Consider the following 51058-nt stretch of genomic DNA (forward strand, 5'->3'; position numbering starts at 1 on the left):
AACGATTTAGATATCAGTGCTAGTAATCAAGATCTTGTTGAAGAATCTGAAGTTGCAATGTTACTAGGGATCGAAAATGCCTAAAAAAATCATTACTGTAAAAACACTTCCATTAGCCTTACATGAACTCGATAAATGGACAGGGAAGCTAACCTGGAATAGTTTTTCCGAGCGCCTTGCAAAGGTGCTCGGGGAAGAGAATATTAGCAGGCATACTTTACTTTCTTATCCTGTATTGGTTGAAGCTTTTAATGAAAGAAAACAAAGTCTTAAAGATTCGAGCAAAGATGAAAAAAAGGACATTACACTTGAGTTTGCTAAACAGCAAATAGCTATTCTTGAGGCAAAAGTAGAAAGACTGGAAAAGCAAAATGAAAAATTGCTAGAGCAGTTTGTTCGTTGGCAACATAACGCATATATGATGCCCAATGTTGATATGAAACTATTAAACAGGCAACTTGATAAGCCTTTACCTGAGGTTGACAGACGATGACCAAAGGAAAGAACGGACAGCAGATTGCTCAAGAAAATATCAAACTGGTTCAGACTTGGATTGATGAGCGCAATGCAGCAAGAGACTGGCATGAGTATGAATACAGCGGCAAAATTAATCGTAGAGTGTTAGCTGACGAGTTGGGATTTGCAAAATCTGTATGTACGCAGAATAAGGCAGTGCGAGAACTAATTGAAGAAGCTGACAGCTATTGGTTTCGCAAGATTGATGAAGATAAAAAGTCTCATGAGGCTGCACGAGAAAGAGCTGAAAAACAATCAGGCATGGTGGCAGTAAGCAACAATGCACTGTCACAACGAATTGCAGAATTAGAAGCGGAAAACAGACAGCTACAACGAGAATTGACCAAATTTAAAAAGCAGCAAATGTTGGTTCAATCTGGTGCAGCAGGATTCAAGTTATGAGTGAAGTTGTCCATCTTCGTCAAATCATTCAAGTGAAGAAGCTGAGAGCAAATTCATACGCGACAGTTGATCTTGTCAACGCAGATGGTTCGCTCAAAAAACGAGATCGAACAACCGTAGTTAAATTTCCCGAGCACGCCCAAGATACAGCTACAACAGGCAGTGTATGGGAAGTCTCAGGTAAAGAGCGACTTAATCATTTCATCATTAATGACTTCCCATTAAGCGAGTACACCATTGATGCAGATAACATCAAGTTTCTGAGACCTTCAGGCAGGATTTTATCTCGTTGGATCTGCAACAACATCAAAGGTATCGGTAGTGTTATAGCTAACCGTCTTGTTAGACATAAAAAATTAGCCAAACTTATTGAAACACAAAATACAGAAGCTCTGCTAAACATAGCAGGCATGACCGTGAATCGTGTTAAAGACTTACTTGAAAGTTGGCCTAGTGAAGCACTTTTTAACACAATTAACTGGCTTGAAGAGCAGAATTTGCCATTGGGCTTTGGTGAAAAGCTGGTTGCGATATTTGGCGAAGAAGCAATTGGTAAAATTAAAGAACATCCATTTATCTTAGTGGCTATGGGGGCTTCTTTTGAACAAGTATCACAACTGGCTTTTAGGCTTGGCTTTACCTTAGAAGATGAAGTCGTTGTTGCTGGCATCGCTCAATATGTGGCAATTAATCATGCCAATAAGACTGGCTCGACGGTGATATCAACTGATGAGCTAATCAGTGAATACGCTAAGCTTATGAAATCTGACACTCCTAAAAATATTGGTGAAATAGCCTGTCAGCAAGGTTTGTTGGTGCAAGTTACAGGAGGTTATCAAGTTTATGGTAAAGCCTTGATGGAAGCCGCTGTAGCTCAGTTTATTGTTGATGCACACCAAAGACCCGCAGGTGAAGGTTGTTTATTGGCTGGCTGGGAATGTGATTTATCAAAAGAATTGGTTGAGACTGCTTTAACGGACTATGAAAGTACACTGAATTTTAATTTAACTGCCGATCAGCGTGATGCTGTTGTAGGTGCTGTACTTGCTCCTGTATGCGGCATTTCAGGTGGTGCAGGAACAGGCAAAACAACGATACTAAAAGCTGTATTAGGTGTATATGACCGAGTAGCGCAAGGAATACAGTGTTATCAAGTGGCTCTAGCAGGCCGTGCAGCACAGCGTATGGCGGAAAGCACCCAAAGGCCAGCCCAAACCATTGCAAAGTTAATTGGTGAGCATCTAGGCGACAACAAACCTGACTTACCTGAGCAAATACTGTTAGTCATAGATGAATCGTCAATGGTGGATCTTCTGTCTATGTATCGGCTAGTAGGCATATTGCCAGATGCAGCTAGAGTTATTTTTGTTGGTGATACCGCTCAATTGCCACCTGTAGGTAATGGCTTGGTATTCCAGGCCTTAACTGATACTCAGATACCATTTTTTAATTTAACGCAGGTTAAACGACAAAATGAAGAAAGCGGAATACACAAGTTTTCGACATTAGTTAGAAATGGGCAGCTTGATATTCCAGAGGTCACTAAAAATACACTAAATGAAAGCGGTGATTGCTCTATAGAAACAAAACCAACTGTCGAAAGGCTTATCAAGCTTTGGCAAGAGTCTGGCGGAATTGATCAAAGCATTGTTTTATCACCCATAAGAAAAGGTGAATTTGGTGTAGATAACTTAAATCTAGAGCTGCAAGCATCAGTAGGTAATGACAGGCAAGCTATTTACTTTCAAGACTCACTAAGAGGTTGGATTCCCTGGATTACATCAACTGGTTCACGGTTATTGAAAGGTGATCCAGTATTAATCACCGCCAACAATTATGATGAAGACGCAGATCTTAGAAATGGTGATTTAGGGCTTATTGTTGAAGTGTTTGAACAACCTGATGAGGATGGTGCTGTGGCAGTTATTGAAGTAAACAACACCTTAATTAACGTTACTGCTGAGCTATTGGAAAAGTTGCACCTTGGATATGCAATTACTATCCACAAATCACAAGGCTCTCAATGGCCTATTTGCTTTGTCATGTTACCCAATGAAGCGGAAAAAATGATAGACCAAACATTGCTATACACCGCATCAACTCGTCCAAGTGAAAGGCTTGTGATTATGGGCGATGAAAGTGCAATTGAAAAGGCGATTAAGGTGGGTTCAAGGGCACTAAAAAGAGCAACCTTTCTTGAAGAAAGAGTCTGTTTTGCCAGTGAAACTAGTGAATTTCAGTATATTGTAACTTGATTGTATTAATTTCAATTTTCCAGCAGGAGATCAAATAACATTTGCTTAGAAAGTGATATAGTTGCTGAATTCTTAGTTGTTAGAAAGGAATCAATCATATGGCTCAAAGACCTGTTTTTGTATCGAGTGATACATACCCTTTCGTTGATGAGAAAATAATTGATTTTGAGTGGCATAAAGGATTAGCCGTTACTCAGAAGAAAAAATCAATAAAATCTTTGCATACAGCAGCGCTTGAGCAATTTAACGATCTGACTCTCTTAGAGATTTCCACTAAAAGTGATAACCCTCTGGGAGTTCAATTAAGTGCTTTTAATTTAATGGTTCAGCTAAAAAATAAAAAAGAAGTACCGTTGGAAAATATTTTTCATGCTGCAAAAGTCTTTAAGAATGGAGGCCCGTTTAAAGACTTGTTTTTTATGCCTTCAAGAGAGGCAAAGTCTGACATTCGCTTAAAAGAAAGTGGTGAATTAACAGGCTTTTTTAGCAATGGTAAAACATGGCCTTTAATACCCAAGACAATATTTTACGATTGGCTATACCTTAATACCATTAAACTAACTCCGTCTTTATCTGCTGATATTATTAATTTTAATGCATTTACAGATATCGAATTTAACCCTAAGAAAAGTTTTAATTGTCAGGCAAGATCTGCCGCTCTTTATGTCTCTCTAGTTAAAATGGGAAAGTTAGAGGATTGTTTGTCTAGCCCAGATAGTTTTATATCGTTGTTAGGCAAGGTTTCAAGAGAACATATAGAACCAGCACAAGCAAATTTATTTGGTTAATAACTATGGATCGTAATTTTGTAAAAATTTTTAATGTTATAAATTTAATGTTGTCCGATAAGAATGCAGCACTTGAATTTGTAATTAATGAACTATCATTTGCGACTAAAAGCTCTTTAGTTGTGCGAAACTTTGCTAAGTCAAGTGGGATAACTGTAGTAGATGAACCTCCACTACTTGATTTGGATAGTCCCAATATAGTGTTTTCCAATCTTCTTGTACCATTAGGTGCTTTCCAGTCAACAATTGAATTAAGATTACAGCTTATCGAAGAAGTTATGAAATATCACGGATTGGGAAAATATGGAAATCAAGACATCAGAGAGCGAATTCGTGATATTTGCCTAGAGCGAGATATAACTGAGCTGATTCATTTTACCAAAGTCCAAAATGTTAGAAGCATTTTAGACATTGGGCTTAATAGTAAAGATTATAATGGTGAGATTGCTAAAAAACATAAAGTCAATGATTCAGGGCGATTTGACTACAGAACTCATATGATTTCACTATCAGTCTCTTATCCAAATGATAAAATGTTTTACAAATATCGACAGATAGATACTAGTCAGAAATGGGCCGTTTTAAGTATATCACCTAGTGTATTATGGGAGCTGGAATGTCTATTTTGTCCTACCAATGCGGCCAATGCCTCAATATCTTCGGCTAGTGATGAATCTTTGTATGGCTTTGAGGCACTTGAAAGGTTGTTTTTTCAACAAACTAATAAATCTAGGTTGTGTTACCCGTATGACTCACAGGCTGAAGTTTTGGTTAACAGTCATATACCTAGCCATTACATTCAATCGATCATAGTAGATCAGGAGACAGATGAATTGGCAGGTTTATCACTAAAACCAATTATTAATCCTTTTTACTATCAAAATAGAGAATACGCATTAAATAATAAAGTTTTATAACGTAAGGGATTTATATGTCATTTTTTAATTTATTTTCAAAGAAGAAAGATAACAAAAAGAGCATTAGCAACAGTAATGAGATCGAAGGTGAAAAACTATTTCGTCAAGGGATTCAATACTCTCAACTTGGTAATCAACAAGAAGCCATTAAATTTTTCACAAGATCAATAGAAGTCAGCCCAAACCACTCTGCTGTTTATATAAATAGGGGAGCGTGTTTTATGATTCAAGAAAGATATCTTGAATCATTTGACGATTTTTCCTATGCAATAGAAATGGAAAAGAATGGTTTATCAATAGATGCAGAGGCTTGCACTCCTGCTGCAATTCAAAATATTCAACGTATCCAACCGTTCATAGCATTTGAGCAAAAAACTGGTGATGCAGTGAGGGCACAATTAACATCAGATGGCGTAGAGCATTTTACAAAGAGGTGGTCTGAAGTTTTATTTGACCAATTTTTAGGTAACGATGTTCGTATAGCTCAACAGTTTATATATGAAGAGATTAAAGAACTTGAAGAAATGGGGGGCACTCATCAAGAATATGCTCTGAATTGTGGTGTGGATTACAAGAAGTTTTCAAATGTAGCTATTGAACAGGATACAGGAAAAGCATTCATAATGTTCAAGAGTGTTTTATGTTGTTTTAGTAGAACACCTGAAGTAATGTTTCAGATTAGAACTAAAGTTCTTGAACAACTCCTTAATCTCATCAGTCAAGGTACGCAAACTGAGTCAGAGCGAATTTCAAATTTAATAAACTGGGCAAAGAAACATGGCTTGCCAGAAAGAGAATTGGTAGAAGGGATGTTTGGCGAACAACGATATGAAGGTTTCCCTTCAGATGTTGATTCCATAACTTACTTAAAGGAGTTTAACCGTTTCGTTAAAGGCAGTATTTATGATTGTAATGGCTCTTTAGAAGTTAACCTTAATCATAAAAATATCAAAAAATTACCATCTGAATTTTTTGATCTTGTTGGTATTCATGTCTTGTATCTACATACAAACAGTTTGATTGAATTGCCAGCCGAAATTGGAAATTTATCTAATTTATACAAATTAGATTTAGGGAAGAATAAGTTAAAGTGTATTCCTAGAACTTTATGTAATCTTAATCACTTAGAATATTTAAATTTACATGGTAATGACTTAGCTAAGTTGCCAGATGAAATAGTAAACTTAGAAAACCTTACGCAAATAAACCTATCAGGCAATCCAGAACTGGTGCTCACAGCCAAACAAAAAGAGTGGCTAAGTTACTTTGATGAAGATGATATTTGGATTGATTCAGATCTATTGAACCGAAGTAACAGTGAACACATCAACTTAAATAGTTTGGGTAGAATGCATTTGACTGATGCTGAAGTGGACATCATGTTTATTGTAAAAAATGATGATGTTCTATATGTAAATAATCAGGCCGACTCGCTCTACGAAGTTGATAAAGATGGTGATCTAAAGCTAGATGGTAGAGTTGTTAATTTTATTTTTAGAGATGGGCACGAAGCAATTCAAGTATTTGTAGCTTTTGATGATCAAGATTCTTATTCAATGTTTACTATGAATATGGGAAGAGACGATAGGCTCAATTATGTTGCTCAAGCTATTTTTCAGTTCATAGGTGAAAATAACATAGATAATTTATTCTCATTAGAAGGTCGTTATTCCAGTCAATACCACTATGCTTTCAAATTATACAAGAAAGGCGATAAACACTTTATGGTGAACAATAGTCAATCTCAAGCCTATTTGATCTCAGATGATACATTTAAGTCAGAAGATGTAGATGCTATAAAGTCCGAGTTCTGGAACTAATGGTTTTACTTACTTTTGTTGATTTAAGTCGATCTTAATGGCTTAAAATCATTTAAATCTACAAATAACAGTCAAAATGTATAATTAAATTTATTGGGTGCCTTTTTAGGTATTAATTTTAAAGGGTTTAGTTCTCACTCACTCACCCATCTTCTGGTTTATGTGTTTATTACCTTTTTAATTTACAGCTTAGCACAACGAATTAACAAAAAGCCCTGGCATTATTGTCAGGGCTTTTTTAATCTAATAAGAGTTCAAAATCTTTTATTGTTAAGCGGTTAATGATTCTGCTGGGCCGAAGAACTCGAAATGGATCTGGCTTGCTGGTACACCTAGGCTGGTGGCGATAGCTAAAGCGGCTTTCATAAAGCCAATAGGGCCGAGGACATATAGTTCTATGTCGCGATCTGCTGGCAATTGCGCTTCGATGAATGAAGCATCAATAAAGCCTGTTGCATGTGGTTGGCAGTGCGCTTGTGGCTGGCTGTAAATGTATAGCGGTTTGATATTGCTGTTGGCTTTGGCAAGTGTATCTACATGCTGTTTAAAGGCATGTACGTCGCTGTTAATCGCGGCATGAATAAAGCGAATGTCACGGCCAGACCCTGCAGCGGTATTGAGCATGCTGATGGCGGGTGTAATACCGACGCCGCCAGTGAGTAGCACTAATGGTTTTGCATTTTTACGTAAGGTAAAGTCACCACTTGGTGCGCGTAACTTTACTTTGTCACCGAGCTGAATATTATTGTGTAAATGGTTTGATACCACACCATTAGGCTCTCGTTTTACGCTAATTCTCAGGTAGTCTTTGCCTGCGGCATCTGACAAGCTGTAGTTACGACGCACAGCTACGCCATCGATATCGTCAAATAGGATGGTTAAAAATTGTCCCGCTTCAAAATCGGGTAAGCCTTGGTTATCAAAAGGCTGAAAGTAAAATGAGGTGATAACCGAGCTTTCATCTTCACGCTTAACTAAAATGAATTCACGTTCGCCGCGCCAGCCACCCTCTTTTTGTTCATTTGCTGTGTAAACCGATTCTTCTGCGGCAATTAAAATATTAGCCAATTGGCCATAAGCTTTAGCCCAGGCATCAATCACTTCATCTGTTGCCGCGTCACCTAAAACGGCTTTAATGGCTTGCAGTAAACAACTGCCCACCGCGTCGTATTGCTCAGGTAAAATGCCTAATGCAGTGTGTTTTTGAACAATTTTACTTACGGCGTCACTTAAATTACCCAGCTCATCAATATTAGCGCCATAGGCAATCACTGCGTTCGCTAACGCTTTAGGTTGAGTGCCTTTGCCTTGGTTAGTTTGATTAAAATAAGGTAACACTTCAGGGTGTTGGCTAAACAATAAAGGGTAAAAATGACTGGTAATGTCATTCGCATAAATTTGTAATGCCGGTACGGTGGCTTTAATAATTTGAACAGTTGCAGTGTCTAACATTGATGAGTCCTTTTAGGCATAAAATTGCGATAAACTTCAATTGTTTATCTGCGATACTGTCTGTATTACACATAACGTGCCAATATTTATCTAATTGATTTATAAGTAATAATATAGCTAAGGGTTAAATTGACCTAGATCAATAAACATGTCAAATTAACCTAAATTAGGTTAATTCGACTCACTATGAATATTTCCCCTTTCATTGATATTGTAGAAGACTTAAATCGCGATCTGACTAAATCGGAACGTTATTTACGACTTATTCAAGCGATTCAACGTGCCATTCCTTGTGACGCAGTGGCGTTATTAAAGCTCAAACACGATTACTTGATGCCTGTTGCGGTGGTTGGTCTTAAACAAGAAGCGTTGGCACGGCAGTTTTCTATTCATCATCATCCGCGATTGCAGCAAATACTTGCCAGCCCACACATAACTCGTTTTGATGCCGACTCAAGCCTAGCCGATCCTTATGATGGTTTGGTGGACGACGGCAGTGAGCAATTGCACGTACATGACTGTATGGGCTGCACTATTTATGTTGATGGCAAAGTGTGGGGTGTGCTCACCCTAGATGCGATGCAAGCTGGCAGTTTTGATGCCCTCAATCCTACCGAAACCCGAGCATATATTGCAGGGGTGGCAGCAGCGATTAAAACCAGCGAGCACATTGAAGCACTTGAGGCCAAAATTGAACAAAGCCATCAGGTAGCTCAAGTAACCTTAGGCCCCTCAACCATTATTGGTAAAAGTGCAGCTATTAACGCCTTACAAGCCGAAATAAATACGGTTGCTAATAGTGATTTGTCGGTGTTGATTACCGGTGAGACCGGCGTGGGCAAAGAGTTAGTGGCTAAAAGTATTCATCAGCAATCACGGCGTAATCTACAACCCTTGGTGCAAATCAATTGCGCAGCATTACCTGAAAGTATTGTAGAAAGCGAACTGTTTGGTCATGTTAAAGGGGCATTTTCTGGTGCGGTGAGTGATCGCCGTGGCCGTTTTGAATTAGCCGATGGCGGCACGTTATTTTTAGATGAAGTGGGCGAGTTGCCATTAGCGGTACAAGCTAAGCTATTGCGTGCCCTACAAAATGGCGAAATTCAACGCGTTGGTAGCGACAAGATTATTGTGGTCGATGTGAGAATCATTGCCGCGACAAATCGCCATTTACAGCAAGAAGTGAAAGAAGGGCGTTTTAGGGCGGATTTGTATCACCGCTTGAGTGTTTATCCTTTGCCTGTGCCGCCATTACGCGAGCGCGGTAAAGACGTTATTTTACTGGCGGGGTATTTCTTAGAAAAAAGTCAGCATCAATTGGGCGTCGCCAAACTGAGGTTACAGCAAACGGCGATTGAACAACTTATGCAATATGATTGGCCGGGCAATGTGCGTGAGTTAGAGCATCTTTTAAGTCGGGCTGCATTAAGGGCAATAAGCGAACAAGGCCGTCTTGCCAGTATTATTAGCATTGGCTGTGTTCATCTTGGGATTGAATTTGCTGTTAATCAGCCAGAAGTGGCTACAGAGTTAGCTCCAGCAACTCAAGTTGATAGCCCGGCAGAGGTTGAGCTAGCACAAGTTTGTCGCTATGGCTTACGCGACTCTACCGATCAATATCAACGTCAGGTTATTTGTGCAGTATTAGCGAAAGAACGCGGTAATTTGGCCGCTGTCGCACGAACGTTAAAACTTGACCGAAGTAATCTTATTCGCACCATGCGCCGCCTGGATATCGATCCAAACGGCAGTGTGCTTGTTAGTTAACTTATTGATGGGAAACGGATTTTAATCCTCCACAATTAATGCTTTGACTTTAATTGACTAAAATAATCATCCCAACTGGTATGTTCTCGGCCTGCTGCTTGTGTGAAGTGGCTTGGGTTATCGGCTTTACCTTGTGATATGCCTTGGTATATTCCTGCGACCACAGTGCCGATAAACTCGCCGAGATCGGTAATGCTGCGCTGCTTAAATTGCTCAAATGTGATTGGCTGATAAGTAAGCTGAGTATCAAAAGCAAGATTTAAATAATCTGCCAATTGATATTGAGTGATGGGATCACTGTTTAAGTTATACGTTTTACCGTTATGGTGGTTTTCGGTCAGCATTTTGGCATAGGCAAACCCCAGCTCATCTCTGGTGGTATAGCCACACTTACCTTCGGCAGCACAGTTAAAAATACCGCCCACTTGTTGATAGGTGTCTATGTATTCAACATCAGGCTCAATGTAAATACCGTTTCGACCAATGACCCACTCTAACGTGCTTTCGTGCACATCTTTTTCTGTTTGCCGATTACTTTGGATCACAGGTGAAAATGCGGTGCCTTCTTCAGCGCCTTGAACACTGGTGTACACAATTTTTTGTACTCCAGCTTGTTTAGCCGCTTCGATGACATTGCGATGTTGTTGAATGCGTTTGTCTGGTGAGTCCATGCCTGACACCAGTAACAGCACATCAACAGAGTGTAGCGACTGCAGCAGTTGGGCTGGGTCGTTGTAGTCACCGGATCTGACTTCAACGCCTAAATGCTGGGCTTTTTCTGGGGTGCGCGCAAGGGCAATAATATGATGCTCTGGTGAGTGAGCGAGTAGAGCTTTAACAATGGCGCTACCTAGTTTTCCGCTGGCTGCAGTGATGGCAATGTTCATGATATTGGCCTTAGTAATGAGATGTCGATGTTGTAATCTACTTAACCTGAGCTCAGGTTACTTATTAGTCACCGCGTTTTTGACTGTGGTTTTTAAGTTTTGCATAAAGGTTTTAAAGTGCGGCATAAAATCAATAAACAGCGGGTGTTTACGGTTATGCATCATCAATGGGCCTAATAAACGTAACCCAACACTTAATTTAGTGGCGTCTGACTCTGGGAGTCCACTGCCTATTTTAAGGTTTTCAACGAGTTTAAATAAATCTTCTCGGTCTTGAAATTCAAACTGTAACTGCTGAATACTTTGTTGATTATCATCAAGATGCTCAACTGTAATACGATATTGATTGTCTTTGCTCATGGGGAGTACCTCAGATTAACTTTTTAAAAATCGTTCAATTTTAGGTTTGATTGTTAATGAGGTCATTATCATTAACGTTAAGCCTAATGGCAGTGCGGCAAGCAGTGCATCTAGCCAGTGGTTAAACAATGCAGTATTGCTACTAAAGCCAATATTATTAATGGCAGTCGATAGCGCCATTGCTGATTCCATGGTGATAGCCATCAACAGGCCAACGATGATGTTGCGCATTTTTTCGCTGGTATTAGGTAGGCATCTTTGAACAACATAAGTGAATAAAGCCATGAAGATGAATCCGGCAGGTATAACCGTGACCGCGGCAAGCAGAAATGACATTAACCAATCATTAAAGAAGGTGTCGCTATAACCTATGTTGATGTAGGTCATTAAACCAATGAGTGAACCGCCCATGACTGTCATCATCGCAAGCACTACCAATACTTTATGGGCGATAGGGGTTTTCTTTGAGTCTATATTGGACAATGGCATAACGGGTTGTGAATGCATTTTGTTTCTCAATTGATTAGAATGGAGATGATTTATGTTGATAAAATCAACTATATTTGCTTTGGTTGACTATGTCCACCAGTTTGTTTGTGTCGACGGTTAAGACTGTGGCTTATGGTTGGGATATTTTTTATGTGCTAATAGAAATTTTTTTCAGTAAACTCTGGTCAATATCAATTGAATAAATTAGCCATTTCTAAAGGATGGATGTAATGCAAAAAAATGTTGTGAGTCATATAGCGTTGGTAGTGGCATTGGTTGCGGTCATCGCCGCTGGTGTAATGGTGTTTGGATCGTCTATGGGGCTGTGGGACCCAATAACGGGCTTTGTTGCGAGCCGTACATATCACAATGTGCTCGGATATATTGTGGTGGCCGTGGCGCTAGTCAGTTTAGTTAGCGGTATAATGATTAAGACTGATAATCCTAAAGCGCGCGGGACTGCAAAGTCAGTCGTAGCATTACTGTTGGGGATTGCGATGTTGTCGCCCATGTTGAAGGGGCTCATTATCGAGCCGGTAAGGTACCCACCTATCCATGATATTACGACAGATACACAGAGTCCGCCGCAATTTACGTTTTTAACCGACAGCCGTATTGGTGCTAAAAATACTTTAGTGTATGGCGGGGCCGAAATTGCAGCGCAGCAGTTGCAAGCCTATCCCGATATTCAACCTATACTTTCGGATTTACCTGCCGAGGCGGCGTTTGCCAAAACCCTTGATGTGGCTAAAGCAATGGGCTGGGCGATTGTAGACCAACAACCTAAAGCACTACGTTTTGAAGCAAGTGCCAGAACGCCATTTTTCAATTTTGCTGACGATGTTGTCGTGGTGGTGGCGAGTGCAGAGCAGGGCAGCCGTATTGACCTGCGCAGTGTATCGCGTATTGGTCGAGGAGATGCAGGGGTAAATGCCAAGCGTATCAAAGAGTTTAGTCAGCGCTTTACCGAATCACTTTAGCGGTATGGCTATTGTCGTGTGATAAAAAAGAGCACTCAGGTGCTCTTTTTTATGGAAGAGAGAATGGTTTTAACAAAATGTGAGGTCATAATACACAATGGTATAAGATGACATTTGTCATCCTTGATTGCTGACAAAGTGCACTAAAACACAAGCAGGGTTTTGCTGATAATGAATCCATACCAACAAGGAGGCTTTATCATGCAACATAAATCATTGGATCAGCAGTTAATTGAATACCGTCAAAACCGTGCATTGGCGATGCCGTTATCTGGCATGATTGTTTGGAGTATTTTATTTGCTTTAAGCTTTATTTTACCCGCTTCACAAATGGTAATGGCTATTTTTATCGGTACGGGCTCAATTGTGTATTTGGCCATGGGGGTATCTAAACTAACAGGGGAAGGCTTTGGTTTTAAGAAAGCAGCTGACCGCAATTGGTTCGATAATGTGTTTCTGGCTGCAGTAGGGATGAGTTTTTTAACCTTTGGCATTAGCATTCCATTTTTTATGGAAAATTATCTTGCACTCCCTTTTGTGTTAGCGATTCAAACAGGGTTAATGTGGCTGGTGCATGGCGTGATAGCGGCGCAAAAAATTGCCATAGCGCATGCTATTGTCCGCACCATTGCTTGTGTTGTTGCCTTTCAATTATGGCCAGAATTAAGCTTTCACATTCAACCGTTAATTGTGGTGTTGTGTTATGGGGTTACTATTCCGGTGATGGAATCTCATTGGCGCCAGCAACAAAAAATGGAGTTGAGTGTTTAATATCTTCCGCGTTAATAATTGATGACCACATAAAAAAAGCCACAGCACTGGGCTGTGGCTCCACTGATACTAGCAAATCAGTTAATTCTTAATTGCTTAGTTCTTTTTAGAATATTTTGCGGCTTCTTCACCTGCTAAACGACCGAATGTGATGATGTCTGAAATCGCATTACCACCTAAACGGTTAGCACCATGAACACCACCGGTCACTTCACCTGCGCCATATAAACCAGGGATAACCTGTTTTTTAGCATTTACTACTTCGGCTTTAGTGTCGATCATCACGCCACCCATAGTGTGGTGAATACCAGGAGTTACTTCGATTGCGTAGTAGTTACCTTCGTTTAATGCGCGAGGTAGGTTAGGACGTTCAAAGTCAGTGTCTTTTCCACTCGCAACTAAGGTGTTGTAACGCGCAACGGTTTCAGTCAATGCTTTACCGTCAATGCCTTCCATTTTACCTAATTTAACTAAACTATCAGCAGTTGGAGCAACACCTAAACCAATATACTTATCAATTTTAGACAGTGACTTACGTACTGAGTCATCGAAGATTAAGAACGCAGATTTACCGGTTTGTCCTAAGATGGCTGCAGAGGCTTTATCACGAGTCGTGATTTCGTTTACAAAACGCTTACCTTCACGGTTAACCAAAATAGCACCATTACCGCGTACCGCTTCAGTCACCATCACGCCACCTTTAACTGATAACGTTGGGTGTGCTTGAATATATTGCATGTCTTTCAACGCGCCGCCAGCATTTTCTGCTACATCTAGACCATCACCTACTGCACCGGGTTGGTTAGTAGAAATAAAGCCTTTTAGTTTAGGGTCAAGCGAAGCAACACGATCATTATTTTTAGCGAAACCACCTGTTGCTAACACAACAGCATCGGCTTTCACCCAGTAATAACCTTTGTACATGCCTTTAACCAAGATACCTTTGACTTTACCGTCATCAGTTTTAAGCACTTCAATACCGCGAGTGTTCATGCGTAAGTCGATGTTACGTTTTACTGCATTATCGTAAAGCACTTGAACAACATGAGCACCAACACCAGCGCCACCTGTTGGGCGATGTGAACGGTTAACTGATGCGCCGCCCATACGGCCAACGTCAGTTAAATCTGCGCCCATTTGGGTCATCCAATCAACTGAGCCTTTTGAGTGAGATGATAAAATTTCAACCAATGCTGGGTCGTTTAAGTCACGGCCACCTTTCATGGTGTCTTTGTACATTAACTCAGGGCTATCTTTAATGTCTTTGGCTTTTTGTTGGTCGGTCCAAGCGGCATTCATACCACCGGCTGCTAACTTAGCATTACCACCAATAACGGGTTCTTTTTCAATTAAAATCACTTTAGCGCCATTGTCATAGGCTGACACTGCCGCTGAGAAACCTGCGCCGCCAGAACCGACAATCACAACATCAACGGTGTCGCGTGGGGCACTTGCAAGTGCAGCTTGACGTTCTGATTTGTCTTTAGCTAATTCAGCAATCGTTGGCTCGTCACGTTGCCATTTTTTAGCATATGGCATGTCAAAGTCGAAGCTGTGGCATGAGTCGCAATAAACCATCGATTTTTCATGAGCGCTGTGACATGAAGTACAAGCCACTTCACCAGGGAAGTGAGAAGCATGAGCATTGTAATGTTCATGTTTAGTGGTTTCTGCGACTTCTTCTAAAGTGCCGTGACACGATACACATTGCGCATTCTCAAAGGTTAAGCTGTCATTTGACAGCTCACCATCTGGTGTGTGGCAACTATCACACTCTTGGTTTTGCGTATGAAAATCGGCTAAGTTGTCTGCTGCGGCAACGTTACCAATAAAGCCAGTGGTACCCATTAGCGTGGCAAGACAGACTGCAAGTTTCATCTTTTTCATTTTTATCCCCTTTCTACTTTTAAATGACGTTGAGCCAATTAACCATAGAAGTACTATTTTTGTTTTATATGGCACAATTGTTCACACCACTTTAAAAATGCAGCCCAATTACAGTTGAATTGAGCTGCGATTTATATCGCTAGCCATAAGCTTACTCACACAGCCAATAGTCACAATAAAATCGCTTAAAGTGGGCCTAGAAATGACAGTTCAATCACAAGCGATTAAATGAACTATGCAAAGATGCATAGCTATAAAGGGGTATATGCATTTTTGCATAGAGGATAGAGAGCAAGGTCACATTGAGTGAAATGCTGATGAATTTAGACTAAGCGGGTTTATTACATAATGATTTACTCATATGCGGAATGCTGCACAGTTTCAAATAGGCTAAATGAGTAACATTAGCGGATGAGATTGATATTGCTTTGCCTTATATTCTTTACCCTGCCAGTGCTGGCGCAAGACAGCATTGTGTTTGGCGTGCACTCAAATACGGCACCGTTAGAGTGGCGTAATAACGGGGTCGATCAAGGCTTTAATGTTGAGCTGATGAACAGAATTGGTCAGCTAACCAGTACGCGAATTATTGTTCGGCGCAAAAGCTTTCAACAACTGCTAAACGATGTGCATAACCCTAATAGCGACATTGATGTCATTGCGGTGGTGAGCCCTGTGAATATGGACCGTCAGTTAGCGCAATCAGACCCTATTTACGCCACCCACGCCAAAGCTTATACCTTGCAAGGTAAGGCGCTTATTAATAATTGGGCTGACTTAGTAGGCAAGCGTGTCGCCATAAAAAATGGCGCATTTGTTGATGTGTTTTTATCTGACAAACTGCAAAAATTTGACCGGGTTGATGTGGATCTGTATGAAACCGGCTTTCAATTATTGATAAAAAACCAGGTTGATGTCGTGATTGCCGAAAGCTTTGTTGCGCGGCGCTTATTGCCAATGTACCCGTCGGTACGTAGCTCAAGTGATGCATTGATTTATGGCGCGTTTAATTTTGTTGCCAATAGTAGTAAATCCGAGCAGATGTACCAAATTAATGAGGCGTTGAGACAGTTAAAACTATCGGGTGAATACGACCAATTAGTCAATAAGTGGTTTGGTACTGGCCGCGAAAAAGTGGATTTAACTTTTAGCGAAAGGCGCATATTTGCCCTAGCGATTACCGTAGCCATCATTTCAGGCGCCGGCCTCATATATACCGGGTTTATTAGCGCGAGTTTACGCAGAAAAACCCACACACTTGATGCCGAATTGATACAACGTAAGCGGATTGAAGCGGAGATATCCGAACTGTCGCAACAGTTTCAATCTGTGCTTGATGGCATTCCTAATGGTGTGACTATAGTCAATCAAGACTTACAACACTTATGGAGTAACGATAACAATATATTTTTGTTAGATTCAGACGCGTTTTACTACATAGATAACGACATTTTTGTGCTTAAAACTGCTGTGCTTAATGTGTTATTCAGTCAAAAATCGCTTATCGCAGATATGCGTTACCAGCAACAATTTTGGCAGTTACAAATCCACCCCATTGCCCAAGACCAGGTGGTTATTTTGCTAGAGGAATCAACTGAACAACACCGATTACGTCAAGCAAACGAAGAGGCCAGCCGCTTAGCATCACTCGGTGAGTTATCTGCAGGGATTGCCCATGAAATCAATAATCCAACTGGGCTTATTGTGCATGCAGTATCGTTATTTAGTGCAGCGATGAAAGACTTAGCACCTGCAGCCACATATTATCAAAAGCAAAATCCTTTTTGGCTTATCGCCGGATTACAGCCCGACATTGCCATCAAAGAGTTGCAGCACAGTTGTGGCTCTATTGAAGAAGGCGCTAAACGTATTAGCCGAATTGTGAATGATTTAAAGCGCTATGCTATGCCGCATATTGCCGATGGATATACGCAGGTGTGCCTTAATGATGTAGTGCAAGTGGCGCTGCGTTTAACGGCAAATCAAACCAAATTTTATCAAGTCATCACTCAACTTACCGAGCAACAACCCTGTATCTATGGTGATGCTCAGCAGTTACAACAGGTGTTAATTAACCTCATTCAAAATGCGTGTAACGCTTGCGCAGAGCAGCAAGGTATTATTGAGATAGAAACCAGCATCGACGGCGCCACTGCCATACTTAGCATTATCGATAATGGCTGCGGCATGAATAGTGCGACCTTAAAACGGATTACCGAGCCCTTTTTTACCACCAGGCGCCATGAAGGTGGTAGCGGGTTGGGGCTGTCGGTGTGCAGTAAAATTATTAAAGAACATCAAGGTGAAATGCAAATGCTGTCGAGTGTGGGTAAAGGGACCCGCATTCGCTTAACGTTTGCCTTAGCAAAAGAGTAAGCAATGAAATTAGCCCGAAATATCTTGTTAATAGACGATGAAGCCGCCTGGTTACGCACCTTAGCAATAACCTTAAACCGGCTGGTGCCAGAGGCTGAAATTGACACATGCATTGACAGCCGCCAGGTGCAAAATCGCTTACAGGTGGGCGACTACGCCCTAGTGTTGGTTGATTTAACGATGCCATTTCATTCTGGCGAAGACATTTTAGCCATGGTCCGCAGTGACTTCCCCAATACTCGGGTCATTATTGTCACCGGCGTTAATGAGGTCGACACTGCCGTACGCTGCATTAAAAATGGCGCTTACGACTACTTTATTAAAACCGATGATGTCGACGACCTTGCGCGTACCGTGCGCCGCGCGCTTGAAGTGGTTGGGCTTGAGCGTAACTACATCAATATCAAAGAGAAGTTTTTAAGTCGCACGCTAGAAAACCCACAAGCATTTAATAATATTTTGACCTGTGAACCGCTGCTATTAGATCAATTTCGCTACCTTGAAGCCGTCTCAGGCAGCCCTGAACCACTGTTAATTTATGGTGCTAGCGGAACCGGTAAAAGTGAGTTTGCTAAATCGTGTCATGCACTTTATAGCCCAAATGAACCGTTACTGAGTATTAATCTTTCAGGCATTAGCAGTGAATACTTTGAGCAAAAAATGTGTGGCAAACTCTATCATCATAATAATGGCGAGCTAGAGGCTGTTGCGGGGTTACTGCACCAGGTAGGCAGTGGAGTGCTTTATCTTAATGAGATAGGTGCATTGCCGCTCGATGCACAGGTTAAGCTGCTGACCTTGTTAGAAACCAAACAATACTATCCTTTAGGTAGCGACACGGCTTACCCAGTAAAATGTAAATTTGTGGTGTCCACTCAAGATGATTTACGTAAACTTCACCAAGCGGGTAAGTTTAGAAGTGATCTCTTATATCGTCTGCGCGCCCATAAAATTAAATTACCAACATTAGTTGAGCGACGCTTAGATATTTCAATGTTGATTAATCATTTTATTGCCTTAGCGGCGACAGAAATGAATTTACCCGCACCACTACAACCTGCAGATTTAGCCACGAAGTTGGCCAGTTATGACTTTCCAGGCAACTTGCACGAACTCAAAGGCATGGTGTTTGATGCCGTGAGCAGAAGCGACGGTATTGCCCTTAATACCAGCCCTTTTATGGAAGCGATTAATGAACATAAATCGATGAATGATGCTCCTCATGACGGCATTATTTTCCCCAAACAACTGCCAACTATTGCACAAATGAATCAGGCATTAGTCGATGAAGCCATGAGCCGCACCGCCAATAATCAAACTGCCGCAGCGCAAATATTGGGGATCAGCCAAAGCGCCCTGAGCCGGCGTTTAAAAGGGCATTAAGTGTAATACCATTGCGTTAGTAAATGATCTCTTATTAATGCGCTCTTATTAATGCGCAATGGTATAAGTAGGTTTAGTGGCTGAAACACGCCTAGTTAGGTGTGCTTTTTTATCTTTGCCTTCCATCTTAACCCCTCCTTAACCTGCCTTTCGTTATGCTAGTGCCATTATGGTGTAATACACACGTTTTGAGGCGCAAATCATGATGGTAAAACCGGCTTTACGTAACGCAATGCTCGCACTGATGGTGTCGACCCTTTTGGGCTGCAGCAGCGTCGATTATGCCAATTATAGTGACCAAGCGAGTCAAACTGAGGCTGACCTTAGTGAGCGCTTATTGGCGCAGCTATTGGCTGAGTCAAAGCAACGTGATACCGAAGCATCTTCAACCGTTGCCGTGGCGACATTGACCGACCTTGTTAACGTGCCTGAGTTACAGCAGTTTATTACTAGCGCACTTGAAAACAATCCGAGTTTGCAACAAAGCGTTGTGGCATTAAATATGGCATATGCCCAGCACGGTATTACCTCTGCAAGTCGCTTACCATCGGTTGATGCGGGCTTTAGCGGCTCATCAACCGAAGACAGTGACGACAGCTACACCACCGACATCACCGTCAGCTGGGAATTAGATTTATGGCAAAAAATTGCCGACAGCAGCAATGCTGCCCTAAAAGATATTGCAAGCTCGCAAGCCAGTTTACAAAGTGCCAAAGATTTAGTGGCTGCCAATGTGATGCGCAGTTGGTTAGACATCAGTTTACAACAGCAATTAGTAGCGATTGAAACCCAGCGTTTAGCAGTACTTGAAAACAATCAGGCACTGATTATGGCGCGCTATCGTGTGGGTTTAGGCAGTTTAGAAGACCTTGATAATGCCAATACTAGCGCGGCGAGCACTCGCGCAACATTAGCGAGTTACCAAGAGCAGCTTGCCCAAAGTAAACGTGACTTAACCCTATTAACCGGGCAATGGACCGGCGAAGAGTTAGCCGCCAATATCGCCGTGAAATTTCCAGCAGTAATTAACCCAATAAGTGTACTGGGTGAGCAAAACCTTGGCCGCCGTCCAGACATTAAAACCGCATTTTATAATATCGAAGCAGAATCATTACGTACCGATGCCGCGTATAAAGCGATGTTACCGTCTATCAGTTTATCTGCCAGTTTAACCGACATGGCAGAGTCGCCAAGTGACGCGCTACTTACAGGGCCACTGTGGAGTGCGCTTGGGCAGTTATCTGCGCCGTTATTTCAAGGGGGGTTGTTAAAGTCGCAAGCCGAATTGGCGCGCTTAACCACCGAGCAAAGTTATTGGATTTATCAGGACACCTTATTAACCGCAGTCAACGAAGTTGAAAACAGCGTTGGCCAAGAGTATTCACTGGCTAAACAACAACAATATTTAACCGAGGCACAAATGAGTGCTGAGCGTAGTTTTGTGAGTTACGAAGAAAAGTATCGCCAAGGTTTGGTTGATATTTTTGACCTACTCACAGTGCAGCAGCAAACCTATGATATTGAAGCGCAGCTTGCCACCACCATTTATAACCGTCTTGTTAACCGTATTGATTTAGGCCTGGCATTAGGTCTAGGGGTATCCGCATGAAATTTAACCGTATGAACGTCATCATCACTGTATTGTCTGTGGGCAGCATATTTGCAGCATTAGGTTATACCGCCTCTAAATTGCCGCCGGCGCCTAATCAAAAAGCTCCCGCTGCTGAAGCTCCGGCCAAGCCACTTGAAAAAAGTGCGCCAGTAACCTTATTGCCTCAAGTCGGTGTCGTCGCCGTTAATGGTCAGGAATACCAAGCTGAAGTGATTGGTTTTGGTGAAGCAAAACCGCGCTTTGAGCTCACCTTAAGTGCTGAAGTCAGCGGAAAGGTGATTGAGCTAAATCGTCAATTTGAATCTGGCCAGGTGATCAAAAAAGGCACGGTATTAGGTCAAATCAATGACACCAGTTATCAACAAGCGGTCACTCAAGCGCAATCTGACGTCGCCCAAGCAGAACTTGATTTATTAGAAGAACAACGCGAAGGCGAACAAGCCAAAGCGGAGTGGTTACGTTCAGGTTTGTCTGGCGAGCCAGCATCACCGCTCGTATTGCGCACGCCACAATTAGCCCAGGCCAAAGCGGCATTAGACAACGCCAAGCTTACGCTTAAAAAAGCCCAACAAGATTTGGCCTACACCCAAATCACAGCGCCATTTGATGCATTGATTATTAGCCGTAATATTCAGCCAGGCAGCTACGTGCAAACCGGCACTGAACTTGGCACCTTGTACAGTGTGGCAGAAGTTGAAATCAACGTACCTTTGTCTGAAATGCAATGGAGAAACTTACCCGCATTTGATAACGCAGAGTTAGCTAAAACGCCTTGGAATGTCACGTTACAAAGCACAGATGGCCAATATCAATGGCAAGGCTATATTGAGCGCGTAGAGCAACATTTAACTGAAACAAGCCGTCAACGTTCATTGGTTGTGGTAGTTGACGACCCACTTGCACAGCAAACCGATTTGTACCCAGGTACCTTTGTTAAAACTAACATTCAAGGTAAGTCGTTAACTAACTTATGGCAATTACCTTCATCGGCTATTTCGCAGCAAGGTGATATTTGGTTTGTTGACGATAAAGGTTTATTAGCGAAGTCCGCAGCCAATATTGCATTTGAAAAAGGCGGTTTTGTTTATGTGACACCGATGACAAATAAACAAGACATGCCAGCCAAAATGCAAATTGTAAAACGCCCATTGAGTAACTTTAAAGTCGGCACCAAAGTGCTTGCTAAGGAAGAGGTATAGTGATGTCTAATCCTCAATCGACTCACACTGGGGCAATAGCCTGGTTTGCCAGAAACTCAGTTGCCGCTAACTTGTTATTGATTGGCATGATTGTTGTCGGTTTATTCTCACTTAATAACTTGCGTAAAGAGGCGTTTCCGAGCCTAGAGCCTGATCGTGTCACCGTGTCTGTCACCTACGACAGTGGCGATCCTGTGCTTGCCGAAGAAGGTATAGCAATTAAAATTGAAGATGCTTTAGAAACCGTCCCTGGAATTAAACGCATCACCTCAACCTCTAATGCCGATGGCAGTAGTGTGATTATTGAGAAAACCAGTTCGTATGATTTAGATACCTTGCTAACCGACATTAAAACCAATGTCGATGCAATTTATAACTTTCCTACTGAAGCTGAAAACCCGGTAATCGACAAGATGCGCTTGCAAGATCACGCGCTCTGGATTGAGATTTATGGTGATACAGACCGGATAACATTGCAGGCATTAGCTGAGCAATTAAAGACAGATCTTTTAAGCCAGGATGCGATTCACGACCTTGAGATTAAAGCCAAAGCTGAGCCAATGATTTCGATTGAAGTCGATGAAGCTAAGCTACAAGCCTATGGATTAACCTTAGAGTCTGTTGCCAATGCCGTTAACGCAGAATCTGCGACATCAATTTCGACCAGCTTATACAATGACGACAAAACTGTACGCTTAAAAGTGTCAGATCAGGCGTATCAAAAGCAAGATTTCATGGCGCTGCCCATCATTACTAACAGCCAAGGGTCGCTAATTACCTTAGGCGATATCGCCACGGTAAAAGATGAGTTTGCCGACGACACCTTTGTATTGTCGCGTTATAACAATGTCAACTCAAGCGCGATTCAGATTGTCATGGATGAAAACGGCGACATCGTTAATATTGTCGAACAAGCCAAGCAAGTGGTTGAAAAATGGCGTAACTCGAGTGCATTACCTGAAAATGTCAGTATTGCCTCTTGGTATGACAAAAGTACCCTTATTACCGAACGTTTAAGCTTATTGGTTAAAAATGCCCTAAGCGGTATTGCGTTAGTGTTTATCATTTTGGCGTTATTTTTAAACCTTCGCGTAGCGTTTTGGGTGGCAGCAGGGTTGCCGTTTGTGTTCTTTGGCACCTTGTTTTTCATGACCAACAATTTTGCAGGCTTAACCCTAAATGAGATGACCACCTTTGGCTTTATTATGGCGCTGGGTATTGTGGTGGATGACGCAGTTGTCGTCGGTGAGAGCGTATATAGTACCCGACAAAAATACGGCGATAACATCGATAACACCATTAAAGGCACCCTCAAAGTAGCCACACCGACTATTTTTGGCGTGTTAACCACTGTGGTCGCGTTTGTGGCGTTAGCCAATGTGGAAGGGCGCCTAGGGCAAATTTATGCTCAGTTTGGTACGGTTGTGGCAATTTGTTTAATGTTGTCGCTGGTGGAATCTAAGTTTATTTTACCGTCGCATCTTGCCCATATTGATACTAAAAAGCGTGCTAAAAAATCATGGTTTAACCATATTCAGCATGCTGCCGACAGTGGTTTAAAGTGGTCTAGCCGAGTAATTTACCAGCCATTAATTGAGTTTGCCCTGCGTTTTCGTTACGCCGTGGTGATGGTGTTTATTGCGGTATTTATTGTGGTAGCAGGCATGCCAATCACAGGCAGTGTTAGGGTGGCGTTTTTCCCTGATATTACTGGCGACACCGCTGTAGCTGATTTTTCTATGCAAAATGATGCCAGCTTTGGTCAAACCTATAAAAACTTAACCACCTTAGAAGCTGCTGCTAAACGCGTAGATGCTCAGCTTTCTGCCCAATATAGTGATGACACTGCGAGTTACCTTTCGAGTTTACATGTACTGGCAAGCAGTAGTGACTCTGGTCAGGTAATCGTTGAGTTAGCATCAGGTGCGCCGTATGCCCTAAAAGAATTTACCGTAAAATGGACCGAAGCAGTTGGCCAAATGGAAGGGGTTAAAAAGCTAAAAGTGTTAGCTAAAAGAGAAATGCTCGATAACTTTAAAGTAGAGATTAAAGCCAGCGATACCGAGTCAGTGTTTGCTGCGGGTAAGGCATTAAAAGCGGCTATCGAAACCATGGACGGCGTCAGTGGTATCGATAACAACCTAGATTTAGGTGAGCCACAATACCGCTTTGAATTAACCGCTCAGGGTCGCGCCCTTGGATTTGATACCGAAACCTTATCTGGGCAAGTATTGCAGTCATTTGGTGGTGGCGTGGTACAGCGTTTCCAACGCGGTAAAGACGAAGTAAAAGTTCGCGTACGTTACCCCGATGAAGACCGTCAAACCATTGCTGATGTCAAACTAGCTAATGTTCGCACCAGTGACGGTACCATAGTGCCATTAAGCCATGTTGCCGATATTTTTAATGACTATCAGCCATCAAGTATCACCCGTATTGATAGCCAACGTGCGGTGTATATTAGCGCGGTGTTAGATAAAGATAAGATTGCCTCTAATGAGTTAGTGAGCCAATTACAGCAGTCGTTAGTGCCACAACTTGAAGTGCAATACCCAGGCGTGAGCTTTAATTTTGCTGGTGAAGCTGAACAACAAGCCGAAACCACAAGTTCAATAGGGTCGATGTTTGTGCTGGCGTTGATTGCGATTTATGCCTTATTAGCCATTCCGCTTAAGTCGTATGTGCAGCCAATGATCATTATGACCGCGATTCCATTTGGTGTAGTTGGCGCGATTTTAGGCCATTGGTGGAACGACTTAACCATCAGTATTTTATCGTTAAATGGTATATTGGCCTTAAGTGGTGTGGTGGTAAACGACAGTCTATTATTGGTGTCGCGCTTTAATGAATTGATTAAAGAAGAAGGCTTGTCGGTACATGATGCGATTGTTGAGTCATGCACCGGACGTTTACGTGCCGTATTATTAACATCGGTGACCACGTTTGCAGGGTTAGCACCATTATTAGGTGAAACCTCATTACAAGCACAGTTCTTAATTCCGGCTGCGGCAGCACTTGGGTATGGTATTTTGTTTGCCACAGTGATCACCTTGATTTTGACACCGTCATTGTTGTTGATTCAATGTGAAATAAAGGGTTTTATCGCCAATATCATGAATAAGTTACGCCCTAATCATGACGCAACAGCGGTAGCATAACCTTAAGGAGTCTGCTCGATGACAGCTGATAAATTACAGTTATTACTGGTCGAAGATGATCTCGACCTCGCGACAGCGGTTATCGAGTATTTAGAACTCGAAGATATCTTGTGCGATCACAGTGCTAATGGGTTAGCTGGGCTGCATTTAATTCAGCAAAATCATTACGACGCGATTATTTTGGATTTAAATTTACCCAAAATGAATGGTCTACAAGTGTGTGAGTCTATCCGAGCTGAAGGCATTGATGTACCTGTATTAATGCTCACGGCACGTGACACCCTAGATGACAAGCTCACTGGTTTTGCCAATGGTACAGATGATTATTTGGTAAAACCATTTGCCATGGAAGAACTCATCGTCAGGATTAAAGTGTTGGCTCGTCGCCGCAGTGGTCAGGTGCAGCGTTTGGCGGTCGCTAATTTAGTTGTTGATATACAAAAAAAGCAAGCTTTTCGTAACAATATCGAATTAAAACTGTCGCCGACCGCATTAAAAATTTTAACCGTACTGATGCGGGCTAGCCCAAACCCGGTGTCGCGGGAAAAATTAATGCAAACAGTGTGGGGCGATGATCAACCTGATAGTAATAGCTTAAAGGTACACATCTTTAATTTGCGTAAACACATCGATGCCGAGCATGAGCATAAATTACTGCACACCATTAGCGGTTATGGTTTTGCAATTAAGGGATCTGAACAGTAATGAAAATACTCCCGAGTATTCGCTTATATGTATTGTTGGCAATGTTGGTTACCGGCGTAGGTACCATATTGATTTTGTCGGCACTGAGCTTACATTACTTTACTGCAGGTATGGATTCGTCTCTGCGAGTGTCGATGTATGCCCAAGGGCAGCAACAAAATGTATCAGACGGAAAGCCCTATCAGTTTGAATCGTTTACGGTTGCCAGTCGCTGGCAAGATATCCCCGAAAACGTGCGGCAAATCATGCTAACGCCACCAACAGAATTCAATGTGTTAAATAAGGCCATTGTGGGCGGTAATTTCATTACTCCGCCTGATGTAGGCTATTTTACCATGAAAGTACAATACGGCGCAGAAACACGCTTTGTCTCCACCGTATTTGAACGCAACAAAATAGGTGCCTTTAAGCGAAATGGCCTCCCTTATTTTTTAATCATTTTGCTCACGGCAATATCAGGCATTATTGCTTTTGCTGTCGTACTCATTTGGGTGATGCGCCGGATAACACTGCCGGTAGAAAGGCTCAAAAACTGGGCCAAAGGCCTCAATACTCAACAGCTTGAGCAACCTACGCCAGATTTTCATTACAGCGAACTTAATACTTTAGCAACAATCATCAAAACCAGCTTAAGTACAGTGCAAGACAGTTTATCGCGCGAGCAACAGTTTTTGAGTTATGCCAGCCATGAGCTGCGCACCCCTATTGCAGTGATCCGTACCAATACAGAACTACTGCAAAAGCTAATTGCCAAAGGGGCGAACACTGAAAAACAAGCGCAAGTAGTTGATCGCATTGAGCGTGCAGGACTGACCATGACTGATTTAACCGAAACCTTATTGTGGTTAAATCGGCGTGAAGGTAAAAGTTTACCCATTATTGAGGTGAGTTTAGATCAGCTTATTCGCCAGTTAGTGAGTGAGCTGGCCTATTTAGCCAAAGGTAAAGATATCGACATTAGCATTGAAACCGATGAGTCTGTTCAACAGCTACCGGGCACGTTATGTCGGATTATTATGACCAATCTTATCCGCAATGCACTACAACATACCATGAAGGGCAGCGTGAGCATTGTGCAGAAGGGTTACACTGTCAGTATTATTAATCAGTGCGAATCTTACGCGAACAGCAGTGAAGATTTGGGTTTTGGCTTAGGGCTTGAGCTCACTACACGCCTCATTAAACAATATGATTGGCAGTATCAAAATATTGAAACCAATCGCGGTCGTAAGGTGTCTATCGACTTTACTGCGGGTTAATCTTATTTTGATGTCACTGAGCTAATGACCGAGTTAATCACTAAAGCCACCTAGCGTGGCTTTTTTATTGGTATTATTATAATGTGATGATAATAAAATTATCATCAGGTGGTAACTTAATTTGATTGTGCTAGCGCGCAATCGGCCTATAATGAGGGGTATCTTTTATACCGCCTAGGTTATGGGATCGCCTCAATGAAATACCGCACACATTTATTTTCTCTTCGTATCGGGCATGCGCTCCGAGAGTCCTTAAAAGACAATCCCTACAGCATTGCTGTATTTTCTAAAGATTTATTAGCAGGGTTAACCGTTGGTATTATTGCCATTCCCCTGGCAATGGCATTGGCTATTGCAATTGGCGTGGCGCCGCAATACGGCTTATACACCGCCATTATTGCCGGATTAATTATTCCGCTAACTGGGGGCTCGCGTTATAGCGTATCTGGGCCAACGGCCGCGTTTGTGGTCATTCTTTATCCTATCGTGCAGCAATATGGCCTGTCTGGGCTGTTACTTGCGAGTATTTTATCTGGAGTGATGCTGATTATCATGGCGTTGTTTCGCCTGGGTCGCTTTATTCAATACATTCCTGAGTCAGTGACGTTAGGTTTTACTGGCGGGATTGCCGTTGTTATTGCTGTGCTGCAAGTAAAAGACTTTTTTGGATTGAACATTACAGAAATGCCTGAAAGCTTTGTGGGTAAAGTGGCCACCTTAACCCAAGAAATACCGGGGTTTTCTGGGCCGACGTTGCTGGTGGGTTTAAGCACCTTAGTGGTGTTTATTTTGTGGCCAAAGCTTAAGATAGCGGTGCCTGCGCATTTACCCGCAGTAGTGGTAGGCAGCATCGTGGCTTTGATGTTAAATCTGTTAGGGTTTCATGTCGCGACGATTGGCTCAACCTTCAGTTTTACCTTAGCCGACGGCTCTATTGGCGCAGGGATCCCATCGATGTTACCTGACTTTGAATGGCCCTGGTTGCGATCGCAAGTCGGCGAAGCGCCATTGGCGTTTAGTTGGCAATTAGTCAGCGATTTATTGTCAGCGGCATTTGCCATTGCTATGTTGGGCGCAATTGAGTCGTTACTGTGCGCGGTAGTGCTAGACGGTATGTCAGGTAAAAAGCACAGTGCCAATAGTGAATTATTGGGCCAGGGTATCGGCAATATTATTACGCCATTTTTTGGCGGGATTACCGCGACTGCGGCAATTGCTCGTTCTGCAGCCAATTTTAAATCGGGCGCGGTAAGCCCAGTAGCCGCCATGATACACGCGCTAGTGGTATTGGTGTCGTTGTTATCCTTGAGTGCCATTTTGGCTTATATTCCTATGGCGGGCATGTCAGCACTGCTTATCATGGTGGCGTGGAACATGAGCGAAGCGCCTAAGATTATTCATTTAGTCAAAAAAGCCCCTGCCAGTGAAGTACTGGTGTTGATGGTGTGTTTATTACTGACCATATTTTTCGACATGGTGATAGCGATCAGCGCCGGGATTATTTTGGCTTCGTTGTTATTTATGAAGCAAGTGGCCGACATGACCAAAGTGCAAGACATTAGCGAGCAGAAAAAACACATCCATGTTGAACTGCCACCACGCTGGAAAGTGTTTAAAATTAACGGGCCATTATTTTTTGCTGCTGCCGATGGCGTCTTTGGTGAGTTGGTTCATTTAAGTGCCGAACAAGATGGCGTGGTATTGTATTTCGATGGGGTGTCTATTTTAGACTCTGGCGGTGTTGCGGCGTTATACAAATACATTGCCAAATGTAAGCACGATAACACCCGAGTCTTGTTGGCTGACTTTCAATTTCAGCCGCTGAAAACCCTGGCAAAAGCAGGCTTTAAGCCCGATGGTGTCCAGTGCGTAACGTATTCAACCTTAGCCGATGCGCTAGATGACATTGTGAAAAGTTAACAGCCTCTATAACTAAACTTATAGGAGCCGTAATAACGATTCACAGTGCAGAAGTGCTATCTATTGAATAGATTGAGTTACTTGGCCGGTTTAGCCACTTCAATGTAGTGCCATGAGTCAGCAATGTGTAGCCTTGCCGAGGTGACGCGCTTATTACGCTCTACATTGATGTGGTTGGTTTGATCTGACCACAACTCTTGTAGTGCAGTCATTTTAAGGTAAAACCCATCCATATCTGCCGTTATCGGGGTTTCTTGATACACCCACAAATACTTACCTTCCAACTCGGTGCCAACATAAGTCAGTGTGAGCGGTTGCTGTTGTTGATCTTGCATGGCAAAGGTTGAAATAGCGTAATACGCAAAGGCATCGCGTCCAACCGGATCGCTGATCAAATCCGTGTTTTTATCGATCACTTGTTGGGCGGCATGTTCAGCATCGTGTAGATAAAAACGATGTTGAATTTCTAGCATGCCGCTGCGCTGATTAAACACAATACTGGTGTAGGCTTCTTTTTGCTGGTGGCCAAAGGCTTTACCCGCAAGTAAACCTAAACTCATCATGCTGATTAATACTAAACTGATTAATGGGCGCATCATTTCTTTTTCGCCTTAATCTCAGGCTCTTTCAACGCTTCTTTGTTGTCATGCATAATGTCGCGATATTTATTGCCCTTACGCTCTTCCTCTTTAAAGGCTTCAATGCGTGATGGAATAATTTGCCGCGGATAATAGTTGTTTTCAATATCGACGTCGGCTGTTTCACCACGGCGGTCAATCACGGCAGAGACCAGGATATTGTCTTTATCGGTCACAATCAGCTTACTGACCTGTGATGGTGAACGGCGCCAAATTTCAGCCGGCAACACTAACGATTCAGTGTTGCCATTCTCGAAGGTTAGCTCGAGCAGGATAGGCATCACGAGACCACCAAGATTAGCAAAGTTAAACACGTAGTAGTTTTTATCTTCTTTTAGCGCTCGTGCCAGTACTTGTTGCTCCCACGGGTCGAGCTCAGCGTGTTTTTTGTTGTACTTATTTCGCTCTTTATTGGTGACGCTAAATTGATCATGTTGGTCATGATAATCAAGATTGTCGGAGTTCAGGTCAACCCAGGTTTTTTGGCCACTTTGTTGATTACGCTCAACAGAATAAGGCATGGGTTTGGCTTGATAGTCTTGACGACGGCGCTCAAAATCAATGTCTGGATTGTTAGTGTCTAGGCGCAGTTTATAAATGCGGTCGAGTGAGATATCCACATGGTCAGTGGTGTAAAACCAGCCACGGAAAAACCAATCTAAATCAACCCCAGAGGCTTCTTCCATGGTGCGGAAAAAATCGCTCGGTGTTGGGCGTTTGTTCATCCAACGGTGGCTGTATTCTTGAAAGGCAAAGTCAAATAGCTCACGGCCTAGTATCACTTCACGTAAAATATTTAATGCTACAGCTGGTTTAATATAAGCATTTGGCCCAAGCTGCAACACACTGTCTGACTGGGTCATAATAGGCACTTGCACGTTTGACTTCATGTATTCGGTCACGTCACTTGGCTCACGCCCCCAGGGTAAATCTGGGTCCCATTCGCGGGTGGCAATACCGTCTAAAAAGCTGTTTAAGCCTTCGTCCATCCAGGTCCATTGGCGCTCGTCTGAGTTTACAATCATCGGGAAGTAGTTATGGCCGACTTCGTGGATAACTACGCCAATTAAGAATTGTTTTTCAGACAAGGTATAGGTGCGGCTTTCATCGTCATGCCAAATGGTGCGCGGGCCATTAAAGCTGATCATTGGGTATTCCATGCCGCCAACCGGTCCATTAACACTAATGGCTGCAGGGTAGGGATAGTCGAAGGTAAAACGCGAATAAACCTTAAGTGTATGGATCACCGAGGCCGTTGAATATCGCTGCCACAGCTCGCCGCCTTCTTTGGGGTAAAAAGACATTGCCATCACGTGGGGGTTTTGGCTGTCTTTTTGCTGATAACCTTGTGCATCCCATATAAATTTACGCGATGATGCCCATGCAAAGTCGCGAACATTGTCAGCTTTAAAGTGCCATGTTTTAGTGCCTTTAGCCGTACTCGACTCATTGGCGAGTGCTTCATCTGCCGAGACTATAAACACTGGCTTTTCAGCGGTTTTTGCTTTTTCTAAACGCTTAAGCTGTGTAGCTGAAAGTACGTTTTTGCTGTTTTGTAATACGCCTGTGGCTGTGACGATATGGTCGCTCGGTACGGTCATACTGACATCGTAATTACCAAACTCGAGGGTAAACTCACCACTGCCTAAAAACTCTTTGTTGTGCCACGCTTCGTAGTCAGAATAGCTAGCGACTCGTGGAAACCATTGGGCTAATAAAAAGATGTCATTGCCACCTTCACGCTCATCGTCAGGAAAGTGTTCATAACCCGAGCGAGCCCCAACGGCATCCTCTTCTAAAATATTGTAGCTGTAATTTATATTGAGTTTAGTGGATTGATTGTGAGGTAACGGCTTGGGTAAATCGATACGCATTTGAGCGCCGACAATGGTGTATTTTAATGGTTTTTTGTTTGCATCGGTTACTGCTGTTATCTGGTAACCAAGACTGTTGTCGGCTAAAAATTGTTGGCGACGCAGATCTTGTAGGCTGATTTTTGCAAATGCATTGTCGCCATAAGTGTTCGCCGCGCTCACACTGCCATCAACACCATTAAAGGTGCTGCTGCGCTCAGCGATGGAGTCGGATTTAAAACGATTTTGCTCTAGCTGTAACCACAGATATTTAAGCTTATACGGAGAATTGTTGTGGTAAGTAATGACTTGCTCACCTTCAATGCGGCGCTTTGTTTCATCTAACGTGACATTGATTTTGTAGTCAACTTGCTGTTGCCAATAGTCTTTTCCTGGCTCGCCTGCTGCGTTGCGGTAACCATTTGCGGTGGGTAGGCTTTCTTCAAGCTGACGAAACTTATCTTCAAAATGGCCTTTGCTTTGAACAATTTCTGAAGCCGAGCCGGTAAAAATGACTGAACTGGTAAAGGCCAATAACAGCAGTTGGCGATATACGCGCATAAACATTCCTCAAACACCTGTGAGCAGGTGCCAATATTCCCAAAATGATGACTTATTGTATTTTTTATGGGCAGAGTGTAACTAAGTTGGAATGAATATACAGTGAAATAGTGTTACCAAATCTTGCGTATTACCAATGGGATTTGGAGATAAAAAGGGGGGTAGCGACATCAATTAAGCACAGGGAGGTACTTGTGCAAGTGTTTATAGCGTGACTTGTCATAAGATATTTTTGGTAATAGCTTGTATTTATTCATAATACTTTGATATTCACCGTTGTCTTTAAGCAATGCAATGCCGTTTGCCAATATAATGGCATTTGCCTGATTTTGCTGACTAAATCCTACATATAAGGGCACTGGTTTGCCTATCGTACCTGCATAACGCAATTGTTGACTTAAGTTTAATTGACTCGCGGTGTACTCAATGACATTTTTGTTGTCGATGATCACCGAATGACGGCCTTTTACTAGTCGAATGATGTTCATCGCTAAGGGGTCGCTGCCAGAGGCAAAGTAACTGTTGGTGTGTGCGTTTAGCCAAGCATCAAGTTCTACACCATAATCGTAACCCGTCACGACCGCAGCCTGTTGGGTAAAATTAAGATCTGATATATAGCTAAACGATTCTTGGCTGTCGACTAAGGTATAGAAGTCATTAGTGTTATAGCCTAAAACAACATTCGCACTCACTAAATTATTATTGGCAATGGCGCTTGGGGTTAAAGCTAACACGGCATCAATATTGTTTCTTTGTAGCTCAACTAAGGCGCGTTTATACGGAATAGTTATAAACTCAACTTTTTGGTTTTGGATTTCAAAAGCACGTTGTGTTAATTCTACAATATAGCCTTTTTGATTTTCGCAAACATAGGGGCACCAAATATCTGATGCAATCCGAATCGGCGTAGCATGGGCGTGAATACTGGCTAACAACAGTATAAATGATAGATATTTTATCAAGCATTTTGCTCCATGGTTTAAGCGGTCGGGTATAGTAAAGGTTCAGCTAATATAGGCAACCTATTTGGGTGTTTAAAGACGTTTATTGTTCGTTTTCTTGAAAATTGTGCTGATTTTGTAAACAAACAATTGACCAAATAACAGCCTACCTATATCTGCTTACATTTTAATAACACTAAATTGAGACAACATTTATGGCAACACATAACAGACAATTTACCCATGTGACTGTTGAACAGCCCGGTGAACCCAGCGTCATGACCATGGCACAGTCAACCCTCGATTTACCGTCAGCAGGCCAGGTGACCATTAAGGTGCATGCCGCAGGTGTTAATGGCCCAGACATTAAGCAGCGTGTCGGAGCCTATCCGCCGCCAGCTGGAGCGAGCCCTATTATTGGTTTAGAGGTTGCGGGTGAAATCGTCTCGGTGGCAGAGGATGTAACACAGTGGCAAGTGGGCGATAAAGTGTGTGCTTTAGTCCCCGGCGGTGGCTATGCCGAGTTAGTGAACACTTACGCGGCCCATTGCTTACCTATTCCGACGGGTTACAGTTATGTGCAAGCGGCAGGGCTACCTGAGACCTTTTTTACCGTGTGGGGTAACTTGTTTATTCGCGCAGGGCTTAAAGCGGGAGAGAGCGTGTTAATTCATGGTGGCTCAGGTGGTATCGGTACGACCGCGATTCAAATGGCCAGTCGTCTAGGGGCTAAAGTTTTTGCGACATCGGGCAGTGCTGAAAAATGCCAATACTGTTTAGATCAAGGTGCCAGTGTTGCGATTAATTACAACGAGGAGCCATTTGTTGAGCCTATTTTAGCGGCTACCCAGGGCGTTGGCGTGAATGTGATTATGGATATCGCCGGTGGTGACTTTATTAATGAAAATCTCAAAGCGATAGCCACCGATGGACGCATGGTGTCAGTAGCGATGCAGCGCGGCCCACAAGCAACTATCGATATTTTCCGTATTATGGCAAAACGCGTGGTGTGGACAGGTTCAACACTGCGGCCACAAAGTGTTGCCAATAAAGCACAAATAGCTCAAGGCCTAGCAGAGCACGTATGGCCATTATTAAACAGTGGTGCTATGAGCATTCCAATCGACAGTGTGTTTCCTTTTGCGCAGGTAGTACAAGCACACCAGTTAATGGAGTCTGGCAAACATAAAGGCAAAATTGTGTTGGATTTAGCTGTTCAGTAAAGATGTTTCAACAACAGGGTGATACCGATAATATTTTTTAGATAAAAAACTTGAAGGCTGATTTATTTAGGCTATTGTCCAGTTATCGAGGTCCAGTTATCAAAGTGATTAACTCGGTCTATTGAGTTGGTCAATAGCCATACTTTTAATAAGGGGACTGGTCTTGATGTGAAGAAATTTTTCTAAGATTGTTGTTTTTATGCGATTACGCGAAAAATTCATCGTTTTAGGCATTGATTCTCAGAAATATTCTGTTTAAATACCCACGTAAATACAGAACAGATAATCGTGGTGCAGATTGGGTGTTTTATTGCCCAGCACACTGCATCATTTTTAGAATATGTGTTGATTTAAGGGCGTTAGCATATATGTATAACACAGCAAAAAAACTTTGGGTTGGTGAGTTAAGAACGTCGAAAGGCAATACTATCGTCGTTTATGATGGCCAATTACCACAAGCGTCTCCTGGGCGCGTCTACATGTTCCACACAGTGCGAAACACCATTGTTGAATTTGTAGAAGACATCGTTAAAGCTAATTTACATGACTTAGATGACGAACAAACAGCAGCCGCAATGGTTGAGTTTGGGGATGCTTGGAAAGCTGCTCGCGCTGAGTTTATGTCAAAGCACCAATCACGGATCGATTTGTCAAAAGTGCCAGATACGGCACCACCTCGCAAAGCCAAACCAGTGGCTGAGCCAGATGAAGTTGCAGATTCAGATGATGATATACCAGATTTTGATGATTCTGATGACGACGATGACGATAATTACGACGAAATGGGTGATAACCTAGACGATTAATCGCGTAAACAAGTTATTGTTATTGATATTAATAATTGGTTTTTCGTGGTTTGTCTGGTTATCAAAACGGCATAAAGAATGACGATTCTTTATGCCGTTTGTTTTTGTGCTAAATGCTCGCCGTTAGCAATTATTCTTTATCGAAACTGTCGACAATAATTGCGCCCATCGATGCAGGCATCGCAATTAAAATAATGCGCTTTAAGGCTAAAATAGGGTCGGTTAGCAACGGCAGTTTATTTAATGCCAATAACACTATGCCTACCACTAATAACGTCAACAAATACGCTGCCACCACCCGCAATAAAAACGCCCCTCGACGATTAACAATATTGGCCTGAAACACGCTTTGATAAGCAAATAAAGTAATAAACGCCAACGACAGCAATACCACCAGAACCAAATTGAGTGTCGGTAAACTGGCCGACAAGCGCCAGGCTTCTTCAGAAAATGCAATCGGCACCGACAGGGCAAAAGCCCCGACGGCGATTTGGCCGATATCTTCGGCGTTAAATGTGGGTTTGGGGTGCAAATTATTCAACATCGAACTGATAACGCGTCATATGATGGTACACCTTGTCTGGTGTTATCCATACCTCGCTTGCGCCAGGCAGACTCGGTTGATTTGGCGAGTCTGGCAGCATTTGCGGTTCAATACACACAGCTTGATGGTCTACAAGTACTCGCTGCTTTTTCGCGACAGTGCCTTGTAAAAAGTTCGCCCCATATACCTGCACGCCAGGTTGATTGGTGTAAACCGTCATATTGCGGCCGCTATTTGGGCTGGCTAAACAGCCAAAGCGTTGTAAATCCGCTCCTGGGTTATCAAGTACATAACAGTGATCAAAACCGTTAGTGGCTGCCAATGCGGCGCGCTGTGTTTGTACCGACATGGGTGTAGCTGTCGCCATATCAAGGTCGCTGCCAGCCGTTGCTTCAATGCCAGTGGGGACGCCCACATCATTCATGGTGAGGTAGCGGGTCGCATCCACTTGCAGAGTATGCTCTGCATTGGTGTTGCTGCGGTTACCGTCTAAATTAAAGTAGCTGTGTTGAGTTAAGCTTATTGGACAGGCTTTGTCGGTGCTGGCGAGTATTTCAATGTACAAATTATTTCCGGCTAGGCGGTAATCTAATTGCACAGTGCAATTACCTGGGAACCCCATGTCGCCGTCAGGGCTTTTAAGGGTTAAGCGCACGCCATCACTTAGAGTGCCTAATTGCCATATTTTGCGGTTAAAGCCTTCTGAACCACCGTGTAAACAGTTGGTAGCTTGATTAACGCTAAGTGAATAGCGCTGGTCTTGGTATTGCATTGTGCCATTCGCAATGCGATTACTGTAACGCCCAGCAACAGCGCCTAAATGCGCTTGTTGAGTTAAGTAATCTTCTGCACTATCACAGCCTAAAACAATATTTTTACGCTCACCATTGCGATCGGGTGTCCATAATGATCGAATGATGCCGCCTAGACTTAATACTTCAAGTGCGATGATGCCATTATCTATCCTAACCCGCTCAATCTCGCCACCACGAGGATCTTGCCAAGGTTCCAGCACACTAAAACGTACCATTTACGCCTCTCTAATTGTTATTTCTAGCGGATGCGTCCTGCACCGCCACTGGCTGAACATAAGTGAATTGTTGCTTCAATGCCTGTTTTAGCAAAGAATTGATTTTCAACTAAATTAATCACATCATCGCTTAAATCATGGCTCACTAATGCAAGGACACAGCCATCACTCATGCGTACGCCACCTTGCTCACCTATCAAGGTTGAAATCATAGTGACGAGGGTGTCAATTTCTGGGCTAATAATGTCAAAGTCATCACGCATAGATGCTTGCGACTGTGCCATTAACTGGCTAAAGCGAGCAATATTGTTTTGTTGCAATGCGCGAGCGGCATTACTGGTGCGTTGGTTTTCACTAATGATGTGACGCGCTCGGCGGAACTGTTTATCATCTAATAGCGATTTATTTTGGTTTAGTTGACTTAAAGACAGGTCACGTAACGAATCAAGTCCCAGCAGCTGGGTAATGTGATTAGCTTGTTTTTTACGTTGCTCAAATTGTTGAGTAAACGCATGCCTGTCTTGTTTGGTATCAATAATAATCATACTCAGGTCTTCGGGCAGCAATACGGGTTCGCTTTCGAGCTCTAAGCAGTCAATTAATAAGGCGTGGTCAGGTTCAGCCATGGCACTGATCATTTGATCCATCATGCCGCAATCTAAACACATAAATTGGCTTTCACCGCGTTGAGCAAGTTGTGCAATGGCTAACGGTGATAAATGTAACTGGCTGGCGTAGCTAATGGCGGTACCAAAGGCGATTTCTAACGCTGCCGATGACGACAAGCCAGCACCTAATGGTACGTCGCCGACAATGGCTAAATCGAGGCCTTTTGCTTGTAAGCCAGATTGATTCATGGCCGCTGTAACGCATTTTAAATAATGGCTCCAATCATCGCCGGCTGCCACAGAGCCTTCTTCACCAAAATTCCATTGCTTAATTTGACCAGGAAAGGCAGTCGTAACCGCACGAAAGAGATTATCCTCGCGGTGTTTTACTGCAATAACAGTATGGAAATTAATTGCCGCTGGGAGTGCTAAACCTTCGTTATAATCAGTATGCTCACCCATAATATTCACTCGGCCGGGCGCTTGATATAACTCATCAGGCTTGGTGCCGAATGTTTGAACAAATAATTTAGTCGCGCGCTGAGCAGGGTTAGGCATACTTCAAAAAATCCAACTAAAGAGTGACAAGAAAACATAAATTTACGTTGATGAGTTATAGCATGACTTTGCCTTGTCTGTAACTGAGATTTTTTTATCGGTAGCAAAATTGAAAATACTGTGTCGTAAACAAAACGCCTACATTTATAGGTAGGCGTTTTGTTTATCGCGAGTGGATTATGGCTGCTTTACGTGTTGGGTTTCAGTATCACCTTCATCACCTTCAGCAGTACTAACTGCAGTAAACTCTGGTACTAGCTCAGGCGGAGACTCAAGCAACTCATTAATGACATGGTCAACAAAACCTGCACCCGCCGCTTCATACAAGTTATAAACCGTGTGTACGCCAGAGTCTCTTAATGACTCAGCGTCTTCAGCAAATTGTACAATGGCACTGATTTTACCTTCATAATTGAGCTTGTGGAGTTGCTGCACTGCAAACAAATTACCCACGTGATTTGGCATCGCTAACAGCACTAATTCAAGGTTTGGTGCGCGTTCTAGTTTTTCCCAAAAATCGGTATCGCTAGCGTCACCTTGCACAACATTTCTGTCATTAGTGCGATGAAAATCCACCAGTTCTTGCTTGTGCTCAATCCCTAAAATTTCACCGGTATATTTAGCGCGTAACTCATCGTAAGCACCAGAACCAATGCGGCCCATGCCTAAAATTAAAAAGCGAGGATTACCAATTTTAATCTGTCTGTCTTCAGGATGAAGCGGGTGACGCTCAAGCTTGGTGAGCTTTGATTGGTAGCGCTGATAAATTTTACTGACACTGTGGTTTAGTGGCGCAGCAAATAAAAAGCTAATACTCAATGCAACAGCAATAATGATTAACCACTCTGGTGGTAACCAACCCTTATAAGCCGCAACTGCAGCCACAATCAGGCCAAACTCACTGTAGTTACCCAAGTTAAACGAGGCTAACAATGAGGTTCGCGAGCGCAGTTTAAAGCGAGTTAACAGGTAAACAAACATCACTATTTTAACGGGCACTAACGCCACTAAAATGGCTGCTAAGCCAATATCGGCCAAAGTGGGCAGACCATTTAAACCAATGGTTAAGAAAAACGCGACTAAAAAGAGCTCTTTAAAGAAGTAAATCGATTTGGCTAACTCAGATGATTTAGCATGTCCTGCCAGTAAAATACCGATAATAAGCGCACCTAAATCGGGTTTTAAGCCGACAGCCTCAAATAACCATGCTCCCACAACTAACGCCATCACTAAGCCAAAGAGTACCAGCATTTCACCGTGGCCGACTCGGTCGAAAACTTTATAAATTAATGGGCGAGCAAGCGGCAATAACAATAAGCCAAAGGCCCAAACTGAGGGAATGTTGCCTTTAGAAATGGTTAAAAATATCACCGCAAAGATATCTTGCATAATCAAGATACCAATCGCAACACGGCCATAAAGCGACTGCATATCACCGCTGTCTTCAAGCACTTTCACCGCAAATACCGTGCTCGAAAAGCTCAGGGCAAATGACACTAACATCAGCTGATTAATGCTAAAACCGTCGAGTTGCTCTATGCCTAAAAAGCCAAGTAGTTTGAGTACCGGAACAAAAAAGATAATCGAACCAATTAAATGTAAGCTCGACCCAGCCCAGACTTCGGCTTTAAATAAACTTTTAATATCAAGTTTAAGGCCAATAGAAAACAGCAGCAGCGTGACACCTAAATCAGCCAATTGTTGCAAAATGGGTAAGCTAGAGTCTTCAATGCCGAAAGTGAATAGTACGAATCCCGCGATAAGGTAACCAATGAGTGGCGGTAAGCCGACTCGACTCACCAACATGCCGCACAATAAGGTGATGATAAGAATAGCGGGTTCCATAAAACTCCTTGAAAGAGGGGTATAAAACCATATTGTATAAGAAAAAGTTTAACTTTCGATGATTTTAATAACTGCTAATGTAAAAAAAGCACCTTTAGTAACTAAAGGTGCTGACTTAAATAGAAAATATTTTACGTTATTTTAATAACAGGTCTAAATGCGCCGCAAAGTCTTTTGGCCCCATAAATCCGGTTACACGTAAGTCTTCACGCTGCTCACCGTCTTGATTAAACATCAATAGTGTTGGCAATCCCAGCACCCCATAATGTTCAAGCAGCTCAATATCGATATCGTCGCTGGCGGTAACGTCGGCTTGCAGTAAAACCATTTGATCCAAACGCTTAGCGACCTCTTTGTCTTTAAAGGTAATCGCTTCAAACTCTTTACACGCCACGCACCAGTCGGCGTATAAATCGAGCATCACTGTTTTGCCGCTAATGCTGGCTTTATCCAGCTCAACGTCTAAGTCAGCAAGTGATTTAATGCGCACAAAATGATTAGCTTCACTGGTGGCTTTGCCTTCAACGTTAGTTTGGCTCTCGTTTGGCGCGTCGTGACCAAAAGCCGTCATCAGTGCCTGAAAACCATACGAAAAGCTGGCTAATAAAGTCAGTAACAACAATACGCCACGGGTAGTCTGTTTCCAGCTAAATTCGCTGAGTTTATTTTGGTGCATCAAGTAACCTGTTAACGCGATGCCCCAAACCGACCACATTAAATCAGACACCAGGCCAGGCCAAATACGACCGACCATTACAATTGATACTGAAATTAATAAGAAACCAAACACGGTTTTAATAATGTCCATCCAGGCACCGGCACGTGGCAGAATTTTACCGCCAGAAGTCCCAATAATCAGTAACGGCACACCCATCCCCATGCTTAATACATACAGCGCTAAAAAGCCTTGAATTAAGTCGCCAGATTGCGCTACATAAATCAATGCGCCAGAGAGCGGTGCTGTAGTACAAGGAGACGCGACTAACCCAGAGATAACACCCATTAAGAACACGCCAATCAGGTTGCCACCTTTTTGGTTGTTCGACATGTCGTTCATCTTTTCTTGCCATTTTGATGGCAGCTTTAAATCGTACATGCCAAACATTGATAAGCTCAGTAGCACAAACATCACCGCCAAGAAAATCAAAATAGCAGGGTGTTGTAACGCCGCTTGAAACTTAAGTCCGGCAGAGGCAACAACCAACCCTAATAACGAATAGGTAATGGCCATACCTTGTACGTACGCCATTGATAACGTGAATGCTTTAGCGGTAGACAGCTTTTGCCCCTGGCCAACAATAATGCCTGACAAAATAGGGTACATAGGGAACACGCAAGGCGTTAACGCTAAGCCAATGCCTAAACCAAAGAAAATCACTAAGGTCCATAAAAGGCTGTCGTTTTGCAGCATTTGGCTTAAGTTATCTTGTTGGGTTATCGGCGCTTTTGCCGTATCTGTGGCAGCTAATGATGGCGTTGCTTCTGGCGCGCCAATGACCTTTTTAGCCATAACCTTACCGTCGTTGGCTTCAACACCGGCTAATTTGACCTCATTTTTGGTTGGCGGATAACATAATGTGCCTTCAGCACAGCCCATAAACGTCACTTGAAATAGTGCATCTGCATCAGCTTGTTTTAGCCCCACAGGGATCTCTACAAAGGTGTAATAGACTTCTTGGTCACCAAAATACTCATCGTTATGGTTTTTACCACGAGGCAAGGCAATATCGCCAATTACGGCGCCGTCGGCAGAAAACTGCAGCTTATCGCGATACAAATAATAACCGTCTGCAATCACAAAGCTGATTTTGAGTTGATTACCTTGTTGCTCATAATCAAACGCAAACGCCTCGTTAACTGGCATGAGCTTGGGCTCACTGCTTAAAAAACTAAACGTGTTACTAGAAGAGTTCGCACTGTGCGCGGCAGGTACCAGTAAAATTGATGACATCAATAACAATGATGTCAGGCATAAAGCGACTATTTTTTTCATGATTGTGAGTTGTCTTCTATCCATTGTAGATAAGGGCCAAAACCACCGATAATCGGAATGGCAATGAATTCAGGTACTTCATAAGGATGCAATTTGAGCACAAGTTGTTCAATGGCTTCAAGCTGAGCGGCCATGCATTTTATTTGCAATGGTACTTCTTGTGACTGACAAACAGTATTTTCCCAACGGTAAACCGACTCAACTGTTTGGCCAATTTGCACGCAGGCAGCCAGTTGGTTTTCAACGAGTGCATTGGCAATCATTTTGGCCGTTTCAGCGTCTGGGCACGTGGTTAATATCACGAGTTGTTTGGGTTTATACATATATAATCTTAAAGTTTACTTAAGTTAAAGACGTTATACTAAAAGCGTCATCACATTACGCTTATTTAGCTGAGTTTTCACTAAACTGAGATGATATTCGTGAGCTGTCTTGAAAACAGACCCGATAACCCCCATTTAAGTTTCATCGGCAGTATTTTTTTAGGTCGCCACTTTATTATTTATACGTCGCTACGTTATGTATTACACGTCGCAAACTGTAACAAAAAGCGATGATTAGAGGCCAATATGTTTTTTATTCTATTGTTAATATTTGTACTTGTCCCGGTTGTGGAGCTCAACGTATTGATTGAAGTGGCCAGCTCTATTGGCTCATGGACCACGGTCGGCTTGGTGTTATTTACTGCCGTTGTTGGAGTGTCATTAGTACGTAGTCAGGGCTTAAGCACGTTAATGACAGTACAACAAAAGCTTGCCCGCGGCGAAGCGCCAGGCCACGAGATTGTTGAAGGTATGATGTTAGCTGCTGCAGGTGTATTGTTACTTATCCCTGGGTTTGTGACCGACTTTATTGGCTTAATTTTATTAACCCCATTTACCCGCGCACCCATTGCGAAATATTTGTATAAGCGTATGCAACTGCGTGTGGTAGCTAACGGTGGCTTTAAAGGTGGTTTTGGCCCAGGGCAAAACCCGTTTGGTCAATCGGGCCCATTTAGCAACCAAAATCCGTTTGATCAAAACGGCAATACTTTTGATGGTGATTTTGAACGTAAAGACGAGCAACCACACAGCCATCATATAGAGCAAAACAAAAGCGACGATGACATTATTGATGTTGAGCCGCTAGACCCAAAAGATGACAAAAAATAACCCTTTATCACAATAAAAACAGCCGACTAATGCAATTTAGTCGGCTGTTTTTGTTTGTAACTGCTTATCTTGCTTAGCACCAAGCCAAAATGCGCTGGCGATACTTAACACCCAATTGGCAATAAAAAACCAAGTGAGTTGCGATAACTCTGTCGATTGTGTGTCCAGTGCGACTTTAGAGACCTCGGCGTAAATAGAGTTTAAATCGTTAGCAATATTGCCCGCCAAAATTTGCTCGGCAATCACTTGCGCACGACTAATGAGATGGTTCATTAACAGTGCTATGCACACTACACTTACGCTAATAAATCCCCAACCGAGCCACTTTTTACCTAGCCAAAGTTGGCCACTTCCAGGGCAAATAATCGCAGACATTAATGCGGCATAAATGGATTTTTTCATTGTAGATGACTGATGATTTTGGCTTGAAACGGTAAATAATATTAACTCATCGACCGCACCTAAAGGTAATGTTTGCCAAAAGATTAATCAAAAATTAATCTGCTTTGTAAAATCGCTAAAGCGTTAAAGGATTGCCATTAATCAATGATGTTATTTGCCGAGGGTTTAGCGGCGGCTGTGCGAGAAAGGTGGTTATGCTGCTCATTGTTGGCATCATAATCTGGGGTGTCTTGGTTTTTGTCACTGTAGGGTACAGTGTGCTTAATGTCGTTTGGTTCGCTAATTTTTGTGGCCAAGTAATAGCAAGCAATACCCATTAACGTATTAGTGATTGGCAGAGCCAGTAAAACCCCTTTAATACCACCGATATAAGCACCCAATGCCGCAAATGGCAGCATTAATAACATTAACCGGCAAAGGTTGATCACTAACGAACTCATTGGGCGGTGATAGGCATTTAAGCTGGTGGCAAAAATAATCACAATACCTAAAGGGCCATAAGCTGCTGGCAATACCATGACATAAAAACTCAACCAATCAATCACTAGTGGGTCATTGGTAAACAGTTGTGCAATGGCTGTGGCATTAAAATACAGCGGAATAAATAACAGGGTTTGAAACACAAATACAAACTGCAGCGACATCAATAAAGCTTTTTTAGCGCGCTCGGGTTGGTTTGCGCCTAAGTTTTGCGCAATAAACGGCATTAAACTCGACGATAAAGCAATCACCACGATGAGTAACACCGACTCTAAACGCGTCCCCGCGCCAAATGCAGCCACCCCAGATTGATCAATACGCGCCAACATGGCCATAATCACCCCATTAGCAATTGGGTTAATCACATTCATTAATGCTGCTGGGCGTGCAATATGGGCCAGGGCTTTCCAGTGTAAAATCAGCCGGCCAATGTCAAAGCTGGCAAATACAACTAACTTACGTTTAATAATGATCAAATATCCGGCTAACGACATCGCCACAACCCAAGACAGTGTGGTGGCAATGGCAGCGCCTTGAATTTCTAAACGTGGAAATGGCCCAATACCAAAAATGAGCAACGGGTCGAGCACTAAATTGACCACCGCTGCAATCATCATAATTTTAGCCGGTGTTCGCGTGTCGCCAGTGGCGCGTAATCCCTGGTTGCTAACCATTAATAATACTAGGGCTGGTGCGCCTAAGTACCAGTACCACATATAGTCGTTAATTAATGGCAGGCTAGCTTCGTTAGCGCCGAGTAAACTAAAAATGGGTTCAATAAACACACAGCCGAGAATCGATAAGCCCCAAATAATCAGTAATGTCATGCACAACGCATCAAACAAAAATACTTTTGATTCGGGTGCATGGCCGCTACCAATTAAGCGCCCGAGATTAGTCGAAACCCCTACGCCTAAACCAATACCAATACTCGAAATAACTAAGGTCACCGGAAAGGTAAAACTCACAGCTGCTAAAGGTTCGGTACCCAACTTACTGATAAAAAACACGTCTACTAGACTGCCCCCCAGAATGGTCATAATTCCAATCAGGTTAGGCAAGGTCATATTAAGCAGCACACGACCAATTGGCCCGCTGAGCAACCCGTGTCTGTCTTTCATCTATTCTCAGGTGTTTGAATACGTTTAAAGGAGGCGAATTCTATCAGTATTAGTAAAGTTTTAATAAAACAGACTTAAAAAAAGTGTAGTTTTTTTTTTAATTCCCCTTGGATCTGTGATCAACTACCCCCATATCACATGCATCGAAGGGAAAATCCCTTTTTTGTTAGTCAATAGCCTCGTTTTTTGGGCATCACATCATTAGGAGAGTTCATAGATGAATATTCGTCCATTACATGACCGCGTTATCGTTAAACGTTTAGAAGTTGAATCTAAATCTGCAGGCGGTATCGTGCTTACAGGCAGCGCTGCAGAGAAATCAACTCGCGGTAAAATTCTTGCTGTAGGCAATGGTCGTATTTCAGAAAACGGCACTGTTACTCCACTTGACGTTAAAGTGGGCGACGTTGTGATCTTCAATGAAGGTTATGGCGTGAAAAAAGAAAAAATTGACGGTGAAGAAGTATTAATCCTGTCAGAAGCTGACCTGATGGCAGTTGTAGGCTAAGCCTCGTCCATCAACTCGACTTTCCAATTAATCATTAAATTTAAAGGAACATCAAAAAATGGCAGCAAAAGAAGTCTTATTTGGTAACGACGCACGCGTAAAAATGCTTGCAGGCGTTAACATTCTAGCCAACGCAGTGAAAGTAACTTTAGGCCCTAAAGGTCGTAACGTAGTATTAGACAAGAGCTTCGGTGCTCCGCTAATCACTAAAGATGGTGTGTCAGTTGCCAAAGAAATCGAACTAGAAGATAAGTTCGAAAACATGGGCGCACAAATGGTGAAAGAAGTTGCTTCTAAAGCCAATGATGCAGCCGGTGACGGTACCACTACAGCAACCGTATTAGCACAGTCTATTGTTGTTGAAGGCCTAAAAGCCGTTGCTGCGGGTATGAACCCAATGGATCTTAAGCGCGGTATCGACAAAGCAGTTATCGCAGCCGTTGCTGAACTTAAACTACTTTCTCAAGAATGTTCAGACACTAAAGCCATTGCTCAAGTCGGCACAATTTCTGCTAACTCTGACGAATCAATTGGCGACATCATTGCTACCGCAATGGAAAAAGTAGGTAAAGAAGGCGTTATCACCGTTGAAGAAGGCCAAGCGCTTGAAAACGAATTAGACGTTGTTGAAGGTATGCAGTTTGACCGTGGTTACTTATCACCATACTTCATCAACAAGCCAGAAACTGGTAGCGTTGAACTAGACAGCCCATTCATTTTGTTAGTTGACAAAAAAGTGTCTAACATCCGTGAATTATTGCCAATCCTAGAAGGTCTAGCTAAAACAGGTAAGCCATTGCTTATCGTTGCAGAAGACGTTGAAGGCGAAGCACTAGCTACATTAGTTGTAAACAACATGCGTGGCATCGTTAAAGTGGCTGCTGTAAAAGCACCTGGTTTTGGCGACCGTCGTAAAGCGATGTTACAAGACGTAGCCATTCTAACTGGTGGTACGGTTATCGCTGAAGAAATCGGTCTAGAGCTTGAAAAAGCCACCCTAGAAGATTTAGGTACTGCTAAGCGCGTAATCATCACTAAAGATAACACCACCATCATCGATGGTAGTGGTGACCAAGTACAGATTTCAGCTCGCGTTTCTCAAATCAAACAACAAGTTGAAGAGTCAACATCTGACTACGACAAAGAAAAGCTACAAGAGCGTATGGCTAAACTAGCTGGCGGTGTTGCAGTAATCAAAGTTGGCGCAGCAACTGAAGTTGAAATGAAAGAGAAAAAAGCACGCGTAGAAGATGCATTACATGCAACTCGCGCTGCAGTAGAAGAAGGTGTGGTAGCCGGTGGTGGTGTAGCCCTTGTTCGCGTAGCAAGCAAAATTAAAGACGTTGCAGTGATTAACGAAGACCAAAAACACGGTGTGGTAATCGCACTACGTGCTATGGAAGCGCCATTGCGTCAAATCGCAACTAACGCCGGTCAAGAAGCATCAGTTGTGGCTAACACTGTTAAAAACGGCGAAGGTAACTACGGTTACAACGCAGGCAACGACACTTACGGCGACATGTTAGAAATGGGTATCCTAGACCCAACTAAAGTAACCCGTAGTGCATTACAATTTGCAGCATCAATTGCAGGCCTAATGATCACCACAGAAGCAATGGTTTCTGAAATACCACAAGAGTCTGCGCCAGATATGGGCGGAATGGGTGGTATGGGCGGTATGGGCGGCATGGGCATGTAATCTAGCTGGTCTAAATCGGTGATAACTGCGTTGCTTCACCACTCGTTTATGAGAAACTAAACGTCTTGGTAAAGCGCCTTGTTCTCACACGATTTATCCTGCGCTATATGCATTGTATGCTGGTCTAAAGCCTAAAAGCTTAAAGCCAAACTTCTTGTAAAAGAAAAGAGAAAGCCCCGATACTTAACCGTATCGGGGCTTTTTGTTTCTAGCTGGTTAAAATCAGTTATAGCGGCGTTACTTTGCCACTCACGTAGAAAAACACTACGCTTCGTGACAAAAAGCCTTGCTCTAAGCTGATTTTTCCTGCGCTAGATGCATTGTATGTTGGTCTAAAGCCTAAAAGCTTAAAGCCAAACTTCTTGTAAAAGAATTGAGAAAGCCTCGATACTATCTATATTGGGTGTTTAATATTTGTGATTTTGGGAGAGTTTAAGAGCAGATTTACTCATGCTCATTTACTCAGATTTGTATTTAATCGCCCAGTAGCTTTCCCAATGGATGTTGCTTTTCCAGAGGTCATAAAACATAAATGCCATAAAAAGAGTTAGCATTATTATGCATGAGGTTAGGTGTACTGATTTGGTATTCTCAAATTCATGGTGTTGTGATGCTACAAATAACATTAAATTATTATTTTCTAATAATTCGCTGTTGACGATATTTTTTAATGCATTGAGATAACCACTATTTTCGAAAGCAAAATCACTTTTTTTGAAGTATTTGACGTTTTTCAACGATGTATTTTGGCAATTATCAATACTTTCTTTAATGTGGCTATCTACCTCATCGCTGGCAAATTTTACCGCTTTATCGACTGAAAAAGGATAGTTGAAACCAGCCCAAAGATTGCTGTTGTTTGTTAATTTAATTACGCAAAATACATCTATTGCTTTGCTATACTTTTGTGATGGATTCGATTGAACTTGTATAGCTTTGGGGCCAGAAAAATCTGCAGTGTCTACTGTGAAATATATTGGCATCCCCTTTTCGTGCCATTGTGTTGGGTCATCTAATTGTGACAATGTTGATATGCCTAATGTACTAAATAGATAAGCTGATATAAGTAATACCATTTGAATACCAAAAAGTGACAGTGAAATGGCGTTTTTATATTGATATTTTTTAAACTCAAGAAATGACAATGGTATTTTCATCGAGCGAATTGAAATGGTCGCGATGATACCCGTTAGACAAAATAAGCTTACAATACCATTCCACTCAATCCACGTTAGATACGTTTGGTAAAAATGACTGCGGCTAAAAGACTCAGAAAAATATTGAGTAAATAGTAGAGAGCAGAGAAAAAAAGCTAGGCTAAATAAGCTTATCTTTAGCAAGCAAGGGATTAAAAAATATCTGAGCTTAATTTGATATGGTTTCATGTTTGGTGTTTTGGTCAAATCGTCATTTCCCTCTGCCGTTTACCGTTTTATGCCTTTTTTTGTCTTTTACCCAAATGACTGAGCCGTTGGTTTTTTTCATATCAAAAAGATCTATAGATGCGAATAAATCACTCAGCTTCTTGAAGCCATAATTACGTTGATCAAACGAGGCATGATTAGAAATATGAGTGCCTATAGGTCCTAACATTGCCCATCCGTCATCTTCCTCTACAGCTTCAATAGCTTGCCTCAATAAACTGATGAGCTTTGTGTTCTTGTTTAAGCTTTTAGTGGCTGTAGGTAATGGAATATCTTCACTTGGATCATCATCGAGAAATAAAAATCGAGAACAACTATTCACAAATGGCATAGGCGCTTTGCGCTCTCCAAATCCTATGATGGTTTTACCATCAGCCAGCGCTCTAGTAACTAAGGGGGTAAAATCGCAATCTGATGAAACTAAACAAATAACATCTACATCTTTTGTATATAAAACATCCATAACATCAATAACCAGTGCCATGTCTGTGGCGTTTTTACCTTTAGTTAAATCGAATTGCTGAATGGGTTGAATGGCATACTCATGTAGCGCATCTTCCCAAGTTTTTAAATTAGCGTTTTTCCAATTTCCGTATGCTTTACGTATATTTACCACACCATAGCGAGCAAGTTCTGATAACACTTTATCTATTTTCTTAGCTGGAGCATTATCAGCATCAATAAATACTGCGATTTTATCCTTATCTTTCATGTTGACGTCCTAGTCTGAGAATCAGAGTTAATAATTAAATAATTCGCTTTTCAAATCCGCAATCTACACAATTCAATGTGTAGGTTTCTTTGCGCTTGGTGACTTTGGTATTTTTACTCATGCAATGTGGGCAGGCTTGCTTCATTGCTGTGTTTTTACTGCATTGGTTGCAGTTGATGTAGTAACCGAATTTGCCATACATTGGTGTGTATTGTGTTGATTCGCCACAATGTTTACAGCTTAATATCGGGTGTTGCTCTGGTGTTAATGTGGCTACAGCTTGAGGCATTGCAGTATTGGATTGAGCTAGTTGATAAGTGGGTGCCGATGCTGTCTCCAACGCTAGTTCAAGCTCTGGTGTGTTTGCTATCGGTTGGATTTGCTTTCTTTCCACCGGAGCATGATTAGCTTGCTGAATATTTGAGTCGATATGTTGGCTAATAAGAAATTGGCCGATTGAATCGAGTTCTTGTTGGTTGAAATCAGGACGGGTATCAGCGACATTCATCAAGCGGATTATTTTGTGTTTAAGATTCATGATGCTTTTGAGTTCATCGACCAAAAATTCAGTTTTGAAAAGCTTGTCGGAAATCTCTTTGGGCATGGTTTTTCTGTCGATGACAGCATTACTGGATACCGCACATAAATAGTGCCAACAACGTCCATTGAAACCTTGCTGCTTTATACCCAGTAACTTACTTAAAATCTCGCTCTTATGGTGTTTCAGCATTTCCTTTAACAAGGCTTGTTGCAGTTCTACTTGCTTAATGGGTGAGGGCATTCCAGCCCACTGGCTGTTATAGCTGCGTGTCCATTCACCCTGGTTGTTCACTTTAACGTGACCTTTTATGCTTTTTGATTCAATTAGCACGAAGCCGTAGGTATACACGATCAAATGATCGATTTGAGCTGTTTCATCATTAAAGCTGAATTTGAAGTCGTTGATAACCAGCACTTCAGGATTGTCTTTAAATGCGCGGCGTAAGAAGAAAGCCACATCTTGTTCTTGTTTTTGACCGGCAATAGCCTGTGGAGTCGAGGTCGTTTGGAGTGATTTAGTCTTGAGAATCATTTACCAACAGCATCCATTCATAACTTGATAATAATCAATCTCATAATATCTATTATATGGATAAAAAAGCCAGTGTTAAATTTAAAGCAGGTTTACTCTGCTCTATTTACCTGCCTACCTATTCACTTGAATCATGCGCATATTATGCGCATAATATATTCAGTAAATGATTGGAGTGTTAATAATGAATATTACATTAGGCAAAGAGTTCGAAAGAAGGATTTCAGAGAAGATTTCTGAAGGCTTATATACCTCAGCGAGTGAGGTCATCCGCGATGGTCTTAGATTGTTATTTGAAAAAGACCTTGCTAAAAATCAACAGCTTGAGGTGTTACGTGAAGAGGTCGCTAAAGGCTTTGAACAGTTAGCTGCTGGTGAGCTGTCCAAGCACAATGTTATGGATATTTTTGAACAAGCTTCACAGTCTGTTGAGAAAACATCTACTGGTAAGGCTGACTATGCCTAGCTATAGGTTAACTCCTTTAGCCGAAGAAGACTTATTCAACATAATTTCGTCAACCATTGAATCGTGGGGAAGTGCTCAGGCAAAGGTCTATGCCCAAACCATAGATGCGGCCTTATTGAAGCTTGCTCAATATCCTGATTTTGGCAGAGAAAGAAGTGATATTTACAATGGTGCTAAAAGCTTTCCAATAGAGAAGCACATTGTCTTTTATCAAATCAGTGATAATGGTATTGATGTCGCGCGTATTCTGCATCAACGCATGGACCCTTCCAAACATTTTTGATGGTATTAGGGGATGGTTTATCATTCAATAACAATTTGAGCTTGAGCAAACATCTGCCTCTCTCCACTGAGTTATGCTGCTATGTTCGAATAACCTCATCAAGTTATCCCTCATCACTAAATCCGATAATACAAAGCTGCTATTGATGAGTTGATACCAAATAACTTTGTCACTTTAGGTATTTTCTACCTCCATAAATACTTGATCATTACAGTTTGAGTGATGAGTCGCTAG

General features: G+C 42.3%; 44 protein-coding genes (1 of these 44 only partly in view). 25 read left to right on the forward strand and 19 right to left on the reverse strand.

Going from position 1 to position 51058, the window contains the following annotated elements; all coding sequences use genetic code 11:
* The 7 genes from IEY48_RS03015 to IEY48_RS03045 form a co-directional block, all read left to right on the forward strand.
* On the forward strand, positions 1–84 hold the 3' portion of the coding sequence (locus IEY48_RS03015; protein ID WP_188917106.1) for a hypothetical protein. Its footprint begins 2007 nt before the window's first position; the window shows 84 of its 2091 coding nt (coding positions 2008–2091); its start codon lies beyond the left edge, outside the window; its stop codon occupies positions 82–84.
* Positions 77–493 carry a hypothetical protein gene (locus IEY48_RS03020; protein WP_188917108.1) on the forward strand — a complete coding sequence of 139 codons (417 nt, stop codon included), beginning with the start codon at positions 77–79 and terminating at the stop codon, positions 491–493. Before IEY48_RS03015 ends, IEY48_RS03020 begins: the two co-directional genes overlap by 8 nt.
* On the forward strand, positions 490–918 hold the full coding sequence (locus IEY48_RS03025; protein ID WP_188917110.1) for a VPA1267 family protein: 429 nt from the start codon (positions 490–492) through the stop codon (positions 916–918). Before IEY48_RS03020 ends, IEY48_RS03025 begins: the two co-directional genes overlap by 4 nt.
* Positions 915–3173: an AAA family ATPase gene (locus tag IEY48_RS03030; RefSeq protein WP_188917112.1), complete on the forward strand. Its 2259-nt coding sequence runs from the start codon at positions 915–917 to the stop codon at positions 3171–3173. The genes IEY48_RS03025 and IEY48_RS03030 overlap by 4 nt, the downstream gene beginning before the upstream one ends.
* Positions 3174–3271: 98 nt before the next feature.
* A complete protein-coding gene (locus tag IEY48_RS03035; RefSeq protein WP_188917114.1) occupies positions 3272–3961 on the forward strand; it encodes a DarT1-associated NADAR antitoxin family protein in 690 nt (229 codons plus the stop codon).
* Between the two features lie 5 nt (positions 3962–3966).
* Positions 3967–4878 (forward strand): DarT ssDNA thymidine ADP-ribosyltransferase family protein, encoded by a 912-nt coding sequence (locus IEY48_RS03040; RefSeq protein WP_188917116.1) that lies wholly within the window; start codon positions 3967–3969, stop codon positions 4876–4878.
* 14 nt (positions 4879–4892) lie between these two features.
* Positions 4893–6698, forward strand: a complete 1806-nt coding sequence (locus tag IEY48_RS03045) for a hypothetical protein (RefSeq protein WP_188917117.1) — start codon at positions 4893–4895, stop codon at positions 6696–6698.
* Positions 6699–6968: 270 nt separating this feature from the next.
* Here IEY48_RS03045 and hmpA read toward each other — a convergent pair whose 3' ends face one another.
* The gene (hmpA, locus tag IEY48_RS03050; protein WP_188917119.1) at positions 6969–8150 is read right to left on the reverse strand and encodes an NO-inducible flavohemoprotein; all 1182 of its coding nucleotides are present in this window, start codon (positions 8148–8150) and stop codon (positions 6969–6971) included.
* 186 nt (positions 8151–8336) lie between these two features.
* Between hmpA and norR the strand changes: the two genes are divergently transcribed.
* On the forward strand, positions 8337–9917 hold the full coding sequence (gene norR, locus IEY48_RS03055) for a nitric oxide reductase transcriptional regulator NorR (RefSeq protein ID WP_188917121.1): 1581 nt from the start codon (positions 8337–8339) through the stop codon (positions 9915–9917).
* Between the two features lie 35 nt (positions 9918–9952).
* On the opposite strand, the gene IEY48_RS03060 is transcribed toward norR, so the two are convergent.
* The 3 genes from IEY48_RS03060 to IEY48_RS03070 are packed head-to-tail and all read right to left on the reverse strand — an operon-like array spanning position 9953 to position 11671.
* Positions 9953–10804 (reverse strand): SDR family oxidoreductase, encoded by an 852-nt coding sequence (locus IEY48_RS03060; protein ID WP_188917123.1) that lies wholly within the window; start codon positions 10802–10804, stop codon positions 9953–9955.
* 57 nt (positions 10805–10861) lie between these two features.
* On the reverse strand, positions 10862–11164 hold the full coding sequence (locus IEY48_RS03065) for a DUF3861 domain-containing protein (protein WP_188917125.1): 303 nt from the start codon (positions 11162–11164) through the stop codon (positions 10862–10864).
* A gap of 15 nt (positions 11165–11179) precedes the next feature.
* Entirely contained in the window at positions 11180–11671 is a 492-nt protein-coding gene (locus IEY48_RS03070) for a DUF2798 domain-containing protein (RefSeq protein ID WP_188917127.1), read from the reverse strand.
* Positions 11672–11883: 212 nt separating this feature from the next.
* Here IEY48_RS03070 and IEY48_RS03075 point away from each other — a divergent pair, with 212 nt between their 5' ends.
* Complete coding sequence (locus IEY48_RS03075) at positions 11884–12633, forward strand: DUF1499 domain-containing protein (RefSeq protein ID WP_229786299.1); 750 nt, start codon at positions 11884–11886, stop codon at positions 12631–12633.
* Between the two features lie 201 nt (positions 12634–12834).
* Positions 12835–13404, forward strand: a complete 570-nt coding sequence (locus tag IEY48_RS03080) for a DUF7010 family protein (RefSeq protein WP_188917131.1) — start codon at positions 12835–12837, stop codon at positions 13402–13404.
* A 96-nt stretch (positions 13405–13500) separates the two neighbouring features.
* On the opposite strand, the gene IEY48_RS03085 is transcribed toward IEY48_RS03080, so the two are convergent.
* A complete protein-coding gene (locus tag IEY48_RS03085) occupies positions 13501–15291 on the reverse strand; it encodes a flavocytochrome c (RefSeq protein ID WP_188917133.1) in 1791 nt (596 codons plus the stop codon).
* 411 nt (positions 15292–15702) lie between these two features.
* Here IEY48_RS03085 and IEY48_RS03090 point away from each other — a divergent pair, with 411 nt between their 5' ends.
* From IEY48_RS03090 to dauA, 8 genes are all read left to right on the forward strand, one after another.
* Positions 15703–17667: an ATP-binding protein gene (locus IEY48_RS03090; protein ID WP_188917135.1), complete on the forward strand. Its 1965-nt coding sequence runs from the start codon at positions 15703–15705 to the stop codon at positions 17665–17667.
* Between the two features lie 3 nt (positions 17668–17670).
* A complete protein-coding gene (locus tag IEY48_RS03095) occupies positions 17671–19050 on the forward strand; it encodes a sigma-54-dependent transcriptional regulator (protein ID WP_188917137.1) in 1380 nt (459 codons plus the stop codon).
* A gap of 202 nt (positions 19051–19252) precedes the next feature.
* Positions 19253–20659: a TolC family protein gene (locus IEY48_RS03100; RefSeq protein WP_188917139.1), complete on the forward strand. Its 1407-nt coding sequence runs from the start codon at positions 19253–19255 to the stop codon at positions 20657–20659.
* The gene (locus IEY48_RS03105; protein ID WP_188917140.1) at positions 20656–21861 is read left to right on the forward strand and encodes an efflux RND transporter periplasmic adaptor subunit; all 1206 of its coding nucleotides are present in this window, start codon (positions 20656–20658) and stop codon (positions 21859–21861) included. The genes IEY48_RS03100 and IEY48_RS03105 overlap by 4 nt, the downstream gene beginning before the upstream one ends.
* 2 nt (positions 21862–21863) lie before the next feature.
* The gene (locus IEY48_RS03110) at positions 21864–25019 is read left to right on the forward strand and encodes an efflux RND transporter permease subunit (RefSeq protein ID WP_188917142.1); all 3156 of its coding nucleotides are present in this window, start codon (positions 21864–21866) and stop codon (positions 25017–25019) included.
* Positions 25020–25037: 18 nt separating this feature from the next.
* The gene (locus IEY48_RS03115; protein ID WP_188917144.1) at positions 25038–25724 is read left to right on the forward strand and encodes a response regulator transcription factor; all 687 of its coding nucleotides are present in this window, start codon (positions 25038–25040) and stop codon (positions 25722–25724) included.
* Positions 25724–26983 (forward strand): sensor histidine kinase, encoded by a 1260-nt coding sequence (locus IEY48_RS03120; protein WP_188917146.1) that lies wholly within the window; start codon positions 25724–25726, stop codon positions 26981–26983. The genes IEY48_RS03115 and IEY48_RS03120 overlap by 1 nt, the downstream gene beginning before the upstream one ends.
* A 195-nt stretch (positions 26984–27178) precedes the next feature.
* The gene (dauA, locus tag IEY48_RS03125; RefSeq protein WP_188917148.1) at positions 27179–28903 is read left to right on the forward strand and encodes a C4-dicarboxylic acid transporter DauA; all 1725 of its coding nucleotides are present in this window, start codon (positions 27179–27181) and stop codon (positions 28901–28903) included.
* Positions 28904–28980: 77 nt separating this feature from the next.
* Here dauA and IEY48_RS03130 read toward each other — a convergent pair whose 3' ends face one another.
* The 3 genes from IEY48_RS03130 to IEY48_RS03140 form a co-directional block, all read right to left on the reverse strand.
* On the reverse strand, positions 28981–29502 hold the full coding sequence (locus IEY48_RS03130; protein WP_188917150.1) for a DUF6702 family protein: 522 nt from the start codon (positions 29500–29502) through the stop codon (positions 28981–28983).
* Positions 29499–31955 carry a M1 family metallopeptidase gene (locus IEY48_RS03135; protein ID WP_188917152.1) on the reverse strand — a complete coding sequence of 819 codons (2457 nt, stop codon included), beginning with the start codon at positions 31953–31955 and terminating at the stop codon, positions 29499–29501. Before IEY48_RS03135 ends, IEY48_RS03130 begins: the two co-directional genes overlap by 4 nt.
* A 170-nt stretch (positions 31956–32125) precedes the next feature.
* Positions 32126–32917: a substrate-binding periplasmic protein gene (locus tag IEY48_RS03140; RefSeq protein WP_188917154.1), complete on the reverse strand. Its 792-nt coding sequence runs from the start codon at positions 32915–32917 to the stop codon at positions 32126–32128.
* A 194-nt stretch (positions 32918–33111) separates the two neighbouring features.
* Between IEY48_RS03140 and IEY48_RS03145 the strand changes: the two genes are divergently transcribed.
* Together IEY48_RS03145 and IEY48_RS03150 are read left to right on the forward strand one after the other, a co-directional pair.
* Positions 33112–34119, forward strand: a complete 1008-nt coding sequence (locus IEY48_RS03145) for an NAD(P)H-quinone oxidoreductase (RefSeq protein ID WP_188917156.1) — start codon at positions 33112–33114, stop codon at positions 34117–34119.
* Positions 34120–34487: 368 nt separating this feature from the next.
* Positions 34488–34925 carry a hypothetical protein gene (locus IEY48_RS03150; protein WP_188917158.1) on the forward strand — a complete coding sequence of 146 codons (438 nt, stop codon included), beginning with the start codon at positions 34488–34490 and terminating at the stop codon, positions 34923–34925.
* A gap of 130 nt (positions 34926–35055) precedes the next feature.
* On the opposite strand, the gene IEY48_RS03155 is transcribed toward IEY48_RS03150, so the two are convergent.
* From IEY48_RS03155 to cutA, 6 genes are all read right to left on the reverse strand, one after another.
* Positions 35056–35469, reverse strand: coding sequence for a DUF2391 family protein (locus IEY48_RS03155; protein WP_188917160.1), 414 nt, complete (start codon positions 35467–35469; stop codon positions 35056–35058).
* Positions 35459–36499 carry an aldose epimerase family protein gene (locus IEY48_RS03160; RefSeq protein ID WP_188917162.1) on the reverse strand — a complete coding sequence of 347 codons (1041 nt, stop codon included), beginning with the start codon at positions 36497–36499 and terminating at the stop codon, positions 35459–35461. Before IEY48_RS03160 ends, IEY48_RS03155 begins: the two co-directional genes overlap by 11 nt.
* A gap of 23 nt (positions 36500–36522) precedes the next feature.
* Positions 36523–37665: a galactokinase gene (galK, locus tag IEY48_RS03165; protein WP_188917164.1), complete on the reverse strand. Its 1143-nt coding sequence runs from the start codon at positions 37663–37665 to the stop codon at positions 36523–36525.
* A 177-nt stretch (positions 37666–37842) separates the two neighbouring features.
* The gene (locus IEY48_RS03170; protein ID WP_229786300.1) at positions 37843–39510 is read right to left on the reverse strand and encodes a cation:proton antiporter domain-containing protein; all 1668 of its coding nucleotides are present in this window, start codon (positions 39508–39510) and stop codon (positions 37843–37845) included.
* 136 nt (positions 39511–39646) lie between these two features.
* A complete protein-coding gene (locus tag IEY48_RS03175; protein ID WP_188917166.1) occupies positions 39647–41503 on the reverse strand; it encodes a protein-disulfide reductase DsbD in 1857 nt (618 codons plus the stop codon).
* Complete coding sequence (cutA, locus tag IEY48_RS03180; RefSeq protein ID WP_188917168.1) at positions 41500–41826, reverse strand: divalent-cation tolerance protein CutA; 327 nt, start codon at positions 41824–41826, stop codon at positions 41500–41502. The genes IEY48_RS03175 and cutA overlap by 4 nt, the downstream gene beginning before the upstream one ends.
* 246 nt (positions 41827–42072) lie before the next feature.
* Between cutA and IEY48_RS03185 the strand changes: the two genes are divergently transcribed.
* A complete protein-coding gene (locus IEY48_RS03185; protein ID WP_188917170.1) occupies positions 42073–42657 on the forward strand; it encodes an FxsA family protein in 585 nt (194 codons plus the stop codon).
* Between the two features lie 36 nt (positions 42658–42693).
* On the opposite strand, the gene IEY48_RS03190 is transcribed toward IEY48_RS03185, so the two are convergent.
* Together IEY48_RS03190 and IEY48_RS03195 are read right to left on the reverse strand one after the other, a co-directional pair.
* Positions 42694–43059, reverse strand: a complete 366-nt coding sequence (locus IEY48_RS03190; RefSeq protein WP_188917172.1) for a hypothetical protein — start codon at positions 43057–43059, stop codon at positions 42694–42696.
* Positions 43060–43196: 137 nt separating this feature from the next.
* Complete coding sequence (locus IEY48_RS03195; protein WP_188917174.1) at positions 43197–44660, reverse strand: MATE family efflux transporter; 1464 nt, start codon at positions 44658–44660, stop codon at positions 43197–43199.
* A gap of 217 nt (positions 44661–44877) precedes the next feature.
* Between IEY48_RS03195 and IEY48_RS03200 the strand changes: the two genes are divergently transcribed.
* Together IEY48_RS03200 and groL are read left to right on the forward strand one after the other, a co-directional pair.
* Positions 44878–45168 (forward strand): co-chaperone GroES, encoded by a 291-nt coding sequence (locus tag IEY48_RS03200; RefSeq protein ID WP_011639076.1) that lies wholly within the window; start codon positions 44878–44880, stop codon positions 45166–45168.
* Positions 45169–45226: 58 nt separating this feature from the next.
* The gene (gene groL, locus IEY48_RS03205; protein ID WP_188917176.1) at positions 45227–46867 is read left to right on the forward strand and encodes a chaperonin GroEL; all 1641 of its coding nucleotides are present in this window, start codon (positions 45227–45229) and stop codon (positions 46865–46867) included.
* Positions 46868–47325: 458 nt separating this feature from the next.
* Here groL and IEY48_RS03210 read toward each other — a convergent pair whose 3' ends face one another.
* From IEY48_RS03210 to IEY48_RS03220, 3 genes are read right to left on the reverse strand one after another with little or no spacing between them, the layout of a single operon-like run.
* Positions 47326–48270, reverse strand: coding sequence for a hypothetical protein (locus IEY48_RS03210; protein WP_188917177.1), 945 nt, complete (start codon positions 48268–48270; stop codon positions 47326–47328).
* 4 nt (positions 48271–48274) lie between these two features.
* Positions 48275–49003 (reverse strand): NYN domain-containing protein, encoded by a 729-nt coding sequence (locus IEY48_RS03215; RefSeq protein ID WP_188917179.1) that lies wholly within the window; start codon positions 49001–49003, stop codon positions 48275–48277.
* Positions 49004–49037: 34 nt separating this feature from the next.
* Positions 49038–50075 carry a nuclease-related domain-containing protein gene (locus IEY48_RS03220; protein ID WP_188917181.1) on the reverse strand — a complete coding sequence of 346 codons (1038 nt, stop codon included), beginning with the start codon at positions 50073–50075 and terminating at the stop codon, positions 49038–49040.
* Positions 50076–50259: 184 nt separating this feature from the next.
* Here IEY48_RS03220 and IEY48_RS03225 point away from each other — a divergent pair, with 184 nt between their 5' ends.
* On the forward strand, positions 50260–50541 hold the full coding sequence (locus tag IEY48_RS03225; protein ID WP_188917183.1) for a type II toxin-antitoxin system ParD family antitoxin: 282 nt from the start codon (positions 50260–50262) through the stop codon (positions 50539–50541).
* Positions 50534–50824, forward strand: coding sequence for a type II toxin-antitoxin system RelE/ParE family toxin (locus IEY48_RS03230; protein ID WP_229786301.1), 291 nt, complete (start codon positions 50534–50536; stop codon positions 50822–50824). Before IEY48_RS03225 ends, IEY48_RS03230 begins: the two co-directional genes overlap by 8 nt.
* Positions 50825–51058: the final 234 nt, after the last annotated feature.

Origin of the sequence: Shewanella saliphila (assembly GCF_014648295.1) — a bacterium.
Taxonomy (GTDB): domain Bacteria; phylum Pseudomonadota; class Gammaproteobacteria; order Enterobacterales; family Shewanellaceae; genus Shewanella; species Shewanella saliphila.

Coding starts and splice junctions, on each gene's coding strand:
- IEY48_RS03060 (WP_188917123.1), bottom strand. CDS start 10,804: ATGAACATTGCCATCACTGCAGCCAGCGGAAAACTAGGTAGCGCCATT.
- IEY48_RS03095 (WP_188917137.1), top strand. CDS start 17,671: ATGAAATTAGCCCGAAATATCTTGTTAATAGACGATGAAGCCGCCTGG.
- cutA (WP_188917168.1), bottom strand. CDS start 41,826: ATGTATAAACCCAAACAACTCGTGATATTAACCACGTGCCCAGACGCT.
- hmpA (WP_188917119.1), bottom strand. CDS start 8,150: ATGTTAGACACTGCAACTGTTCAAATTATTAAAGCCACCGTACCGGCA.
- dauA (WP_188917148.1), top strand. CDS start 27,179: ATGAAATACCGCACACATTTATTTTCTCTTCGTATCGGGCATGCGCTC.
- IEY48_RS03150 (WP_188917158.1), top strand. CDS start 34,488: ATGTATAACACAGCAAAAAAACTTTGGGTTGGTGAGTTAAGAACGTCG.
- IEY48_RS03130 (WP_188917150.1), bottom strand. CDS start 29,502: ATGATGCGCCCATTAATCAGTTTAGTATTAATCAGCATGATGAGTTTA.
- IEY48_RS03135 (WP_188917152.1), bottom strand. CDS start 31,955: ATGCGCGTATATCGCCAACTGCTGTTATTGGCCTTTACCAGTTCAGTC.
- IEY48_RS03020 (WP_188917108.1), top strand. CDS start 77: ATGCCTAAAAAAATCATTACTGTAAAAACACTTCCATTAGCCTTACAT.
- IEY48_RS03085 (WP_188917133.1), bottom strand. CDS start 15,291: ATGAAAAAGATGAAACTTGCAGTCTGTCTTGCCACGCTAATGGGTACC.
- IEY48_RS03220 (WP_188917181.1), bottom strand. CDS start 50,075: ATGATTCTCAAGACTAAATCACTCCAAACGACCTCGACTCCACAGGCT.
- IEY48_RS03100 (WP_188917139.1), top strand. CDS start 19,253: ATGATGGTAAAACCGGCTTTACGTAACGCAATGCTCGCACTGATGGTG.
- IEY48_RS03120 (WP_188917146.1), top strand. CDS start 25,724: ATGAAAATACTCCCGAGTATTCGCTTATATGTATTGTTGGCAATGTTG.
- IEY48_RS03185 (WP_188917170.1), top strand. CDS start 42,073: ATGTTTTTTATTCTATTGTTAATATTTGTACTTGTCCCGGTTGTGGAG.
- IEY48_RS03110 (WP_188917142.1), top strand. CDS start 21,864: ATGTCTAATCCTCAATCGACTCACACTGGGGCAATAGCCTGGTTTGCC.
- IEY48_RS03065 (WP_188917125.1), bottom strand. CDS start 11,164: ATGAGCAAAGACAATCAATATCGTATTACAGTTGAGCATCTTGATGAT.
- galK (WP_188917164.1), bottom strand. CDS start 37,665: ATGCCTAACCCTGCTCAGCGCGCGACTAAATTATTTGTTCAAACATTC.
- IEY48_RS03080 (WP_188917131.1), top strand. CDS start 12,835: ATGCAACATAAATCATTGGATCAGCAGTTAATTGAATACCGTCAAAAC.
- IEY48_RS03225 (WP_188917183.1), top strand. CDS start 50,260: ATGAATATTACATTAGGCAAAGAGTTCGAAAGAAGGATTTCAGAGAAG.
- IEY48_RS03170 (WP_229786300.1), bottom strand. CDS start 39,510: ATGGAACCCGCTATTCTTATCATCACCTTATTGTGCGGCATGTTGGTG.
- IEY48_RS03035 (WP_188917114.1), top strand. CDS start 3,272: ATGGCTCAAAGACCTGTTTTTGTATCGAGTGATACATACCCTTTCGTT.
- IEY48_RS03175 (WP_188917166.1), bottom strand. CDS start 41,503: ATGAAAAAAATAGTCGCTTTATGCCTGACATCATTGTTATTGATGTCA.
- groL (WP_188917176.1), top strand. CDS start 45,227: ATGGCAGCAAAAGAAGTCTTATTTGGTAACGACGCACGCGTAAAAATG.
- IEY48_RS03070 (WP_188917127.1), bottom strand. CDS start 11,671: ATGCATTCACAACCCGTTATGCCATTGTCCAATATAGACTCAAAGAAA.
- IEY48_RS03075 (WP_229786299.1), top strand. CDS start 11,884: ATGCAAAAAAATGTTGTGAGTCATATAGCGTTGGTAGTGGCATTGGTT.
- IEY48_RS03230 (WP_229786301.1), top strand. CDS start 50,534: ATGCCTAGCTATAGGTTAACTCCTTTAGCCGAAGAAGACTTATTCAAC.
- IEY48_RS03160 (WP_188917162.1), bottom strand. CDS start 36,499: ATGGTACGTTTTAGTGTGCTGGAACCTTGGCAAGATCCTCGTGGTGGC.
- IEY48_RS03155 (WP_188917160.1), bottom strand. CDS start 35,469: ATGTTGAATAATTTGCACCCCAAACCCACATTTAACGCCGAAGATATC.
- IEY48_RS03030 (WP_188917112.1), top strand. CDS start 915: ATGAGTGAAGTTGTCCATCTTCGTCAAATCATTCAAGTGAAGAAGCTG.
- IEY48_RS03105 (WP_188917140.1), top strand. CDS start 20,656: ATGAAATTTAACCGTATGAACGTCATCATCACTGTATTGTCTGTGGGC.
- IEY48_RS03145 (WP_188917156.1), top strand. CDS start 33,112: ATGGCAACACATAACAGACAATTTACCCATGTGACTGTTGAACAGCCC.
- IEY48_RS03045 (WP_188917117.1), top strand. CDS start 4,893: ATGTCATTTTTTAATTTATTTTCAAAGAAGAAAGATAACAAAAAGAGC.
- IEY48_RS03195 (WP_188917174.1), bottom strand. CDS start 44,660: ATGAAAGACAGACACGGGTTGCTCAGCGGGCCAATTGGTCGTGTGCTG.
- IEY48_RS03090 (WP_188917135.1), top strand. CDS start 15,703: ATGAGATTGATATTGCTTTGCCTTATATTCTTTACCCTGCCAGTGCTG.
- norR (WP_188917121.1), top strand. CDS start 8,337: ATGAATATTTCCCCTTTCATTGATATTGTAGAAGACTTAAATCGCGAT.
- IEY48_RS03115 (WP_188917144.1), top strand. CDS start 25,038: ATGACAGCTGATAAATTACAGTTATTACTGGTCGAAGATGATCTCGAC.
- IEY48_RS03200 (WP_011639076.1), top strand. CDS start 44,878: ATGAATATTCGTCCATTACATGACCGCGTTATCGTTAAACGTTTAGAA.
- IEY48_RS03025 (WP_188917110.1), top strand. CDS start 490: ATGACCAAAGGAAAGAACGGACAGCAGATTGCTCAAGAAAATATCAAA.
- IEY48_RS03190 (WP_188917172.1), bottom strand. CDS start 43,059: ATGAAAAAATCCATTTATGCCGCATTAATGTCTGCGATTATTTGCCCT.
- IEY48_RS03040 (WP_188917116.1), top strand. CDS start 3,967: ATGGATCGTAATTTTGTAAAAATTTTTAATGTTATAAATTTAATGTTG.
- IEY48_RS03215 (WP_188917179.1), bottom strand. CDS start 49,003: ATGAAAGATAAGGATAAAATCGCAGTATTTATTGATGCTGATAATGCT.